This is a genomic window from Pantoea sp. EABMAA-21, assembly GCF_030053335.1.
Taxonomy (GTDB): Bacteria; Pseudomonadota; Gammaproteobacteria; order Enterobacterales; family Enterobacteriaceae; genus Pantoea; species Pantoea communis.
In genome coordinates, this window is sequence record NZ_JASGBX010000004.1 from 109934 (window position 1) to 166568 (window position 56635).

The window sequence follows — 56635 nt, forward strand, 5'->3', positions numbered from 1 at the left end:
CCAGCCCGGCAGTCCTGAAGTACTGGCATCAGTCAGCCGTCCTGTGCCGCAACCGGCGGCTGGAGAAGTGTTGATTCGCGTCAGCTGTGCCGGCGTTAATCGCCCGGATATTATGCAGCGTAACGGTATGCCGCTACCGCCAGGCACCACCGATATTCTCGGGCTGGAAGTCTCAGGCACCGTGGTCGCACTCGGCGCGGGTGTCGAATACCCGAGAATCGGGAGCGCCGTGATGGCGTTACTCAACGGTGGCGGATACGCCGACTATTGTGTCGCGCGTGCCGAACTCTGCCTGATCGTCCCGCATACCTTGCCGCTGGATCATGCCGCTGGCGTGCCGGAAGCCGCATTTACCGTCTGGCATAACCTGTTTGAGCTGGGCCGTCTGCAACCGGGTGAAACCGTATTGATCCATGGTGCTGCCAGCGGCGTCGGGACCTTTGCGATTCAATGCGCTCAGGCGTGCGGAGCAAAGGTATTCGCCACCGCGGGCGGTGCCGATAAAATCGCCGCGCTGCAGCAACTCGGTGTTTGTCGAGCCATTGACCGACATCACGAAGACTTTGTTTTCGTTATTGAGGATGAAACCCAGGGCCGCGGTGTGGATGTGGTGCTGGATAATGTAGGCGGCGATTACGTGGTGCGTAACCTCAGCGCTCTGGCACCAGGCGGACGCCACGTGAGTTTGTCGTTTATGCAGGGGGCGAAAGTTGAGCTCGACTTACAGCTGGTGATGCGCAAAGGGTTAAGCCTGACGTCATCCACGTTGCGTCCCAAAAGCGCCGTAGAGAAAGCACGGCTGGCGCAAAACATCAGCAAACACCTGTTGCCACTGATGGCGAGCGGAAAAATTTCCCCGATCATTCATACGACATTACCGCTGGCACAGGCCGCCGACGCCCATCGCATTCTTGAAGCCAACGCCAACATCGGCAAAGTGCTGTTAAAGGTGGCGCCATGATGCAGCTCTTTTACGCCAGCACCTCGGCGTATGTGCGTAAAGTCATGGTCTGTGCACAGGTGTTGGGGTTAGCCGACGCGATCGTGTGGCTGGATTCGGCGGCACATCCTGTCGAACGGGATGAACGGATCGCGGCATTTAATCCTCTGGCGAAAGTGCCCGCATTGCGAACCCATCATGGACTTTGTCTGTATGACAGCCGCGTCATTTGTGAATATCTGAACACGCTGTCACAAGGCACGCTGTTCCCCGCAACCGGGGATGCACGCTGGCAAAGCCTGACACGACAGGCATTAGGCGATGGCTTAATCGATGCCGCTTTATTGGCCCGCTACGAATTTAGCGCGCGTCCGGAAGAGAAACAGTGGCAAAACTGGGCCGACGCGCAGTTAAAAAAAGTCACCGCCGCTCTGGCAGAAATCGAACGACAGGTTTCGCAATTCAGCCCGCAGCCTGATGATATTGGTTTGATTGCAATTGGCTGTGCACTGGGCTATCTCGATTTTCGTTTCGCAACGCTTAACTGGCGTGATAGCTATCCGCTGACTGCCGCATGGTTCGCCCGTTTTGATGCTCATCCGGCAATGGCCGCAACGCGTCCGCACGTTTAATCAGGAGTTTTCATGTCACAGCAAATCTATTTTCTGAATGGACCCAATGCCAATTTGTACGGCCTGGATAAAAACGGCACCTACGGAAGCGAGAGTTTTGTCAGCATCGGCGAACGTTGCCAGCGCCGCGCAGCATCACATGGCGTGGTATTGCACTTTCGTCAAAGTAACCATGAGGGCGTCCTGGTCGACTGGATTCAGGAAGCGCGACAAAACGCCGCCGGGCTGATTATCAATGCCGCCGGTTTGACCTACAGCTCAGTGCCAATTCTTGATGCATTGCTGATGTTTGATGGCCCGATCATCGAAGCGCACATGAGCAATATCTGGAAGCGTGAGCCGTTCCGCCATCACTCCATGGTATCCAAAGCGGCAACCGGTGTGATAGCTGGACTCGGCGTGTTGGGCTACGAACTGGCCATTGATGCGGTGGTCACCCTCATCAAGGCGGATGTGGCATGACAACCCTGGTGTTTTACAGCGAGTTTGACAGTTACTCCGAGTGGTCAGCACTGCTGGCACCACATCTGCCCGGTGTCACAATTTGCCGAGCAGAGGAGGTTCTGGACGCCAATGACGTGCACTTCGCGCTGGCGTGGAAACCGCCGCACGGTTTTTTTGCCCCGTACCGCAATCTTAAGCTGTTGGTGAATCTCGGTGCGGGTGTTGATTCGCTGGTAGGACGCGATGACCTGCCGGATATCCCGATTATCCGCCTGTCCGATCCTGATATGGCCAGGATGATGGCTGGCTATGTGCTGTTCGCGGTGCTGCGCTATGCGCGCGACATCCCTGCATTTGAACGGGCGCAACGCGAGCGGCGCTGGCACTATCTTCATCCTCGGGTGCCATCAAGCGTACGGGTTGGCGTGATGGGTTTGGGAGAGTTGGGGGCTTTTGCCGCGCAGGAATTAGCACGGCAGGGGTTTGCTGTGCGTGGCTGGTCACGCTCACAAAAAAACATTGCCGGTATTGAATGCAGCAGCGGGCTGGCATCGCTGGATGATTTCCTCAGTCAGAGCGACATTTTGGTCGTGATGTTGCCATTAACGCCGAGTACCACCGGTTTGCTCAGCCAACAACGGCTGGCGCAACTGCCAAAGGGGGCGGCCTTTATCAATGTGTCACGCGGCGCGATTGTAGATCAGGCTGCGCTGACCTGCGCGCTACAATTGGGAGATATTGCCGAAGCTACGCTGGATGTGTTTGACCGCGAACCGTTGCCGCCGGAAGATCCGCTGTGGCGTATGGAGAATGTGTTAATCACCCCCCATCTGGCCTCGGTCGCCATTCCCGCCAGCGCAGCGTTACAGGTTGCTGAAAATATTCAGCGCGCCGCGCGCGGGGAAGCGGTATCCAATCAGGTGTTCCCGGAACGCGGATACTAAGCGGGTTCAGGCCACGCGCACCACTTGCGGGTCGAAATAGCTCGGGGCTGCCATGCCCGGAATGTATTGATCGGAGATGAACATCTGGCAACGTTCGGCAAAGGCGTTCACCACCATGGATTGCTGGGTGTTAGCCATGGTGGCATAGCCGAGTTGCATCGGCTTATTCACCCCCGCAAGGCGCACCCGGATCAGTCGTTTGCCATCCTGTGACAGGTGCGCTTTCGGGCGCACGTTGGCAATGCCAAATCCGACGCCGTTGGCCACCATGGCGCGTACCACTTCCATATTGCTCGAGCGCATCACCACATTTGGCGCCACACCCGCTTCACTGAACAGGCCGAGGAAATATTCGCGGCTCCATGGCATATCCAGCAACACCATCGGCATCGTTGCCAGGTCCTGAATGGTTACCGCCGATTGTGTCGCCAATGGATGATGTTCGCCCACCATCACATACGGCGGCAACTGCGCCAGGGATTTAAACGCCACGTCATTGGCCGGCACTAAATCATAAGTGAGGCCGATGTCGATATCTGCCGAGCGTAATTGCTTCAGCAATTGCTCGTGGTTGCCTTCGACGAGGGTGATACGCACGCCAGGAAATGCGCGACCAAAGCCAAACACCAGTTCCGGCGTCAGCATCGGTGCCAGCGTATCCAGACAGCCCACACGCAGAGGACCACGCACGTTGTTGAGTGACTCAGAGGCGATGGTATAGAGATTGTTCATCTGATCCAGAATCAGCTTGGCCTCTTTTAACACTTGATGACCAATAGCCGTCAGGGAGACGCCCTGCGCATGGTGACGCACAAACAGCTGCACCCCCAGCTCAGATTCAATATGTGTAATAGCTGCGGAAATCGACGGTGATGAAACGTGAATACGTTCCGAGGCACCAATAATGCTTCCGGCCTCACCGGACGCGACAAAGTATTCCAGCTGACGCTGGGTGATGCGACTGAGCATGCAGATTCTCCTGGGATCGCCGACGCGATCATGTCGCGCCAGTCATTCTAATAGTCCCGATGACCCTGCATTAATCATGCCAGAGGCCAGCTAACAGCATAATCGCCTGACCGCTCTGTCACGCCCATTCGCTTCTGCCTCATCACTGGTTAAGAAAATCCGTTGTAAAGCAGCGTCCTTTTTAGCCTCAGAAATTCTGATGCAAGGGCGAGGAAAAGGCTGTTTTACCGAATCACCTCGCGACGGCATTATCCCAGCAACACCAGAAGAGTCCGATAGCACTGTTTTGGTGCATCGCGTTTCACATTGCTGTTACAGCCATTTCATTCATTGGGGACGAGAATATGTTGCGTAAGATTTTTGCCTTAACGTTGCTGACGACGAGTGTATTAACTGCAGGTAATGCAATGGCCGCCGACAAGCTGATTGTCAGCACCTGGGGCGGCAGCTTTAAAGACCTGATTGATGAAACCATCGCCAAAGAGTTCACCAAAGAAACCGGCGTCGAGGTGCAGTTTGTCACCGGCGGCACCATTGATCGTTTGAACAAAGCCAAGCTGGCGGGTGGCACACCGGAGACGGATGTGACCTTTACCACCGCGCACGTCGGCTATCTGTATGCCAACAGCGGCCTGTTTGAAAAGCTCGATATGAGCAAAATTCCTAACGCGGTGAATCTGGTTGAGCAGGCGAAGGTCAGCCCGTATCACCTCGGCGTGTGGGGCTATGTCTATACCATCGGCTATCGCCCGGATCTGGTACCGAAAGGTGAAACCTTCACCAGCTGGAATGACCTGTGGAAACCAGAGCTGAAGGGCACGCTGGCCCTGCCAGATTGGGACCCAAGCCATATCATTGCCGTTTCCGCCAAACTCTCCGGGGCTGATGCCGCACACTGGCAGCAGGGCGAAGCGAAGATGAAAGCGCTGATTCCGAACATCAAATCCTTCTATACCGATGACGCCAACAGCCAGCAGTTGATCTCCACCGGTGAAACACCAGTGCAGGTGATGCTGTCGATGAATGCCTACAGCATGATGGCCGAAGGGGTGAACATCAAACTGGCGATACCGAAAGAGGGTGCCATTTTGGGTGTGGACACCGTGGGCATCAACAAAGGGACCAAACACGCCGATCTGGCCTACAAGTTTATGAATATCGCGCTGAAACCGGAAATTCAGGAGCAGGTGGCGAAGATCTATCGTGGCAGCCCAACGGTGACCAACGCGCATATCGATCCTGAACTGGCGAAATTGCCTGGCATGTTGACCACGCCAGCTCAGTGGAATGCCACCATCAACACCGATCCACAACTGCGTGCCGAGAAAACAGCCGAATGGCGCCAGTGGTTCTCTGAAAACATCATGTCTCACTGATTGGTTCATCACGGGCGGCCACCAGGCCGCCCACAAGCAACACTTTATTCAGGCAGCAACGTCTATGACGAGAAAACCGACATTCTTACCCTGGTTCATTATTCCCGCCACACTGACAGCACTCGGACTGGTTGTGGCCATGTTCGCGGTGATGCAGTTTAGCGTGCGGGCTTATATTCCCGGTTCGCTCGACGTGGGCGGATTTACCCTGGCTAACTTTAACGGACTGCTGAAAAGCATTTACGCCGATGCTTTTATTAACACGGTGATGTTAAGTGCCAAAACTGCCATCTTTGGCCTGCTGATGAGTTACCCATTGGCCTATGCGCTGGTGCGCACGCGCACCACCTGGATCAAATCGACGATTCTGATTATCGCGATTACGCCGCTGTTTCTCGGTGAAGTGGTGCGTACCTACTCGTGGATTATCGTGTTGGGAAACAGTGGCTTCCTGAACAGCCTGCTGCTGGCACTCGGCATCATCTCAAAACCGATTCAGTTTATGTTCACCCAGAGCGGCGTGGTGGTAGCACTGGTGCACGTCACCATGCCGATCATGGTGCTGATGCTGGCCACGGCGCTGTCGCATATCAACCCTGACTATGAAAAAGCGGCAACCAGTCTCGGTGCCGGACCCGTTCGTACCTTATTGACGGTGACGATTCCACTATCGATCCCAGGTATCGTGGCCAGTCTGACCACGGCATTTGCCTGGACCTTTAGTGCTTTCGCCACGCCGCAGTTGATTGGTGGCGGACGCGTAAGCACCGTGGCAACCATGGTGTATCAGCTTGGTTTCTCGTCAATGAACTTCCCGTTTGCCGCCGCGCTGAGTATTGCCGGCTTGATTCTGACCATCCTGCTGCTGATGGCATTGAAACGCCTGACCCGCTTCCTGCACGCTATGGGAGAACATTAATATGACCCGTTCGATGAACGATAAACTGGTGACGCTGGCCGGACGTTTGCTGGTGGCCGCCATCCTCATTTTTGTCATGCTGCCCACCGTTGTGGTGTTTATCTCTTCGTTCAGCAGCACTGCGGTCCTGTTTTTCCCGCCCAAAGGCTGGTCGCTGCGCTGGTTCGAGCGTGCGGTGAATTACGATGATTTTCGTCACGGCTTTTATTCCGGACTGATCGTCACCGCGTGGGCATCTTCGCTGGCAGTGATCATTGGTGCAACGCTGGCGATTGCCATTGAGCGCTATTCCTTTCCGTGTAAGCGCGTGCTGGAAGGCATTTTACTGTCGCCACTGTTTATCCCGCATTTCACTATCGGTTTAGGACTGCTGATGCTGGTCTCACAGCTGGGCCTCGGGCGCGGCTATCCGCTGGTGATTTTCTGCCATATTGTGCTGGTGCTGCCATTTGTATTGCGCAGCGTCTACGTTTCGCTCAAGAACCTCGAACAGCGTATTGAAATGGCGGCAGCCAGTCTGGGTGCTTCGCCACTGCGGGTCGTGTGGACCATTACGGTGCCGTTGATTTTACCGGGCCTGTTTGGTGGCTGGATGTTTGCTGCGATTCTTTCTTTTAATGAATTTACCGCGTCGCTGTTTATTACCACCCAGGCAACACAGACCTTGCCGGTCGCCATGTACAACTATGTGCGTGAATTTGCCGACCCAACGCTGGCCGCGCTGTCAGTGATTTATATTGCGGTAACGGCAGCCATGCTGATTATTGCGAATAAGTTTTTGGGCCTTGGCAAGATATTAAACGTTGAAGCCCGCCACTAATCATGAATCTGTGCGCTTTGGTTTTACCGAAGCGCTGAATTAAAAAAGCTTGCTTAGCGTTAACACGAACAATGATTACGATGATGAATAACCCATCGCGTTAAAATCTATTTAGGGATTCCACATGTCAGTAGAAAAAATTAATACCGTAATTGTCGGTGCAGGTCAGGCGGGCATTGCAATGAGTGAACATCTTTCATTGATGGGTGTCCCGCATATTGTATTTGAGCGTAACCGCATTGCAGAGCGCTGGCGTTCAGAGCGTTGGGATTCACTGGTCGCCAATGGCCCCGCCTGGCACGATCGTTTTCCTTCAATGAAATTCGATAATATTTCTCAGGAAGCTTTTCCTCCTAAAGAGCGCATGGCTCAATATTTCGAAGATTATGCCAAAATGCTCAATGCGCCGGTGCGCACTGGCGTTGAAGTGCATCAGGTTGAACGTCTGCCGGGACGTAGCGGCTTCAAAGTGCTGACCTCTATTGGAGAATTTGAAGCAGATAATGTGGTGGCGGCAACAGGGCCGTTCCAGAAGCCTTCATTCCCGCAAATCGTGCCGGACAGTGCCAACCTGCATCAAATTCATTCCTCTTCCTATAAGAACCCGCAGCAGTTGCCAGAAGGCGGCGTGCTGGTGGTGGGCGCGGGCGCGTCAGGCTCACAAATCGCGGAAGAGCTGGGTAAAACGGGCCGCAAAGTCTATCTGTCGGTCGGCGAACATTATCGTCCACCACGCTCTTATCGTGACCGAGATTACTGCTGGTGGCTGGGTGCTTTAGGCTTGTGGGATGAAGTGAAAATCAAGCCGAAAAAACAGCACGTTGCCTTTGCCGTGAGCGGCTATGAAGGCGGTAAAACGGTTGATTTTCGTCGTCTGGCTCATATGGGCATTACCCTGGTGGGTATTACTCAGCAATGGGATAACGGCGTGTTGAGCTTTGCTGATGGCCTGGCTGAGAATATTGCAGAAGGTGATAAAGCTTATTTCGACGTACTACGTGATGCCGATGCTTATATCGAGCGTAATGGTCTGGATCTGCCGCTGGAGCCACAGGCCTGGGCATTATTATCCGATCCAGACTGCCTGATTAATCCTTTAACGAAATTAAACCTGGCCGAGGCCGGTATCACCTCTATTATCTGGGCGACAGGTTTTAAATTTGATTTTAGCTGGTTGCAGGTGGATGCATTTGATGAGAAAGGCGTGCCTTTCCATAAGCGTGGTATTTCAGCGGAGCGGGGTATTTATTTCCTTGGTTTACCGAATCTGGTGAATCGCGCCTCCTCCTTTATTTATGGCGTGTGGCACGATGCAAAATATATTGCCGATCATATTGTGCTACAGAATGCCTATACCGACTACGAGAAATCGTAAGTTATCTGTGTGTGTATTTGCGTGATCGCAGGCGGCTAAATGTTCTTTTGTTTAGCCGCTTTTTTATCAGGTGGAAAAGTGACCATTACCTGTATTGAAGAATTACGGCAACTGGCGCGTAAACGCGTGCCAAAGATGTTTTACGACTATGTCGATGCAGGTTCCTGGACGGAATATAGCTATCGCGCCAACGAAGCTGATTTACGCCGCATCGAATTTCGTCAGCGTGTCGCGGTAGATATTGCCGAACGCAGCACGGCAAGCCGAATGATGGGGCACGATGTCGCGATGCCGGTGGCGATTGCCCCCACCGGACTGACCGGCATGATCCATCCCGATGGTGAAATTCATGCGGCACGCGCAGCCAAAAAATTTGGTATTCCCTTTACGCTCTCTTCCATGAGCATCTGTTCGCTGGAAGCTGTATCTCAGGCCACACAGGGGCATCCATTTTGGTTCCAGCTCTATGTATTGCGTGACCGGCAGTTTGTGGCAAATCTGATCGATCGCGCTAAAGCGGCTAACTGCAGCGCGTTGGTGGTGACCATGGACTTACAGGTCTTCGGTCAGCGTCATAAAGACATCAAGAATGGCCTCTCCACGCCGCCAAAAATGACGCTGCGCAATGTGCTCAATATTGCCAGTAAACCGCGCTGGTGCTGGCAGATGCTGAATACGAAGCATCGTAATTTTGGCAATATTATCGGGCATGTAAGCGGTGTGGATAACATTGACTCGATGGTGGAGTGGACGGCACAACAGTATGATCCGCGGCTCTCCTGGAAAGATATCGAATGGATTAAACGGCACTGGGGCGGCAAGTTGATTGTGAAGGGCATAATGGATGCCACTGACGCGCAACTGGCGATCGAAGCGGGTGCCGATGCGTTGATTGTTTCCAACCACGGTGGGCGTCAGCTGGACGGCGTGTCTTCGTCAATTACACTGCTGCCGGAAATTGTGGAGGCGGTCGGCGATCGAATAGAAGTGCATTTTGATGGCGGCATTCGTTCCGGGCAGGATGTATTAAAAGCCATAGCGTTAGGCGCCAAAGGCACCTACATCGGGCGTAGTATGCTGTATGGATTGGGGGCGCTAGGTGAAGAAGGGGTGACCACAGCGCTAAGCATCATCCGTAACGAGTTTGATCTGTCGATGGCGTTTTGTGGCAAAACCAGTGTAGCGGCCATTGATGGCGGGATTTTACGCGTGCGCTGAAAGACGGGGAAATAGCGGGAGGCTAGTCATCCTCCCGCCGCGTCATTAAAACACTTCATCCAGCAATTGATACAGGCGTTTGAAGGCACGCTGCGTCACTTCCGGATGATACTGCGATACGCCAGCATTATCGGCTTTTGGATCGGTGAAGGAGTGCACCGCACCGGCAAAGCTCACCAGCTGCCAGTCAACGCCTTTGCTGTTCATCTCATTGGCGAAGGCGGCTAGCTGCTCGCGCGGCACAAGAGGATCGGCCGCGCCGTCCAGTACCAGCAGTGAAGCCTGGATAGTATGACTGTCATAAGCGCCCTGGGTATCCAGCGTGCCGTGGAAAGAGGCGGCCGCTTTGATGTCCGCGCCGCTACGTGCCAGTTCAAGCGCACAATGGCCGCCGAAGCAGAAACCGATAGCCGCAACCTTATCGGCGTTGACGGGGGCGGTGGTTTGGGTGCGCAATGCGCTGAGGGCTGCCTGCATGCGCGCCACTTCGGCGGGGGTGTCTTTCACTGCCATCATCATCGCACCCGCTTCTTCGCCGTTAGTGGGGCGTTGACCCTGACCGTACAGGTCAGCTACCAGCACCACATAGCCGTGGGCGGCAATGGCTTTGGCTTGTTCAGCAGCATCAGTGGTGGCCCCCATCCAATTGGGCGCAATAACAATGCCCGGTTGAGCAGTGTTATTATCAGCCTGGTAAACTAAATAACCTTCAAATGTCTCGTTGTCCACGGTGTAAGAAAGGAATGAAGACTGGATGTTGCTCATTAATTAAGCTCGCTTATTTTTATTAGCAGATGAAGCCACGACGTTACCGACTATTTTAGATTTAGCAATTGCATGCTGGGCTCACCGCACCAAATGTTTAATGTCATATTTAACATTTCACTTCAGCATTAAATTTCTGCCATTTTTGGCTGGGCTTTTCCTCCGCCAAGCGTGCTAAGAAAACTGAACAGGGTGAATACCGTCATAATGCTCACCATAATCCAGGGCGTACCGTTGTTAAGCCCTGCCAGCAGCAGTGAGGAAACAATCCCACTACCGTGATGCCGAAATAGCTGATATACACCGCAGGCGAACCGACAATAAAGGCGTAAGCAGCAACGTAATAAAAAGTCACGCATAAGGTAAAACGCATAAAGTTTTTATTTTGCAGCAGGGTGCGATAATTACCCATTATTTGCCGAGGTGACGCCGTTACCCTTTTTTCTGCCGGCAGTGTTTCAGGAAGCCAGAGCAGTGATATGAACATCTATGCGCCGACTACCGCCAGAAACCAGAAAATCACCGGCCATTGCGAGTAACGAATGATTTGCCCACCCATTAATGGCCCCGCGATAGGGGCAATCGCCATAACAATGATCAGCGTCGACAGCATCTGCGCAGCACGCGTGCGGCTGAAAAGGTCGCGGATCATGGCACGCGCCAGCATCGGGCCGGTGCAGGCGCCAGCGGCCTGAATGACACGCCAGAAGACAATCTGAGGCATGTCGCTGGAGAGTGCGCATCCCGCTGAGCCGACAGCAAAGATAATCATCCCGATATATAGCGGTGTTTTTCGGCCGAGTTGATCGCTAATCGGGCCCCAGATTAGCTGTGCGATGGCAAAGCCAATCAGAAATCCGGTGAACGTCAGTTCCGAATCGCCGTGTAACGCGGCTGACATCGCGGGCATCGCCGGAAGATAGATGTCGGTTGAGAGCGAGGTAAATGCCATCAGCGCGCTAAGAATAATAATAAAAGCGATGCCGGTTTTCATATCCGGAGGATGCGTTGCAGTTTTGATATCCATAGTGTCCTTTTATAAGAAAAGGATGGGGCCTGTGCGGTGCCAGGGCTTGAATACAGTGATGGAAAAGGGATTGCGGGGTAGCTTAACAAAGGCGGAAGGGATTGATTAGGTGCGCCAGTCTACTAGCACCTATGAGCAAAATTCATTAATGGGAGGGTTAATAAGACGAGGGCGCATCACCGCCAGAGCAGTGATGCGCTTTAACGCGATTAAGGCTGTTGTGCTGCCAGTTGCAGCAGCAGCGCTTTCGCCACATCTTCTGAGCTGGCCGGATTTTGCCCGGTGATCAACTGACCGTCTTGTACGACAAACGGTGCCCAGTCCGTGCCTTTTTGATAATGCGCGCCCAGTTTGATGAACTCATCCTCAATCAGGAAAGGCACCACGTCGGTCAGCTCAACGGCTGCTTCTTCGCTATTGGTAAAGCCGGTGACCTGCTTACCCTGAATTAACGGGGTGCCGCTCGCAGCTTTCACATGGCGCAATGCGCCAGGTGCATGGCAGACAAAACCCATCGGCTTACCCGCACGATCGAAAGATTCGATCAACTGGATGGAGTCTGCTGACTCCGCCAGATCCCACAGTGGACCGTGGCCGCCAGGATAAAAGACCGTATCGAAATCCTGCTGATCAATGCTTGCCAACTTCACGGTATTGGCCAGCGCCTGCTGTGCCGCCGCATCAGATTTGAAACGTTCGGTCATAGCAGTCTGAAATTCAGGTAAATCACTTTTTGGATCCAGCGGCGGTTGTCCACCCGCCGGAGAAGCCAACACCACTTCGGCACCCGCATCTTTAAACACGAAGTAGGGTGCGGCGAACTCTTCCAGCCAGAACCCGGTTTTTTTGCCGGTGTTGCCCAACGCGTCATGTGATGTCAAAACCATCAAAATTTTCATTGTCTGTCCTCGATTAATGTTGGTTATTCAGTAATGCAGTCAATGCTGCGCTTTTGTCCTGATAGGGCGCACGCAGCCGTAAATTTGTGGTGCCCGCCTCATCCTGGATCACAATCGGCTTGGCGTGACTGAAACGACGGAATCCGTGAATCCCGTGATACGCGCCGATACCGGATGCGCCCACGCCACCAAATGGCAGGCTGTCGAGAGAAGCATGGGTCATGACATCATTTATCACCAGTGCGCCAGAAGTGGTGTGCTGAGCCATCAGCTTTTGACGCTGTCTATCATGGCCAAAATAGTAAGCGGCCAGTGGACGTGGATGCGCATTGATATAGCGAATCGCTTCCTCTACCTCTCCGCTGTAGCTTTTGACTGGCAGCAGCGGGCCAAAAATCTCTTCCTGCATGACTGCCATCTCTTCGGAGACATTGAGGATCAAATGCGGCGCGATTTTGCGGCTTTGCGCATCAAAGTCCGGCTCACCCGCAGGGGCCAGGCTAACGATCCGGGCACCTTTAGCTCGGGCATCTTCGATCAGACCGATCAATCGCTGATAATGACGAGCACTGATTATGGCGGTGTAATCCACGTTGCTTTGTAGCGTTGGGTACGTCTGATGCATGAACTGCCGTGCCGCGGTGATAAATTCCGCTTCAGCGGCATACGGAAGTAATAGGTAATCCGGTGATATACAAATTTGACCGGCGTTAAAGGTTTTTATGGTCAGGGTTCGGGCTGCCGCCATTGCCACATCCGCATCTGCGTCGATCACCACCGGCGACTTTCCACCCAGTTCCAGCGTAACAGGCACCAGATTCTCTGCCGCTGCACGCATCACATGCTTTCCGACGGCGGTGCTGCCGGTGAAGACCAGATGGTCGAATGGCAGAGCGCTAAACGCTTGTCCCACGCTGGCGTCACCCAAAACCACGCTGAGTTCATCGGCGGCAAAGTAACGCGGCACTAACTCCGCCAGTAATGCCGAGGTGTGGGGTGTCAGCTCAGAGGGTTTTAGCATAGCAGTGTTGCCCGCAGCAAACACACCGGCCAATGGGCCAAATGCCAGGTTAATCGGGAAATTCCACGGGCTGATAATGCCAACGACACCTAAAGGTTGCGGTTCGATACGCGCCTGCATACCCGCAACCGGGACTTCGACGATCTCCGGCTGCATCCACTGCTCCAGATGCTCGGCGGAGTGCTGCAACATGTTGATGGTGGTCATAAGGTCGGCCGCCTGGGTTTGATAGGCACTGCGATGACCAAAATCGGCGCTGATAGCCGCAGTAAACGCAGCATGATTCTCGCGAATTAATGCCATGCTGCGTAATAAGCGATCACGGCGAAGTTCGGCGCTAGCAGGTTCGTTCTGCAGATGAGCCTGTTTCATTGTGTGCAGCAAATGCAGTAATTCTTGCTGAAGTGACATGATTTTTTCCCGTGCGTTTCAAGATGTGGGCAGCTTACTCGCGCTGGTGTTTGACGGCTAACAAGGCTATTTTGGCAGGGGTATAAAATAATTTATGGGGCACTATGTCACTGGTTCGCTTACGAACGTTTATGGAAGTGTATCGCCAGCGCTCAATTTCCGGTGCGGCGCGCGCACTGAATCTGACGCAGCCTGCGGTTTCGCAACACATTAGCGGCCTGGAAGTCGCAGTGGGTCGACCGCTGTTTGAACGTCAGGCCCATGGCGTAATGCCGACGGCCGCTGCCGACGATTTGGCCGCTGATATAGGCAACTCTCTGGATACCGCAGAGTCTGCTTTATCATCGGCGCGTGCCCGATCGATGGATGTGAGTGGAACGTTGCAGATCATTGGACATGCTGATTTTATGGCGGAGAAATTATCGGCTGAATTGCTGCCTCTGCTTGAAAGCGGCATTCGCGTGCATATGCACAGCGGTGATGGTCCGCTCGTTGCGCAGATGGTGATTGAAGGGCACTGTGATCTTGGCGTGACGGCACATCCGGTGACCGATCCACGTTTAAAGGCTGAAGTGATTTTTCAGGACCGTGTGGTTGCAGTGGCTGCACCGGCCGTGGCGGCTCGCTTACACAACAGTGCAGATTTTTCTGCGGATTTGATTAAAGAACCTTTGCTGGCTTATGACCTAAAACTCTCTTTGATTGATCATTGGCTGGATAAAAATCGCATTAAATACCAGACGCTGTTACCTGCGGTAGTTGGGCAGGATTTACGTGGTTTGCGAAGTTTACTCTGCGGCGGATTTGGCTGGTCGGTGATGCCAGCATTTTTATGCCAGGCGCAAATCGCGCAAGGGGAGTTGGTGATGCTGGACGCGCCGGTAAGGGATACGGAAATTCGTTATCACCTTATCTGGTTACCCAGCGCTCTGCGCCAACCGCGTATTGCCCATGCAAGACAGGCACTGGTTTGGGGGATGAATAACAGCCATTAAGATTTATTATCTAAAGGTTGTGACTGGTAGCTTTTATAATGTTTCCTGACTAGCGGATCGTCAATGTCGCTATAATTGATTTGCCCTTTATCCAATCCATCCAGGCCTTTAATACTACCGATGGTTAAAGGCCATTCGTCCCTGCTATGAATCTCGATAATGAACGGTTGGAGATAACGATCCAGATGTCCTTTCCCAGGTTCACGAATTTCTCTGCTCAATGTGCGAAGGTAATCATCTTTTTTTGTTTTAGACCAGTCGACAGAAAAACCTGCACGGAAGCTTAATTCCATGAAAGTTAGCAAAATTGTACGTCCGTTACCATTGAGGAAAGGGTGAACAAAAGCCAACTGCCCCATCACTTCTCCTGGCTTTTGACGAAATTTGTCCCTGTCACTGGCAAGCTTTAACGCATACTCCACTGCAAGCTGAATAAGATGTGGATATTCAAATACCGTAAAGTGTTCGTCTTCACGCGCGCCTTTAAAGATCGATAGGTGAGGAACTAACTCGTTTCGGCCTTTTCCTGCCCAGTGATAGAAGTCACCGAAAAGAATTTCGTGAACTTTAAGTATGGAAGAATATTTTACGTGTTTTAGCGTTGATAGGTACAGTAGCGCATCTTCCAGACTCAGTTCGAATGAAAGATGTTCAGAAGCTTTAACTTCATCAGGATCTTTTAAATTTAAGGCATTCTGTAAATAACCCGCTGTTTCATAGTCGCCGAAAGGATCAAAAATCATGCAGAAAAATTCTGTTTAATTTGTCTTTTCTCACGCAGATAGTCGCCTTGCATCTCCAGCGTTTCTGCCTTGGTTAAAATGCCTTTTTTCTTCAGATTAACCAGAAGTTGTTCGATGACATCAAGTTCTACGATGTCATCGGCCAGGCGAGTAATTGCAACAGCCATGCGACTCATACCATCACGGTCAGCCGTTACGTGGTGAACTTTAGCCAGTTCACGTACCTGATTAGCAACACTTAATGATGCAGATTTATTCATGTCTTTGCCTCATTCAATGATACCCAATTTTAGCACGCAGAAGGTTGAGTGTCTGCTATGCGATTTGACCTTATTCCAGACACAAAAAAGCCGGACATTGTCCGGCTTTCTTCATTAGCGCGAAGGAGAATTACAGCGCCATATCCTGCTTAGCGGATTCTGCACGAGGCTTAGCCTGCGTAGGGGCAACGGACTGATCACCCATGTTGATGACCGGTGGTTTGGTCAACTGCAGCGTAGCAGCGGTGTTGTCCCAGACCTGCTGAGTCAGTGCGGTGTTACCGTTCAGTTTCTGGCCGAAGCTTGGAATGATGCCGCGGATCTTCTCTTGCCACTCAGGAGAAGCGAACTGCTCCGGGAACAACTTCTTCATCACGTCGAGGGTGATTGGCGCAGCAGTTGAAGCACCTGGTGATGCACCCAACAGGGCCGCCACGGTTTTCTGCTGATCGGTCACGATTTCGGTGCCGAGTTTCAGCACGCCGCCTTTATCCGCATCTTTCTTGATGATCTGTACGCGTTGACCCGCCTGGATCAGTTTCCAGTCTTCTTTACGTGCGTTCGGGTAGTACTCTTTCAGCGCGGCAAAACGATCGTCGTCGTTCAGCATCACCTGACCAATCAGGTACTTCACCAGGTCAAAGTTATCGATACCCACGTGAGTCATCGGCATGATATTGCTGGTGGTAGTAGCGCTTAACAGATCGAACAGTGAGCCGTTTTTCAAGTATTTGGTGGAGAAGGTCGCGAACGGCCCAAACAGCACCACGCGCTTACCGTCCAGATTACGGGCATCGATGTGTGGAACAGACATCGGAGGTGCGCCAACTGAAGCCTGGCCGTAGACTTTTTCCAGGTGACGGCTGGTCACTTCTGGATTCTCAGTCATCAGGAACGAACCCCCGACCGGGAAGCCGCCGTAGTTATCCGCTTCAGGAATACCGGTTTTCTGCAGCAGTTTGATGGCCGCGCCGCCTGCACCGATAAACACATATTTCGCGTCAACCGAACGGTTCTCACCGCTCTTCACATCTTTGATGGTGACGTGCCATGAATTATCGCTGTTACGTTTGAAATCAGTAACTTCTGAAGATGTTTCTAATTTGAAGTTCTGATCTTTCTTCAGGCTGCCAATCAACTGACGGGTGATTTCACCGTAGTTAACGTCAGTACCGACTGGCGTCCAGGTGGCTGCCACCTTCTGATTAGGATCGCGACCTTCCATCACCAGCGGAGCCCACTGCTCAATCTGCTTGTGATCGGTTGAGAACTTCATGCCCTGGAACAGGGTGGTTTTCTGCAGTGCATCGTAACGCTTAGTCAGATACTCAACGTTTTTATCGCCCCAGACAAAGCTCATGTGTGGGGTGGAGTTGATGAATGAACGCGGGTCATGCATTACGCCGCGCTGTACCTGAGAGGTCCAGAACTGACGGGAAATCATGAAAGCTTCGTTAATTTCCAGCGCCTTGCTCACGTCGATTGAACCGTCTGCACGCTCTGGCGTGTAGTTCAGTTCCATGTTCGCAGAGTGACCGGTACCGGCGTTATTCCAGCCGTTAGACGATTCCAGTGCGACGCCATCCAGACGCTCAACCATCAGTTGCTTCCAGCCTGGTTGCAGTTCCTGTAGCCAGGTTCCCAGTGAGGCGCTCATGACGCCGCCGCCAATTAACAGAACATCGGTTTTTTCTGGTGCGTTTTCAGCGTGGACCACTGAAGAAACAAGCAGCGCTGCCAGTGAAAGGGCAGACACGATTTTTTTAGAGTGAGTCATTCTGATCCTGATCTTTGTACTTTGCAGGTGAACGTTAAAATTTCGGTTTGCAAATTAAAAGATTGTTACGAAAAGATTAACTTGTTTTTAGTTAATAAAGTATTGGTGTTAATTACTTAACTTACATAAAACCAATATGGCGGGAATTTAAGCAATGAATGCGAAAGGTAGGGAGATATATCCGTGAGTACTGCGCGGTTATTCTTTATAGCGAGCATCGCGACTTAGGTCAAATAAAACACCATAACGCCAGGTTAAATATTTACTCGCTAACTGGGTGCGCATGGCTGCGCACCACGACGATGACTAAGCGCGAGCTTTAAAATTGCGTTTCAGCGACATACCGTATCCCATCAAGGCGCAGCCAGCAATGAACCAGGGAATCATCTTCACCACGCTGGAATCACTGCCGCTTAAGGATTGCAGATTATTAACCACCAAAATAATCGTCACGCTCATGCACACCATTGACAGTAACGGTGCCCAGAATACGGTGAATGGATTTTCGCTATTCTCCATCCGACGGAAGAACAGTATCACGGCAGCGGAAACGCCCAGTTGTAAAATCAAAATACACAGTGTGGCGACGGCAGAACCGATAGCGAAGATGTGCACCATCGGGTCCAATCCCGCGCTGCCCATACCTGCCAGTAGCATCAGCATGATCACGCTGTGAACGTGGCTGGCATTATGTGGCGTGCCGTTAGTGGGATGAGTTTTGCACAACTCTTTCCAGATCAGACCATCGCGGCTAATGCTGAACAAATACCGTGAAATATTGTTATGAAACGCCAGCGCCGCTGCAAATAAACTGGTGATCAGCAATACCGACATGGTTTCTACAGCCCACTGTCCAACATATTGCCGGGTAATGTTAAACACGAAGTTGCCGGGATCTTTGCTGGCAATCGCGACAATCTGATCAAAACCGTATGCCTGCACCAGTGACCAACTGGTGAAACAGAAAAATGCCGTGATCAGTAACAAGGCACAAACTGTGGCACGCGGCACAGTTTTATGTGGGGCACGGCACTCTTCCGCATATATGGCGGTAGATTCAAAACCGATAAAAGCGGCGATGGTGAAAATAAAGGCGATGCCAAGGTTGCCCTGCATAAACACCGACGGCTCGAACGATTGGAAGCTGTAAGGACCGACTTTTTTGATTAACAGCATCACGTCGGTGAGTAACACAATAGCCACTTCCGCCAGCATTAATATGCCGAGTAATTTTCCACCGACTTCGACGCGTTTAATGCTCAATACCCAGCATACCAGCACAAATAGCATGCTCAATGCCCACCAGGGAATATGGGCTGAAAAGTGCTCTTCAATAAATAACTGCGTGAAGAATCCCAGCATTGCGACGATGGCTATCTGAATAGAGATATACGCCATTAACGCTAATACTGACGCGGAAGCGCCCCAGTTTTCGCCGATTCCTTTAGAGATATAGGTATAAAAGGCCCCCGCATTATTGACATGACGGCTCATGGCAATAAAGCCCACGGCGAATAACATCAAAATAATACACGAGAGAATATAAAACACCGGGATGCCACCGCCGTTGCCAGAAATAATCGCCACCGGCAAGCCGCCCACCACGCCTGTCAGCGGCGAGGCTGCCGCGACGACAAAAAAGACCAGAGAAAACAAACCCAACGTATTTTTGCGTAAGCCGGAATCCTTATTCATCGCCAAAGCCCTCAACCGCTAAGAGAAAGTTCTCAGGCAATCTGTGCCGCCTGAGGCCGGTAACATAGCGGCATCATTTCTCAGCTGAGCATCTGGCGGATAGAAAAAATCGGACAGCGTCACAGTGCAACGCTGCACCCTTTTAGTGCTCAGTGGAAACGCAAACGATGGAAATAGGCATCATGCGAAATACGCCGCTGATAATCACAGGGCGTGGTGCTGACAAACTTTTTAAACTCGCGCAGGAAGTGCGACTGATCGCTAAATCCAAGATCAAAGGCCAGATCGCTAAACGATACTTCCTGCTGTAAGTGAATGCTGCCCAGCGCCGACTGGCAGCGCAAAATGCGGCTAAAAGCCTTGGGTGACATCCCGGTATCCTGGCGAAACTGGCGCTGGATAGTGCGGCAGGTGTAGCCGGTCAGCGCTTCCAGTTGATCAATGCGAATGTTGCCTTTCTGCTGGCGCATGGTGTGGATGATCAAGGATGTGACGGCGGAAGCTTTGCGCACCAGGCGCGGCGTGAAACTGGCGTTGAACAAAGCAATCTGCCGCGAAAAATCGCGCGTCTGCACGATCTGTTCAAAGGCTAACCGTGCATCCGGCACCACATCGAGGAAATTAAACTCACGATCGGGAATCTCTTCTGCCATCACATCGAGGAAATCAGGAATGATGCCCGGTGCGAAGCGCACACCAAAATAGTGGTGGTTATGCTGCATATCGGCACCGCGCGCTTCCAGCGTGGTGCCACACACGCGTGCTGCAGGCCGCTGCGCATCGCAATCAAACACGATATCCACGCAGCCGTCGGGAATCGCCAGCGTCATGCTGGCACTCTGCGCCACATCAAAACTGTAGAAATGGGAAATAGCCGGGTTGTCTGACGCAATCAGCGAATAATGCTGCGCGGCGTTCAGCACAAACCATGGCTGCTCGGGTTGAAATCCACTGTGGCGATAGAGAGGCAATTGTGTCATGGCGGGCTCCGCTGCGGGCTATTTACTGTCTGTGTGATGCAAGGGCTGTGCCACGCACGAATTTCGTCATGTCGCAAATATTCAATACAGCTCGACAACTGACGCGCTATTTCTATTTCACCCAGCGAAGACCATCGACACCTAAGACGGTTTTAGCCAGTGAAATCGCTAGTTATGGCAGCGCTCGCCACGGCGGGAAATAGACCAAAAGACTGATTGATGAGGCGACTTATGAGTGATTCAACCCGGATTGATTTTATTTACCTGTCGGAGCAAGACATGATTCGTGCGGGCGTGACCGATATGGCCGCCTGTGTCGATACCATGGAAGAGATGTTTGGCCTGTTGTATCACGGCGACTATCGCATGGCCGGATCCAACAATGATTCACACGGCGCGATGGTGACCTTCCCGGAAAATTCGCCGTTCCCGACGATGCCAAAACCCACTGCCGATCGCCGCATGATGGCGATGCCTGCCTACCTTGGCGGCAATTTCGGCACGGCTGGGGTCAAGTGGTATGGCTCCAACATCGCCAACCGTGAGAAAGGGCTGCCGCGCTCGATTCTGATGTTCACCCTCAATGATGCGGATACCGGCGCGCCGCTGGCGCATATGTCAGCCAATCTGCTGTCGGCGTATCGCACCGGGGCGGTGCCGGGCGTCGGCGCACGTCATCTGGCGCGAAAGGATTCTCGCGTGATCGGTTTGCTCGGACCGGGCGTGATGGGAAAAACCGCTGTTGCGGCATTTATTGCTGTTTGCCCACACATCGACACCATCAAAGTCAAAGGACGCGGCCAGCGCAGCCTCGATAACTTCATTACCTGGGTGCAGGAGACCTATCCACAAATTAAGCAGATAGAAATTGTCGACTCACTGGAAGCGGTAGTGCGCGATAGTGACATTGTCACTTATTGCAGCTCAGGTGAAGTCGGTGATCCCGCCACTTATCCGCTGGTGAAACGTGAATGGGTAAAAGCTGGCGCGTTCCTCGCCATGCCTGCGCTGTGCAATATCGATGAAGGAATGGAGCAGTCGGATGTGCGTAAGGTGCTGGATAACACCGGACTCTATCATGCCTGGTTTGATGAAGTTCCCAAGCCTGCGCATCGCTGCGTGCCGATTATCGGTGTGCGCTTTATGGATATGGTCGCTGAAGGGCAGCTGCAGGCGGAGCAGCTGGAAGATATTGGCAAAATTGTCGCCGGCGAGGCGCCTGGCCGCCAAAACGATAGCGAAATCATCATCATGTCTGTCGGTGGTATGCCGGTGGAAGATGTGGCCTGGGGCACGGTGTTGTATCGCAACGCACTGGAAAAAGGCATTGGCGTCAAACTCAACCTGTGGGAATCACCGGTTTTAAGCTAAATCATTCATTAATAGAGAAAACATCATGACCAATATCATTAAAGTAAAAACCGGTTCGAAATTTGAAGAGCAGGCGAGTTATTCGCGCATCGTGGCCGTGGATAACTGGATTTATGTCTCCAACACTGCCGGTCGCAACCCACAAACCAAAGAAATTCCCGAAGACCTGCGCGAGCAGACTTTGCAGGTGTTTGCCAATATCGAAGCCGCACTGGCAGCCATCGATGCCTCATTACAGGATGTGGTGTGCTCGCGCGTGTTTATTCAGAATCCGGCGGATGTACCTGCAGTGATGGCGATCATTGGTGAGAAGTTCCGCGGAATTAATCCCGCCTCGACAGTGACTTGCCCGCCGCTGGGATCGACCGTTTATAAAGTTGAACTGGAAGTTACGGCCTATCGCGGGGCCGGTAACGCTCAGGTTCAGGAAATTACCGTAGCCCTGTAAGGGTGGGAGACGCGCTATGGCACCTGTTATTTCTCCGGTTACGCCTTCGCCAACGTTGCCGGATGCCACCACGGTGGTCGTTATTGGCGGCGGGATTGTAGGGTTGACCGCCGCACTGACGCTGGCGGAGCGCAATATTCCCGTCGTGGTGTTGGAAAAGGGGCGGATTGCGGGCGAACAGTCTTCCCGCAATCTCGGCTGGATCCGTAAAACCAGTCGTGCGCTGGAGGATATCCCGCTGGCGCAGGCCGCTGACCGCTTGTGGGCGGGGATGGCCGCGCGGGTTGGCAGTGACGTGGGATATCGTCAGGCTGGCATTATGTTTGTGGCACACAACGAGCAGCAGATGTCACTGCATGAAAAATGGTTAAGCGGGGTTAGTGCCGCTGGCCTGGATACGCGCTTGCTCAGCCACGCACAAATTGCAGCACAAGTGCCAGGCGGTGCGGAGAAATGGGCAGGCGGGATTTACACTGCTTCCGACGGGCGAGCCGAACCCACGCTGGCGGCCAGCGCGATGGCGAATGCCGCCATCGCCAGGGGGGCGATTATCATGGATCACTGTGCGGTGCGTGGCCTGGTCACCAGCAACGGCAAGGTCAGTGGTGTGATGACCGAACGCGGTGAGATTCGTTGTGACCAGGTGTTGCTGGCGGCAGGTGCCTGGTCGCGTCGTTTCCTTGGCAATCACGGTATTAATCTGCCGACGCTGCCGCTGATTTGTTCGGTGATGCGTACCAAACCGCTGGAAGGACCGGCCAATATAGCGGTGGGCGCTCCTGACTTCTCATTCCGAAAACACCAGGACGGTGGCTTTATCATCACTCAACGCGGTGCGCTGGATGCGCCAATAACGCTTGATCATCTATTGATCGGCACACGTTATATGCCTCAGCTACGGCAGGCGCGTGACAACCTGCGGATTTCGCTGGGCAAATACTTTGTGAAGGATCTTGCACTGGCACGTCGCTGGCGCAACGATCGGCGTTCACCCTTTGAGCAGGTCCGCACGCTGGACCCTCTTGCCAATCCGGCACTGAACCAGGAAGCGATGCGCAACCTTCGCGCGGCGTGGCCGGTGTTCCAGCAGGCGGAGATGGCGGAGTCATGGGCTGGCGTGATAGATGTTACCCCGGATTCGAACCCGGTGATTGGCCCAGTGGCTTCGATACCTGGGCTAACTTTGGCGACGGGCTTTTCAGGGCATGGTTTCGGGACATCACCCGCAGCCGGGCAGTTAGCCGCAGATTTGGTGACCGGGCATACGCCGCTTATCGATCCCGCACCTTATCGCTTCGAACGCTTGCAGTAGCATCATACTTCTATCGGCGGCTGTGAGGTCGCCCATTAAACACACTTCATAAACCATCACTTCACGTACTGTGTTCATAGTCTTAACCACAACTGTATTACCCTAGAGTCTCTAATGACTTGTTGATACTTTTATGTGGGCAATCGCATGGCTAACAAAACACTGTATGAAAAACTGATCGATCAGCATGTGGTACGTCAGTTAGACGATGAAGGGCATGTGTTGCTCTATATTGATCGATCAATACTCAACGAATACACCAGCCCGCAGGCCTTTAGCGGGCTGCGTGAACATCATCGCCCGGTACGTCGTCCGGCGACTATCTTACTCAATGTCGATCACGTAAATCCCACGCGTCCAGAGCGTGACGATGCGATGACCGATGCCGGCGGGCAGCTGCAGGTGGATTACTTCCGTCAAAATGCCGCCCATTTTGGCATCGAACTGTTTGATGTCATGGACCCGCGCCAGGGCATCGAGCATGTGGTTGCGCATGAGCAGGGGCTGGTCATGCCCGGTATGGTGATCGCCGCCGGTGACAGCCACACCACCACCTATGGCGCATTTGGTGCGTTGGGTTTCGGCATCGGAACGTCAGAAATTGAACATCTTCTCGCTACGCAAACTCTGATTTATCGCACGCTGAAAACCATGCGCGTCACGGTAACGGGTGAGCTGCCTTATGGCTGTTCGGCTAAAGACATCATTCTGGCGTTGATTGAAGATATTGGCGCCTCAGGGGCAACCGGTTATGCCATCGAGTTTGACGGCCCGGCGATTGACGCGCTGAGTATGGAAGGGCGCATGACGCTGTGCAATATGGCTGTCGAGGCCGGTGCACGCGGAGCGATTATTGCGCCAGATGAGAAGGTATTCGCCTACATCCAGGGCAAACCGCAAATGCCAACGGGTGCATTGTGGGAGCAGGCAAAGGCCGAATGGATGACTTTGCGCAGTGATGACGGGGCCAAATTCGACCGTGCGATTGAGCTGGATTGCAGCGACCTTGGACCTAAAGTGACCTGGGGCATCAGCCCGGATCAGACCTGTGCTATTGGCGGCTGTGTACCTGATCCGCAATACGAACCCGATTTGATTAAACAGCAGGCAATACAAGCCGCACTGAAATATATGGGGCTGGAACCTGGCATGCGCCTGTCTGACATCGCCATCACCCATGCGTTTATTGGCTCCTGTACCAACGGCAGAATCGAAGATTTGCGCGCTGCAGCAGCGGTGATTGGCGAGCGCAAAATCGCCCGACACGTGCGCGGGATCATCGTACCAGGCTCCACACAGGTGCGTCAGCAAGCAGAGGCTGAAGGCTTAGCCGACATTTTTATCAATGCAGGTTTTGAGTGGCGGCAGTCGGGGTGCTCAATGTGCCTGGCAATGAATGAAGATGTCCTGGAACCCGGCGATCGCTGTGCTTCAGGAACCAACCGCAATTTTGCGGGCCGCCAGGGTGCAGGAGCACGAACCCATTTAATGAGCCCGGCGATGGTCGCCGCCGCTGCGGTGGCCGGTCATCTGGTCGATGTACGCAACTTCACGACAGCAGAGGTTTAATATGGACGCTTTTCACAGCATCACCGGACGCATTGCCCATTTACCGGCGGCCAACATTGATACGGATGTGATCATGCCAAAGCAGTTTCTGAAAGGCATCGATCGCCAGGGTTTGGATCGGGGCGTGTTCTTTGACCTGCGATTTTTGCCCGACGGCAGTGCGAATCCCGCGTTTATCCTCAACCAGCCTGCCGGAAAGAACGCGGCATTCTTGCTGGTAGGACCCAACTTTGGCTGTGGTTCCAGTCGCGAACATGCGGTGTGGGGACTCAATCAGCTGGGCATTCGCGCCATCATCGGCACCAGTTTTGCCGGCATCTTTGACGATAACTGCCAGCGCAACGGCGTATTGACGCTAACGCTAAGTGAGGAGGCGTATCAGCAGCTCAGCGCTGCTACCGCTGATGCAGAACACAACCAGATTACGGTTTCTCTGGAAGATAAGACCCTCACCTTCAATCAGCAGGTGTTGCATTTTGAGGTCAGCGCGCTCAAACGTGAGATGTTAATGGGTGGCGGCAGCGCGGTAGACTGGACGCTCCAATACGAGACTGACATTACGCAGTTTGAACATCGGCACTTTGCTCAGCGCCCCTGGCTGCAGCGGGTTAAAGGACAAACAGCATGAGTGACATCAAGGGTTGCGGCGCATCGCCGTTTATCGACGGATTTGCCTTGAAAGCGGTCACGCTGGACAACGGTATCACACTACGCGTGGCAATCGGGGGCGAAGGACCGCCGTTGCTGATGCTGCACGGGCATCCACAAAATCATCTGGCGTGGCGTAAAATCGCTCCGCAGCTGGCGCAAAAATACCAGGTGATCCTGCCTGATCTGCGCGGCTACGGCGACAGCGACAAACCCGCCAGCGACGAACGCCATCTGGCCTATTCAAAACGCGCCATGGCTGAAGATATCAGCCAGTTGATTGATGCACTGGGTCTTTCGCGTGTCGCGTTTGTCGGACACGATCGCGGTGCCCGGGTTGGACATCGTCTGGCGCTTGACCATCCGGAGAAAGTGGCTTGCGGCACTTTCGTCGATATCGCCCCGACTGCCACCATGTATGCGCAGACCGATAAGGCGTTTGCTACGCGCTATTTTTGGTGGTTCTTTCTTATCCAGCCTTACCCACTGCCGGAGACAATGATCGGACACGATCCGGCTTTCTTCCTGCGAAAACATATTGATGGTCAACTCAAGACAGCGGGGGCGACTTCAGAAGCGGTATTCAATGATTATTTGCGCTGCTATCAGCAACCCGAGATGATCCACGCCGTCTGCGAAGATTATCGCGCGGCCGCCACGGTGGATTTAGAGCACGATGCAGAGGACAGCGACAAACGCATCGTTTGTCCGCTTCAATTGCTGTGGGGGGAAAAGGGCACGGTCGGTCAGCTATACGATGTGGTTGAAACCTGGCAGGAGAAGGCCATTAATGTGCAGGGCAAGGCACTGCCTTGTGGGCATTCCCCACAGGAAGAAGTCCCGGCGGTATTTTTAGCACAGCTTCAGGGCTTTCTCGATTCTGTGTTATAACCGCTCGATGTTGGCTAACTGCGTAATAGTATGAAGCTCTTGCTTGCCGGGAAAAACGTTCAGAAACCGCTACAGGGCTGGCCCTCTGTCGAAGACCTCTATGTGTTTATCAGCGTGGCGCGTCATGGTGGTTTTGGTCGCGCTGCCGTGGAGCTGGGCCAGTCTCCATCGTATATCAGCAAACGTATCGCCATTCTTGAGAAACAGCTCGACACCCGGCTTTTCTTCCGCACCAATCGGGTGATGCGCCTGACGCCAGAAGGTGAGAAAGCGCTGGAGGGGGCGCTGCTAGTGGTACAGGAAATGGATGCGTTTCTGAATAATTTTCAGCAGTGGCGCGGCGAATTAACCGGTGAGTTGACCGTTGGCTGTTCGCTGGGATTTGGTCAGGCGTATTTATCTGATGCCATTTCAGCCTTTATTTCTCAGCATCCATCTTTAAATATCAAACTCATTTTAAGCGATCGTGAGATTGATTTGATGCAATCCGGCACCGATGTGGATATACAGGTTGGCGATAATCTGAATCACTCTTACATCGCGCGTAAACTGGCCGTTAATCGGCGTATTCTTTGCGCATCCCCTGAATATTTAGCGCGCGCTGGGGCGGTCAATTCGCTGGATGAATTAATTGACCACAGCTGCCTTATCATCAATGAAAAGAACAATTCATTCGGCAATTGGGCGCTGACTGACGGTAAGCAACAGGTATTGTGCCGACTGAATAGCCGTTATTCGTCAAACAGTGGCAAGGTCATTTTAAACTGGGCGTTGAAGTCACACGGGATTGCGCTCCGCTCGGCATGGGATGTAACGCCTTATCTCAGCACGGGCGAATTGGTCCATGTTTTACCGCAGTGGTATCAGCAGGCGAATATCTGGGCGGTGTATACGCAACGGACATCGGAATCGCCGCGCATGAAAGTGTTTATTGATTTTCTCGCCGAATACTTTGCAGATAAAAGCCTGTCACAAGAGTGGCAGGCTTAAATGCAACAGCGAAGGGGGGGTTAACATTAGCCGTACGCCACTTTGCTATTGATATGGTACAGGGTTGCGGTAGCCGCCATTACATGCTGACCATCGTGGCCCGGCTCATGGGATTCAACATCAGTGATGTGATAACCCACGGCCCCTGCAGCGAGCGTTTTTTTCACAATCGCATCAGTCAGTTCTTCCATCGAAGTGGCCCAGCTCACGGAAGTAAAGCCCACAGGATGAATCGATGATAATTCACGATGGGTCAAATCCGCACGGACTAAAACGGGTTTAACATTTTGCGGTGTGAAAATAGAGATAACGTCATTAATAAGTTCTTTCATGGTCTTACTCCTCAAAATAACTGCTGAGCCGATTTCGAAGCTATGCATTTTATTGTTGATGGTGATTTTATACATTCCGACAGTTGCGCACGGCAGGTAATGAGTGCCGGTAGGCTTAATAGACACCTTTTGAGGTTATGCGTTTTAGCTTTAATTGCTAATTAGTTGTTAAGAAAAGTTCAGCCACAACTCCGTTAAACTTTCGGGAATATTCTTTCATCTGGTTACATTTGTGGCAGGGCAATAAGTTGAATGGGGCGTCATGCACGCCCCATTTTGTTAAAACTCGCGTTGTCCACCCAGTTCGATAACGCGATTGGGTGGAATATTAAATTGCTCATGCGCACGCAGCGCATTGCGTTGGCAGAAGTGAAAGATGCCGCCTTTTATTCTTGCCAGTCCGCGGCGTTTTTTCATCACCAGGGTGTCGTGTGAGGTAAAGAAAGACGCTTCATTCAGCGTGCAGCCAAAACCTTCCAGTCCGCACAGGTGTAAAACCTCCGCCATTGAAGGGACTTCTCGCCAGCCGTATGCCGCGGTTACCTGCCAAAAGGACGGCGAAAGTTGGGTGATGGTGATGCGCTTCTGATTGTGCACGCGTGGCGTATCTGTCGTGCGGATGTTCAGCAACACCACGCGCTTATGCAGCACCCGGTTATGCTTGAGGTTATGCAGCAGCGCCTGTGGAATCTCAAACTCTTTACGCGCCAGGAAGATGGCAGTACCCGGTACACGACTGGGCGGATTGGTTTCCAGTGATTTCACCAGCGCCTGCAGACTTTCCGGATCGTTGTTCAATTTTTTGATTAACCGATTACGCTCGGTGCTCCAGATCAGCATCAACCCCATCATGGTCAGCGCCATCAGTACCGGAACCCAACCACCTGACAGCAGTTTCATCAGGTTCGCCGCAAACAGCGGCACGTCAATGCTCAGCATACATAGCAGGAAAATCACCGCCAGCGGCAGTGGCCATTTCCAGTTACGCAGCGCCACCACGCCGGCCAGACAGGCGGTGATCACCATAGTGCCGGTCACCACGATACCGTAAGCGGAGGAGAGGGCCGAGGACTGACGGAATGCCAGCACAATCACCGTTACCGCAACAAACAGCAGCCAGTTCACCACGGGAATGTAGATTTGGCCAGATTCAGTATGCGAGGTGAACACAATACGCATGGGTGGCAGAAACCCCTGACGAATCGCTTGATGCGTCAGGGTGTAAACGCCGGTAATCACCGACTGGGCTGCGATCACCGTGGCGAGCGTTGACAGCACTATCAGGGGAATTTGCCCCCAGCCCGGCGCGAGGTTGAAGAACGGGTTATTGATCGTCTTTGCATCCGCAATCACCAGCGCCCCCTGACCGAAGTAATTCAGCACCAATGCCGGCATGGCAATCACCAGCCACGCCAGGCGAATCGGCGCTTTGCCGAGATGCCCCATATCCGCATACAGCGCTTCAGCACCGGTGACGGCCAGCACCACCATGCCCATCGCGGCAAAGGCGAGAGCCTCGTGCGTCAGTAAGAAGGTCAGGGCATAGCTGGGGTTAAGCGCCTGCAATACTGTGGGATTGAGCGCGATACCACGCAGGCCTAGTAAGCCAATCGAAACAAACCAGATAAACATCACCGGCCCAAACACCTTACTGACTTTTTCCGTTCCGTGTTTCTGGATAAAGAACAACAGCGTGAGTATGAGTACCGCCAGTGGGACCACGTATTTGTCGAGTTGGGGTGATACCACCTCAATCCCTTCAATGGCAGAGAGCACCGAAATCGCCGGCGTGATGATGCCATCACCGTAAAAGAAGGCGCCACCCGTCAAACCGGCCAGAATAATGATGTGACCAATCTTCGGACCGACGTTACGACGCGCCAGTGACATCAGCGTTAAAATACCGCCTTCACCATCATGGTCGGCACGCATGACAAAGCAGACATATTTCAGGGTAACGATCAGGGTTAACGCCCAGAAAATCAGTGACAGAAAACCCATCACGGCAGTGGTTGAGATTGATCCATCCGGTAAGATCGACAGGCACTCTTTCAGGGTGTAAAGCGGGCTGGTACCGATATCACCAAACACGATCCCTGCGGCGGCCAACATGCCAGCAGGCAGAGACTGTTTCTCGGTCTGACTCATATATTTCCTGTTTCTTATCAGCGTGGAACGGCGATGGCTGTGTCTATGACGGCGAACATACCTGTTTACCCGAACGGTTAATAGCGGGTGGTGGTTTTGTGACCTGCATTTTTACGCCTGGCAGCGAAATTTTTACGACATTTTTATATCGCGGCGGTTTTTTAATCTCAGAATAGACGAACGGTGAGAAATAAAATGACGGATGGTTATCAGAGATAAACGAAAGCTAACTGGACCGCTTTTTCCCTCACCTTGTGCAGATCGCATTTATTCGCCATTTATCTGCGCTGGCATACATTCGAAGCCACGCTCAATGGACCGTTTTCGTCCAGAAACCAACTGATAGCTGAATACTATGAATACGATTTTAATTACTGGCGCAACCGGATTTTTAGGCGGAGCAGTAACGGTTAACTTATTGAAGAAAAGCGAGAATAATCGACTGTTACTGCTGGTGCGCGGTGATTCACCCACCGAAGGACTGAGTCGGTTGCAATCCAATCTGGCTAAATTTGGCGTGGCACAAAATCTGTTGGAGTCACTGACCACAGATAACATTCTTATTGGCGATTTCGCGGAACCAGAGCGGTTTACTGGCGACCCGCGTCTGGATAGCGTTACACATGTGCTCAACTGTGCGGCTGTGGCTTCGTTTGGGGCGAATCCTTACATCTGGAAAGTTAACGTTGAAGGAACTTTCACCTTCGCCAGTCGTATGAATCAGGTCAGCGGACTTAAGCGCTTTATTCATGTCGGAACGGCAATGTCTTGTGCGCCGGAAGCTAACACCCTGGTGACCGAGAGCAAACTGAATACGCTGCGCGATCAGCACATTGTTGAGTACACCTGGAGTAAAGCCACGGTGGAAAAAATGATGAGCGAGATGTTACCCGAACTGCCGCTGGTTATTGCGCGTCCCTCTATTGTTGTGGGCCATTCCGATCATGGCTGCACGCCATCGCCGAGTATTTTCTGGGTGTTCCGCATGGCACTGACATTGGGTAAGTTTATGTGTGAGCTGGACGATCGTATTGATGTGGTGCCTGTGGATTATTGTGCAGATGCGCTGGAGCTGTTGTTGACCGCTGAAAACGTCGATAAAAGCATTATTCACATTTCGGCGGGGCTCAACAGCAGTGTCACCTTCGCGGAGATTGATAAAGCGATGGCGAAAGCCTCAGGCAATGTGCCCGTGGGCGAGAGTTATCAGAAAGTGAATTATCGCGAGCTGGCCGAAAGTAAGAAAAACTTCGCGTCGTTATTTGGGCCGTGCAATGAGCGGATTGTGTTGCGCGCCATGAATCTTTACGGCCATTTCTCCAAACTCAACGTGGTGTTCTGCAATGAGAAGTTGCTGGAGTTAGGCATGCCGCCCTCCTCGAAATTTACTGATTACCTGCACCGCTGCGTGACCTCGACACAGGATTCAACCATCGCTGAATTGATGGCAGTGGATTTTAAGTAATAAAAAGCCGCGCAACACGCCTGTTGCGCGGCTTTTAAACGGCTATTACCAACCCTTGATAATGTCGCCTTTGTAAATCTCGTTAGCTTTATCCAGCACTTCCTGCGACTGGAAAGCCTCTTTTAGCTTCTGCACATTCGCGCTGTCTTTGTTATCTTCGCGCGCCACAATCGCATTCACATACGGCGACGCTTTGCCTTCCATAAACATGCCATCCTTCGACGCGGAGAGGTTAACCAGCGCGGCAAAGTTGTTATTGATGATGGAGATATACACCTGCGGATCGTCGAGAGTACGGGCCAGTTGCGGGGTATCCACTTCAACGATTTTAAGTTTCTTCGGATTATCCGTGATATCCAGCGTGGTTGGCAGCAAGCCCGCTTCGGGTTTCACTTTGATCAGTCCCTGAGCTTGCAACAGCAACAGGCTGCGACCGAGAGTGGTTGCTTCGTTAGAGATGGTGATGGTCGCGCCATCTGGCAGTGCATCGAGCGCTTTGATCTTGCGGGAGTAGCCGGCAATCGGGAACACAAACGTGTTGGTGACCACGGCGAACTTATAGCCACGCTCTTTCGACTGCATCTCCAGATAAGGCAGGCTCTGGAAGGCGTTGGCATCGACATCTTTATTGAACAGGGCTTCGTTCGGTTGTACATAATCGTTAAATGCCACCACATCGACATCCAGATGATATTTATCATGAGCGACCTGTTTAACGGTCTGCCAGAGCGCTTCGTCAGGACCGGTGTTAATGGCGACTTTGATGGCATTGTCTTTGTTGTTGTCGCAGGCGCTCAGCAGTGAAACCGCAGCGGCGAGAAGGGTGGTAACGAGTAATTTGTTCATAGTACGAGTCCCTGGGTAACGTAGGAGACGGACTATAATATACGTCTGGACGTCTGTACATCCGTGAATGGTTCGTTCGTCGAAATTTCGTCCGGTCTAAAAAGCACCGATGTATAGCAAATAATAATTAATATCGGTGAGTGACGTTGTGCGTTGTTGATATATTCAGCAAGCAATCATCAAGAAAAACCACAGTTTTACGTTTCGCTTTAAGGGTAAATTGCACTCTTCAGAGCTGAGATCGATCTCATTAATCAGAGAATCTGCGGGTTTTAAAGCGGGTGGCCGCAATCCTTCATCGGATTTTTTGCAGATTGTAATATTAATATAACTGCATTGTGCATCAAGAGAATTACAAGATAATCTGTTGAAGCAGATTATCTTGTTATAGATCGGGAGAAGATGATGGAGTCTGTTAAAGCGTTGGATATGGAGCAGTTAAACTCGTTTCTGAGTAGCGGTAAACACCCTTCAGTTATTATTGGCTTCAATTTAACCAGTGATGCGTTTTTCAATATGGCAGCATACTGGCGTGAACGCGGTGTCACGATTGAAAAACACGATAACTATTTTGTCGCCAAATCGGACAGTTCAGTGACCACGTCCTGAATCGAAAAATTTCTATTATTCAAAGCGCGAGTTTAATAAAGGCATGCAGATCGCTGATTGCCTGTTCCCGCGCTTCAGCTTCCTGCACCACAATGAGTAAATCCGCATAGCCGTTCAGCATAGCACTGAGCTGACGCGCTACCTGTTCTGCATCAGCCTGACGAAAAACACCTGCATTTATCCCATCACGTATGATGTCGGTCATCAGTGCATGCCACTGCTTTGTTACCTGAGTGGCCAGTTCGGCATAGTCGACTTCCGTAGTGGCTTTTCGCCAAAGTGAGCTGTAAAGCTGCCATACCGCATCCGGTTCCAGCGGCAGATAATCGGCAATAAAGGCTTCCAGTCTTTCATGGAAGGGCAGCATTCCAATTTGCTGCGTAAATTCCTGAAGATCTTTTTGTGCGAAGCGCGCGCACGCCTCCAGACTCAATGACGCCCAGCCTGAAAAGTAGTGATAAATGTGGCTACGGGATAACCCCAACTGTGTCGTCAGTTCGCGGGTTTTCACATTCTCTAAACCTTTTTCGATGAACAGTGCCACCGCTGTATCCAGAATCTTTTCACGCAATTCTGCTGTTGTCTCTTTCATCACCACCGCCGTTGACTTTGAGCAAGTGCTCAAATACACTTTTGCCATTTTTGAGCAACCGCTCAAAAGTGGCAATTTGAACGTAATCTAATGCAAATCATACCTGAAAATATATCAAGCGGGGCCTCACGCAGCGCCCTTAATACACTGAAAGTGCTGGCGAAACGTAATAAGAAAAAATTACTGCTAACCATGATGCTGGTGATCGCTGAAAATGTGGTTTACCTGCTTTACCCGTTGCTGGCGGGTTTCGCGATCAACGCCATCATGCATGGCAACGCACTTCACGGCCTGTTTTATGCCGGTTTAGTGATGATTATGTGGTTGATTGGCGCAGCGCGCCGCACCATGGACACCCGCACTTTTGCACGCATTTATGCCGGTCTGGCAGTGCCCGTGATCCTCGCTCAGCGTGAAGAGGCGCACAGCCATTCCGCCATTGCGGCAAGGGTGACGCTTTCACGCCAGTTTGTGGATTTTTTTGAAACGCATCTTCCGATGTTGATCACCTCCGCGGCCTCGATGTGTGGTGCCGTGGTGATGTTACTCACCATTGAACCCTGGGCCGGATTGGCGTGTTTAACGGTTTTGCTGCTGTTTGCCGGATTCTTGCCGGGCTACACACGAAAAAATGAATCGCTTATCGGGCGGATGAATGATCGACTGGAGCGGGAAGTGGGTTTTGTCAGTACCGCAGGCGAACAGAAGCTTAATCGCCATTATCACTTTCTGGCGCAAGTGCGGATTCGCTTGTCTGACCGCGAAGCGATTGGCTATTTGTCGATTGGTATTGCCTCCGCACTGCTGTTTGGCATCACGATCAGCGTGATGGCCTTAAAAGGCGGTATGAGCGCAGGCCATATTTATTCGGTCATGACCTATTTATGGATGTTTGCCATGAGCCTTGATGATGGCCCGTCCTTGCTGGAAAAGTATTCTCAGCTGAAAGAAATCGGTAAACGGGTGAATACCGGGCTGGCAGGTTAATTATTGCAGGCAGCGGATATAACGTTCAGCTGCCTGTCTGACAATGGATTGTGCCTGCTGTGTCATTTCCCGACCGGCAAAAGCGCCATAAATCTGCGAGAAGGTGACCTTATCCAGTCGGTGAATGAGCGTATTCACCGTAGCTGCAGAAAGCGGCAACATGTTGGGATAGCTCCACATAAATGACACGGAATTTGCACCGGGTGTCACTTGCACAACATCACCACTCAACAGCACGCCATCATGTTGCGACCAGTGCATTACACAGCCTCCTTTAAAATGCCCACCCAGGCGTAATATCGTGACATCGGGCAGTAAATCCAATTCGTCACCTTGCCAGAGATGAATATGCGAGCTCTGGCGCATAATCCATTCCCGATCATCCTCATGCAAATAGATGGGTGCATTAAATGCCGCAGCCCAGTCTTGCATGGTGCTGTAGTAATGGGGATGAGAAATGGCAATGGCATCAATACCGCCGAGTGCGTGTATCAATGATTCCGTGGCGTCATCCAGATTCGCAATGCAGTCCCAGAGAATATTCCCCTGCGCGCTTTGCAGTAAAAAAGCACGTTGGTTGATGGCGAAACTCGGGACAGTTTGCAGGCTGAATAATCCCTTTAGATGCTGCTGCCATTTATTTTGATGTGTGGCACGCAGAGCCGAGAATTCCAGCCATTGCTGCCCTTTGACAGGCACAAACTGCCGCTCGTCTTCGCAAATTTTGCAATGTGAGATGCCTGGATCATCTTCATAAGAAGTACTGCAGGCGGTGCAGAGTTTGCTCATCTGAATGCTCCTTGATGCGGTTTGCATTCATTCTAGCCTGGCTTATTAAGTGCGAGCGTGCTGCAACCCATACAGCAGAGAATACCTATGCCGCAGAAGCCAGATGTATTCTCATTTCGCAAGGTATCGTGGGCGTTGCGCTTGCTTAGGCTGGAAAAGAGCAGGGCAGATTAGGCCTGTGGCGGCTGTAACTGATAAATCCACGCTGTGATTTTCTCTCCTTCGAGGGTGGTGACTTCAACATCAACACGATCATACCCCTCCTCGAACTCATCCAGCATTGTCCAGTGCGCGGTCAGATGCTCTGAGAAGAAGAGTGAGCCTTTGACAAGGCCCGCATTGTTGTCCAGCACAATGCCGGGAAAATCCGCTGCCGCGCCCCAGCCGCGTTCATAGAAGATGCCGTTGACCGTTCCGGGCAGCCACTCTCCACCGATACTGTCCAGAATATGCGCATTTGAATGACCTGGTTGCAAGGTGCCGTATACAAATAAAGGTTTCATTTTCCCTCGAAAAATCAAACAAAAGAGTGACTTTAGCGCTCATGAAATGAAAAGTCATCTGAAGGTTGAATTTCATGACCAGACCGCCCGTTATGCCATATAGGGTTCAATGAAACACGGTATTGTGAGCCATCGTATCCGGTCAGGAAAAGATCAATGTTGAATTGTTCAGGCATCTCCCGCAGTGCCATCAAGGGTTATCCGCAATCCGCACAGTTCGATGGCAAGCGTTTCACCAATGCTGCTCCCCGGCAGCCGTTGAAATTCAGCGAATATATGAAGATGTTCTGGGATTTGGCTTTCAACAAGCCAAAAGAAACGGTACCTCAGCAGCAATTACCTGTGCAGCCCATCACGTCCGAGGCGCTCGCCATGGCAGCCGACAACAGTGTGTTTCGACTGGGGCATTCATCGCTGCTGCTCAAATTGAAAGGTAAGTATTGGCTTACTGACCCGGTATTTAACCTGCGAGCGTCTCCTTTTCAGTGGCTCGGGCCAAAGCGTTTTCAGGCTGCACCCATCGAGCTGAGCGATTTACCGCCTATTGAGGGCATTATTTTATCCCATGACCATTATGATCATCTGGATTACCAGACGATCATGCAGTTGAAAGATCGTGTTCGCTATTTCCTCGCTCCGCTGGGCGTCGGCGATTTGCTGGCGAAGTGGGGAGTGGCTGAGGAGAAGATCACCCAACTGGATTGGTGGCAATCTACGGAGGTGGGCGAGGTGCATTTTGTCGCCACACCGTCGCAGCACTTTTCCGGACGTGGTTTGTTTGACGGCAATAAACGTTTGTGGTGTTCATGGAGCATCATCACCGATGAGTTTCGTTTATTTTTTGGCGGTGACTCCGGCTATTTCCCAGGCTTTAAAGAAATCGGCAATAAATACGGTCCATTTGAGGTTGCCTGCCTGGAGAATGGGGCTTATGACAGCCGGTGGGCGGATATTCACATGATGCCAGGGGATACCATCCGGGCGTTTCAGGATTTAAAGGGAAAATGGTTAATGCCCATTCATAACGCGGCCTTCGATCTTGCTTTTCATCACTGGAATGACCCCCTGATACAAATAGCGGCGCTGGCGCGTGAGCAAAAAATTAAATTGTCTTTACCGGTCATCGGACAAGCCGTAAACATTGTGCAACCAAGGGAAGAAGCGGTCTGGTGGTAACTGGAAATATAGGCTGCTATTTACGGTAAGTAGCAGCCATTCTTTTTACGATTCAGTCAGTAAAACGCCATGTTTTCATTACTCAGCGGTAAGCTCATCATAAAGACTGCGCAATCGCGTACGCAGGGAAAGCACCGCTTTATGTTTGCGTGATAACAGCGCCTGGACGCTGACGCCGCTCTCTTCAGACAGGTCGTTGTAGCTGTAACCCAACAACTCTGTTTTTTCAAAAACCTCGCGCTGAGCGAGTGGCAGTTCCGCTAAGGCTTCCTCCAGTTCTTCCCATAGCAGTGCTTTGAGATACTCATCTTCCGGCGTTTCCGGCACGCCAAAGAGCGTTTCAGCCAGCTCATCTTCGGGAAAATCCGCCTCCTCATCGCCGTTCATCAGATCGGCTAGCGGCAGTTCACGCTTCTTTCGCGCCCGGTCGGTCATCTCATTGCGTGCGGCACGGAATAACCAGGCCGCGACATTTTCCACCGGTTGCTCAACCTGCATGAGCTTGTAGGTCACTTCCTGCAGGATATCGTCGGCATCTTCACGGATCGAGGTGCGGCCGCGAATAAATGCGCTTAATTTTGCCCGACAGGCGTTCAACGCGGACATCAGCAGAGAATCCTGCGCCATGGCGTTTACTCTGCGTCTGACGATTTAGCGGGAGTTTCGTCGGAGGGTGAGCGCGCATCATCGCGACGGACATGCCAGTCACAGCGATCGCGGCGTCCACGGTGCGAACGTTCACGGCGGTGTTGCATAAACTCTTCGCGCTGTTCTGGGGTCATCTGCATCCAGCGTTCGTGCATGCGACGACGTGCCATACCGAACATGCCGGGGCGGAAACCTAAGCCACCAAATAGTATGCGGCACAATACCAGCAGCCCGATCGCCTGCCAGAACCCAATCGCCTTCACGCCGATGATGGCTGGCAGCACGGCATTCCACAGCGACATCACCAGCAGCCCAAGTGCCGCGATGATCACCACGCCGAGCAACAGCGGTTTCATCATGCGATGACCACCAAAATGGTGGTCACGGCGGTGTTGTCTGCGCATATCGAAATCTCTCATTGTTGTTATTCCTCATTACAGTAGCCGATATTGGCTCGTACTGAGGTAGACGAATGAGCGATGTGAATATTGCCAAAGAAGTGAAAATATTTTCCGAGCTTATAAATTTAGCGGTGATTCGGTGTTGTTCTACCGATCCGATTCACCGCTGCTCCCGAAGCGTATTCTCCTGCGATGAACGGGATCCATCCAACGATGGCTGCTACCCATACTGTCAGGGTTAAACCATAAGCTGACGTATAAACGTTAAATCAGCTTGCTGCGCTAATTCCTTTAGGCGCTGATAAAGCAATTCTGCCTGGGGTAGCGCTGCACAACAATCTAAGAACTTTGCCTGGCGATCGTCGGTGCTGAAAGGTTCGTCTAACGCACCACGCGCCCGCAATCTGGCGTGGACAATTTCCTGACCATTCCTGAAACGCAAAGTGAGGATATGCGGCAAGTTTCTGTCTTCAGCCTCCTGTTCCGCTGTCCATGGCGCGAGGGTAATCATCGCCAACAGTTGTACATCTGCCTGTTGTTTTACGCTGGCGGCGGTAAAGTCCTGCACGCTCAACGTGCCGTTCCTGAGCATCATGGCAACGCAATATTGCATTGAGAAGCGCGCTTGCATTTCATCCTGCGGCTGGTGGTAGGCAAGATTGCGCCAGTTGGCGATCCCCACTTGGCAGTGCACGCTTTCAATGTCGTCAATCTTCAATGTTTGCTGTTGCTGGATATCGGCAATCGCATCGAGAATGCGGTGGGTAGACCCGCAGCACGGATATTTTTTCGGCATCACACCGATTTGTTCAATGACATGCTGCTCAGCGCCGGGCAGCGACGGTTGGCTTAACAGACCGGCATAGAGTTCCGCGAAACCCTGTGCGCACTCAAGAATATCCAGACGACCTTGCATGCCGGTTTGCGCCAGCGTCGCGGCTTCAACGGCATTGCGCGCCGCCATTCCGGCATGAAACGGTTTCAGAGGCGTGCCAAACTGGCCTTTGACCCCACTGGCCAGACTTACCGCAATGCTCAACGTACGGGCAATCCCTGCTGCATCCTGGCCGAGCAGGGCAGCAACACCTGCCGCGCTGCCAATGCAACCCACGGTGGATGTACCATGCCAGCCGGCAGTGTAGTGCTGATAGCCGATGGCTTCGCCTATATAGGCTTGTGCTTGCAGACCAATTAAATAAGCGCGTATCAACGATGCGCCGTCGCTGTTTTGCGCCACGGCCAGCAGTGCCGGTACCAACACGGCCGATGCGTGACTCATGCCCGGTGCAAAGTTGTCGTCAAAGTCGATAGCGTGAGCGGCCGTGGCGTTGAACAACGCATCGAGCGCCTGGCTACGGGGTATCTGAGGCCATGCCTGCTGCACCGCCTGGGTAGAAAAGTCGCTACGGCCAGCTACCATGCAGCCCAGGGTATCGATGATGGCGTCAATCGCCAGTTCACGAGCACGAAGAGTAAAGGGCGGTGGATTGGCACACCACTGTGCCAGAGATTCGATGAGCGTCATGATGATGTCTCCCTGTCCAATACGGTGAGTAGCCTGTGCAATAACGAGCCAATCTGGAAACGATTCACCTCTTGCCCCGGTGTGCGGGTGTCAACACGATGTACGATCACCCTATTCTGTTGCGGCATCACCAGGCAGAAGTGACCTCCTGCACCACGCGCTGAGTAACTGCCCGCTGGCAGGATCACCTCTGGCCAGGCCACGCCATCGCGCGTGATCCACCACATATAGCCGTAGCCCCCGCGATCGCCCGCATGCGAAACAGGCAAGGTGCTGGTGCGAACCCACTGTTGCGGGATGATTTGTCGATCGCCCCAGCGCCCCTGCTGCAGAAAGAGCTGGCCGAATCGCAGCAGGTCGCGACTTGAGAGCGTAAAGGGATAGGCAGGGTGATCAGAAAATTCTCCGGGTTCCAGCCAACTGTCCTGATCAACGCGATAATCCTGCATCCCCAGCGGGTCGGCAATGCGCTGCGCAAACGCCTGGTTGATCTCCTCTCCCGTGAGCTGACGGTAGGCACTGCCCAGCACATTAAAATCCCAGTTGCTATAGCACCAGTTTTCGCCTGGCGCATGCAGGTGGCGCGGAGGTTTAATACGCTGCATCCAGGCGGTTTCATAGTTCGCCGGGTGATAAATGCCAGAACGGGCGGTCAACAGATCGTATAGCGTGGCCTGTTTCTCGCTGACGCTCAGTCCTTCACGGTCATCGATTCCCAGCGTCTGCAAGGTTAAGGAGAGATCAAAACGGCCTTCTGCCACTGCGCAGCCGATCAGCGCACTAAGAAAGCTTTTGCGCATCGAGTGGCAGGGGTAACGCTGGGCAGCATCGCCGTAACTGAACAGGATTTCATCACCCTGCGCCACCAGCAGCACGGCAGTGGCCTGGCCTTCAAGTTGTTGCTGAAGTGATTCAAACATGGCAAAGCCTCATCGTTTTAGTGTGGATCAGAGGTTCACGCCTCACTCGCCGCCAGAAACTCGCGGGTATAGATTTCCCGTGCTCCGCCCTGACGCACGCTATCCGCACTGAGTTCTTCCAGCAATTTGCCGTGATGCATGATGCCGATGCGACGGCACAGGTGTGTCACGACCGCCAAATCATGCGTCACCATTAAATAAGTGAGGCTGCGCTGCCGTTGCATGCTGCTGAGTAAATTGAGGATTTCAGCCTGAACTGAGACGTCCAGCGCTGATGTCGGCTCATCCAGTAACAGCACGGAAGGTTCGAGAATGAGGGCCCGCGCGATGGCCACACGCTGACGTTGACCACCAGAAAGTTGATGGGGATACCGATAACGGTAGGCATCGGAAAGTCCGACCGCATGCAGCACATCGCTGATGCGCGCTTCATGGTGGTCCATAGCATGCAGCTTCAGCGGTTCACGCAGACTGGCCCACACCATTTTTCTCGGATGGAGCGAGGCGTAAGGGTCCTGAAACACCATCTGCACCTGGCGATAAAAGGCTTTATCTCGCTGCGGCTGCTGTTCACGATTATTGAACAGAATATGGCCCTGATAATCGTGATTCAGGCCAGCCAGCGCGCGCAAAATGGTGGATTTTCCACAACCCGATTCACCAATCAGGCCGTAACACTCTCCTTGTGCCAGCGTCAGGCTAACGTTATCAACCACCTGTCGCCGATGTGCTCCCTGACCGAATGCAATACTGACATCCACCATTTCAATGCTGCGTTGTGCGGTTGGAATAGGTTTCATATTGCGACTCCATCACGAAAGCAGGGGCCATTGAGCCAGCTGGCATCACGCGTTGGCACACGCAGCGTATCAAGGGGATGATGCAGACGTGGCTGACTGGCAAGTAATGCCTGCGTGTAAGGATGCTGCGCCTGTTCCAGACGTTCGGCACGAATCTCTTCGACAATACGCCCGGCGTACATCACCAGCACGCGATCGCAGAAACGAGAGACCAGATTAAGGTCATGACTGATAAACAGCAGGCCGGTTTGACGCCGCGCCAGCTGTTCATTCAGGATGCTCAGCACCTGCTGGCGCACCGTCACGTCCAGTGCGGAGGTGGGTTCGTCGGCGATGATCAAATCCGGCTCGGGGATTAGCATCATCGCGATCATCACGCGCTGGCCCATACCGCCAGAAATCTCGTGGGGATAGAGGCGTGCCACTTTCGCCACGTCGCGAATATGCACCGATTCCAGCATCGTTAGCGCGCGATCTCTGGCTTCGCTTTTACTCACCCGGCGATGCAACCTGAAGGCTTCCGCCACCTGATCGCCAATGCGCATTAGCGGATTAAGCGAGAAGCGGGGATCCTGCAGGATCATTGAAATACGATTTCCGCGAATCTGGCGCATCTGTTTTTCACTGCTGTTGAGCAGATCTATATCACCGAACTGCATCTGATCGGCGGTAACGCGACCGATTTTGGGCGTCAGCTGCAGCAATGCACGGCAGGTCTGTGATTTTCCCGAACCGGATTCACCGACAATCGCCACTTTCTCACGTCCAACATGAAAAGAGACGTCACGTACCGCGCGGTGCTCCCCGTGCGCGCTGCGAAATACGATATTGAGGTTTTTCACCTGAAGCAGATTATTCATGGCGGATATCCATTACGTCGCGCAGGCCATCACCCAACAGGTTGAAGGCGAGACTGGTGAACAATATTGCTAATCCAGGGATGGCAGCGATCCAGCCATTGTTCAGCATGAATTCGCGGCCGGAAGCCAGCATAGCGCCCCATTCCGGACTAGGCGCTTGAGCGCCAAGCCCCAGGAAACCCAGTCCAGCGGCGGTAAGGATAATCGCCGCCATGTTAAGGGTGACGCGCACGATGACAGAAGGCAGGCACATGGGGATGATATGTCGCACGATGATGTGCCAGGCGGATGCCCCTTGTAAGCGTACCGCGGCGATGTAATCCATCTTACGGATGGCCAGAGTTTCGGCGCGCGCGAGGCGGGCAATCGGCGGCCAGGCGGAGAGAGAAATCGCGATGATTGCATTCTCGATACCAGGCCCCAATGCCGCAACAAACGCCAGTGCCAAAATCAAACTGGGGAAGGCAAGGAAGATATCCACCAGACGCATCAGCACCGTATCAACCCAACCGCCGAGATAACCTGCACTGGTGCCGACCAGTAAGCCAATGGGGGTGATGATCAGCGCGGTTAAGCCTGCGATATACAGTGTGATGCGCGCGCCATACAGCAGACGGCTGTAAATATCTCGTCCCAATTCGTCGGTCCCTAGCCAGTGTTCAGCAGAAAACGGTTGCAGGCGGAAAGCGAGGTTTTGGGCATAGATATCGTGTGTGGCTAACCAGGGCGCAAACACCGCCGCGCCAGCAATGATCAACAGCACCAGCAAACCAAAGAGCGCGGAGTGATTAGCGCAGAAGCGTCGCCACTGAATCCATAGCAGTTGCATGTGCGCCTGAAAAGGTGACTGCGGCGAAGGATCGCGCAGCCAGGCGCGTAAGCTACGCGAAGGGTTAACGCGCATCGATTTATTGACGGAATCGGTCATGCTTCCTCCTGACGCGTACGCGGATCGAACAGACGATAAAGCAGGTCGCACAGCAGATTGATGCCGACAAAAATCGCGCCAATTAGCAATGTGCAGCCGACGACCGCATTCATATCGCCCGCCAGTAAGGCATTGGTCAGATAGCGACCAAAGCCGGGCCAGGCAAACACGGTTTCGGTTAGAACTGCGCCTTCCAGCAGCCAGGCCCAGGAAAGGGCCACCACTGTCAGTGTGGGCACGGCGATATTGCGCAGAGCATGCCCCCAAACACATCGCGCCCACGACAAACCTTTCACGCGAGCGGTAATGATGTATTCCTGCGACAGTTGTTCCAGCATGAAGCTACGCGTCATACGGCTGATGTAAGCCAGCGCGCTCAAGCCAAGAATCGACGCGGGCAAAATGATGTGACCAAACACGTTGCGGAACATATCCCAGTTTCCGCTCAGCGCGCTGTCGATCAGCCAAAATCCCGTCACCGGATGTAAATCGAACTCGTAGATAAAATCGATGCGTCCTGGTCCGCCAATCCAGCCGAGCGTGGCGTAAAACAGCAGCAATCCCATCAGACCCAGCCAGAAGTGCGGGGTGGAATAGCTGAGTAGCCCCACGAAGCGGATCAGATGATCGAACCACGTGTTGCGGTACATTGCCGCCAGCACGCCCGCCGGAATACCGAAACCGACGCCGATAATGGCCGCCACTGTGGCCAGTTCCAGCGTAGCGGGGAAGACGCGCGCGATATCCTGCGCCACCGGATGACTGGTGGTCAGAGCGATACCAAAATCGAGGTGCAGTAGTTGCCAGACGTAGTCGGCAAATTGGTGCCACAACGGTTGATCCAGCCCCAACTGATGAAACATCTTGTCGTAGGCTTCCTGACTGGCGTTATCGCCGATGATCGCGACCACCGGGTCGATAGGCAGTAAGCGACCAATAAAGAAGGTCAGGGCAGCTAACCCCAGTAGCGTGCAAACAATCGAGACAAGCCCACGAGCAAGGCGTCTTATCAGACGCCAGCCAGCGGAAGGGGGGTTGTGTGCAACGGGTATCATGACCTGTGACATCTGCCACCTCCATTATTTACTTGCGACACCATACCAAACGCGAAAACCGTTCCAGGTCCAGTTTTTCACCGTTGGGCTAATTCCCGCGGTGTTGTACATCTGGAACATGATCGCCATAGGTCCTTTTTGCATCTGCTCTTTCTGCAGATCGCCATAGAGTGCAGCGCGCTTAGTGTCATCCGGTTCTAACAGTGCGGTTTCCACTTTCTGATTCATCTGCGGATCGTAATAAGCGGCACGCCAGCTTGGATATTGCGTGGCACGCGCTTCTTTACGATTGTCAGGGTTATAAACCAGACGTGAGGCATTGCCGTAGGCATCGGGCACCGAGGTTTGCCACGCCATCATTGCGCTCTGGAATTCCCGGCCACGTACCCGGCTGAACAACTGCGCGTTAGCCATGCGTTCCAGATTGAGTTTCACGCCGATTTTGGCGGCATTCTGCTGTACGCTTTGCGCGATTGGCGCCGAATGCGGCAGGGTGCCAAACAACACCGCCGTACTGAAACCATTGGGATAACCGGCTTCCGTCAGCAACTGTTTGGCTTTATCCAGATCGAGATGGAAAGGCTGACCTTGTTTGGCATCCAGCGCACCAAACGCCCCTTGTTGAACAAAACTGGCGCGCGGCACGCCGAGATAAGGCATGACGCTCTTCGCTAACCCGTCGTAATCGATCAGATAGCGCATGGCGAGACGGACTTTTTCGTTTTTGAAAATGGGGTCTTCATTATTGAAGGTCCAGAAAAACAGCTGTGGCTTCAACACTTTTTCCACTTTCACTTTGCCGCCCTGATCCAGCGTTTTCAGGTCGTCAGCTGAGAGATCGCGGGCGATATCCACATCGCCCTGCGTCACCAGCAGACGCTGAGTGCCGGTTTCAGCCACATGACGAATCAGAATGCGCTTCAGTACCGGCGCTTTTCCCCAGTAGTTCGGGGTGGCCTGGAGCACCACACCTTCACCGGCATTCCAGCGCACCAGTTGATAAGGCCCAATACAGGCGGTATGAGTGGAAAGGTATTTGTGTCCCAGATCGCCATCCACTGCCTGTTTTTCGACTTCTTTGCGGTTAAGCAGGGAAGAGACGTTATTGGCGGCAATCGCCTGAAGCACCAGATTAGTGGGGTAAGCTTTATCGAAACTCATCACCAGCGTTTTGTCATCGGGCGCGCTAATGCGTGAGTCGACGTTATCTTTATCAAAGCCATACTCCTTGATAGCGGCTGCATTGCCGTAGCCCAGTTTCACTACGCGCTGCATCGACCACGCCAGGTCGCTGGCGGTTGCGGCTGAGCCATCGGCAAATTTCAGGTTGTCCTGTAAATGAAAGGTGATGGTCTTGCGATCGGCAGAGACATCCCAACTTTTGGCCAATGCAGGATCGAGTTGCGTTTCATCACTGACGCGAAAATCAACCAGTGTGTTACAGGTGTTTGAATAGATTTCACTGGTGACCACTTCACCAATCTGCGCCGGATCCCAGGTACTGATGGCATCAATGTTCCACGCCATCACTAAAGAATCGGCGGGCGTTGCGGCCTGTGCTGCAGCGCAGCAGGTCGCTGCCAGCGTCAATGCGGCAGTTAACATCTTGTTTTTCATCTATCTCTCCTGAGGCGTTACAGAGTATCCGGGCGCGGCTGAATGGGTGGTTTCACCTCATCTGGAATAGGGCAGTGATAGGGTTTTTCACTGACCTGCTCGAAATGGGCTTTCTTCATCTGGGCCATCAGTATTTTGTCGGTCAGCACGTCCACCGCCGTCGCGGCCATGACTTTCGCGACATGGCCCAGCGCTTTGTGTGCGGCCGGCATTTTGCCTTGCGCGGTCAGTTGCCATGAGTGACCAGGGGTTCCAATAGCCATGGTGGGTACGTGCGCCTGCACGGTCGGGATCACCCAACTGACATCACCGACATCGGTCGAGCCAATCATGATCTCTCCGTGGGTATCGAGCGGAATGATGTAATCGCTGAGGGGTTTAGGATCGGCGGGTTTCACACCCGTTTTGCGGTAGCAGTTATCAATCTCTTCCGCTGTTAGCGTGGCCTGAATTTCAGCTGCAAAGGCGAGGTCAGCCTGGTCAAATGGCACCGGACCAAGCGCTTCCAGATTCCGCTGCATCGCTTCTTCTAACGGACGATTGCCAAGCAGGTTGGATACCGCGCTCATGATACTGATATCCACTTCGGTATCGGTCATGATGGCGGCACCCTGAGCCACACGCTTGACCCGCTCATTCAGTTCAAACATCGCGTGGACATCGCGCGAGCGAATGGCATAGCGCACGGTAGATTTTGCCTGTACCACATTGGGAGCCACACCACCGGCATCGAGGAAGGCGTAATGGATGCGGGAATCTTGCGGCACGTGTTCGCGCAGGAACTGTACGCCAACGTTCATCAATTCGGCGGCATCCAGCGCACTGCGCCCAAGATGTGGAGAAGCCGCAGCGTGGGATGAGCGGCCACTGAAAGCGAAATCCATGCGGGTGTTAGCGAGAGAAAGCGGTTTTGCCACTTCATGATGCGCGCTTGGATGCCAGGTGATGGCCACATCGACGCCATCGAATGCGCCAGCACGCGCCATAAAGGATTTGGCCGCACCGCCTTCTTCTGCCGGACAGCCATAATAGCGAACGCGGCCCGGTGTGCCGCTCTCTTCAAGCCATGACTTCAACGCAGTAGCCGCCAGCATGGCAGCCGATCCCAGCAAGTTATGCCCGCAGCCATGACCATGGCCGTTGCCCGGCAGTGGAGAATAACGCGCCACGCCTGCTTCCTGACTCAACCCTGGCAAGGCATCATATTCGCCGAGGAAAGCGATGATGGGACCGCCTTCACCGGCTTCACCCATCACCGCCGTGGGGATGTCGGCCACGTTTTCTGTGACGCGGAATCCTTGCTGATTTAGCATCGCGGTGTGTTCAGCCACCGAACGATACTCGGTATAGCAAATTTCCGGCATGCCCCAGACGCGATCGCTCAGTTCACAAAATACCCCTTGATATTCTTCTACCCACTTCCAGACTAACGCTTTGTTTTCCATGATAGTCCCCAGCTTGGTTGGTCAGGTTTTCGTCTCTCTGAAGCCCCAGCATGGAGTAAATCATCAGCGTAAGGCCAATGAGCAATTCACACTCCCCATTCCAAAACGGCATAGTTTTATGTCAGGCCGCATTAGCCGTCTCGCTGGCACATGCTCGCAGCCACAGTTGTTCAGCCTGAGAATTTTGCAGAATCGGTTGACGATAGAGCCGAATCGCCAGCGACATATCCCAGCTGCTGTCATCGGCGCGCACTAAACTGCCGCTGGCCAGTTCTTCATGTACCAGACTCAATGGCAACCACGCCACGCCGCCACCGGCCAGGACCATGGCTTTGAGATTCACCGACATACCATTTTCATATACCGCTTCAAGAGCAAGCGGGCGTTTGCTGAGCATTTGCGCCAGCGCATGAGCAAAGAAGGTATGTTGTCCATAACTCAACCACGGAATCGGACCGCCATCCGCGCGCACCGGATAGAGTGGCTTGCCACTGCTATCCGGGCGACACACGGCAATGGCACGCTCACGGCCCAGTTGCACCATGGGATACGCCGCCAGCTGATGTATTAGCGACACCGCATCGTGCGCGTAAGTCAGTAGAAAATCGGTTTCACCGCTGTGTAAGGTGGAGATGTGCTCAGCGAAAGTCGGTTTTTGATTACACAGGCGGATATAGCTGAGATTGGGCTGCAGATTTAATCGCTGTATCCAGTCAGGGAAGAACGTCAGAGAAAGGGTATTTAGCATCGCAAAGCGTAATACCGCAGTGCGCGAACTGTAGCGCTGGTGCAGATCATTGCGCAGATGCGACATGGAAAATACCGTTTCGCTGGTGGTCGCGAGGAAGGTTTGTCCCTCTGGCGTGAGCGTAACCGGATAGGTTTTACGATCGAATAACGGCACACCCAGCCACTCTTCCAGTTGCCGGATGCGCCGACTGAGCGCCGATTGCGTGATATGCCGCTCATCCGCGGCACGGGTAAAACTATAACAGCGTGCAACACTGAGAAAATCTTCAAACCATTTCAATTCCATAGCAAAGACCTCTTTGGATGAATGGGAAAGCAACGTCAGCGGTGGGAAACCTTTTGTTACACGCAAGAAACGCGCCAGGCTTAATTACGGCGGTACAGGCACTGGCACAGCCACGACGCCGTCTTAAACGTTTAAGATGGAGCAACCACTGCACTCGTGGGGTGCAGAGGATTTGCCCTGATGATGGCTGGAGATTGGCAAAGTCGATTTGACCAGGCGACAATAAAGGCCTTTGAAATTTAAGCGATGAAATGAATCTATGAATGCCCATATTGAATCTGTTGAGCTGGAAAAAGCCTATCGCCTGATCAACCATGGCCCAACGACATTGGTTTCCTCCCGCCATGACGGGATTGACAATGTGATGTCTGCATCCTGGGTATGTGGATTAGAGTTCAAACCGGCAAAATTGACGGTTGTGCTGGATAAATCCACCTTCACGCGTAAGTTGATTGAGCAAAGCCTGAAATTCGTTATACATGTCCCAACCGTCAGCCAGGCGCAGATGGTTCATTATCTCGGTACGCATTCCCGCGCTGAGCAGTCAGATAAGCTAGCCACAGCTGGCGTCGAGTTCTTCCAGTTACCGGAAAGTCATCTCCCTTTGGTGGTTGGCTGTGCGGCTTGGTTGTACTGCGAGTTGATACCTATCGAACAAAATCAGATCGACCACGATTTGTTCATCGGTGAAATCAAGGGTGCCTGGGCGGATAGCCGGGTGTTTAAAGAAGGGCGCTGGTTATTCGAGGACGCACCAGACGAGATGCGCAGTTTGCATTACATCGCCGGGAAACGTTTTTATAAAACGGGCTCACTGCTGGATGTCGAGTGAACCCGTCCAATTCATTCATTGAGTTTGGCCTGGCGCATGGGCATTTTATCAATGGTTGAGAGCAAAACCTCAGTATTCAGAGGTGTTGTTTCGCGTAGTTTCATTCCACCATCTTTTCCAACCAGCACCACTTCAAATCCTTTCGGATTGAGTTGTTTACGCAAAGTACCATTAGCTGTGGGTGAAGTATCACTGAACACAATGATATCGCGATCGGCCAATTCTGCTTTCTGCTTCTCCAGCATCGCTATCTGCGCGACATAAGCAGGATCTGTTTTTGATGGGGCGAAGATCACCAGAGGGCGATTGTGCCAGCGATATTGAGTGAGGTCTGAGACCTTCGGCGATAAAGGCTGGAACAGGGGCTCTTCAGCCGCACGAACGTTGTTAAGGCTCATTATTGAACAAATGGCCAACAGCAGCATTGGCGTCTTCAGCAGTAAATTCGTCTTCGACATGATGGTTTCCCCGGCAGGTTAAAGATCGCGTACTACCAAGGTTAGTGGAACCGCGCGCGTGCGTAGGTTACTTCACGTTTCTTTACCCACAGAGGTAAAAATGAAAACAAGAAATGTCTTTCGTGTTGCTAATGTCACCCGGAACTTAAGGCTTCGTATGTCACATTCTGATGTTTTTCTAAAGAAGAGAACAGGGCATATACATATGTCAAAGCTGGGCATATACTAGACATATGCTTAGTGATAAAGCTCAAAACATAAAGCCGGAGACGGCACCGTGCCGGAAGTCCGTTCAGGAGGATTGATCATGCGAACTGTTTCTGTATTTAAAAATGGCAATAACCGCGCCATTCGTTTGCCACGCGATATGGATTTTGAAGGGGTGAGTGAGTTAGAGATTGTCCGGGAAGGTGACAGCATCATACTGCGTCCCGTACGGCCGACCTGGGGCTCATTTATGCAGCTTGAGAAAGCGGACCCGGATTTTATGATGGATCGCGGGGATGTTGTCAGTGATGAGGGAAGATTTGATCTGTGAACAAAACCTACATGCTGGATACTTGTATATGTTCGTTCATTATGCGCGAGCAACCAGAGGACGTGATCAGACGGCTTGAACAAGCGGTGCTGCGCAACCATCGCATTGTAGTTTCGGCTATTACTTACGCAGAAATGCGCTTTGGTGCTATTGGAAAGAAAGCCTCGCCGCGTCATGGTCAACTGGTTGACGAATTCTGCGCCCGACTTGATGCGATTGTGCCCTGGGATCGGGCGGCGGTGGACGCCACCGCTGTAATTAAGGCCACCCTAAGCGCAGCCGGAACACCGATAGGCCCAAATGACACGGCGATTGCCGGCCATGCCATTGCGGCCGGCGCTATCTTGGTGACAAATAATACCAGGGAATTTGCGCGGGTGCCGGGTTTGGTGCTGGAAGACTGGGTGAAGTAAGCCGCTTATCAATCTCGGAAAGTACCTGAAGCATTTCTGCGGTAATTTGTGGGCAAAACCCACGTAATTTTCACGTAGCAGCGTCAGTATGTGGTGGCGCAGACTCTCATCGATGAGATGTGTGCCGGGCTTTCCACGCCGTGCATCGATAAGACCGGCTGCACCAGACTCGCGGTAGCGCTGAAGCAGGCGACGACAATGCCGGTCGGAAATACTGAGACGCTCAGCAGCGAGGTGGGTTGTCAGCCGCCGGTCGACAACGTACTGAATAACTTTGACGCGGTTAATCTCTTTCAACGTAAATACCCCTGAGCTATCTGCGATCACGGCAAGCCTCCCGGTAGTTTTACTGACTGAAAACGACTCTGTGAGAGGTACCATAACGCGGTCATGTTTATTGAGCCACAAGCGGACATTACTATTGGGGTGCTACAATCAAAGTGCGCATAATCATGATTATGTTAAATTGGATTTTTTGATGCACACCACACATCATGCTGGGCTTTCTGATGCTCACTTCCTTACGGCGCCAATTCTCGCTCATCAGATTTATTCCACAAATGCATAAAATTTTCTTTACTCAGCTTATGACAGTTACATGAATCCTGTAATATCCCTATCCACTCTGCCCACCTTTTCAGCATGCACAAAGAGTATCAATGCGTAAAAGTGTCCTCTCAGATAGCACCCCTCGTCTGCTAAAGACTTCTCTTGGAAGAAGTATGGCCGTATTTCTGCTTTCCATCAGTTTACTGGTGGTGGCTATTAATGCCTGGTCTCTTTGGCACTCCTGGCAGCAACACCTGGCAGAAAAAGAAGAGGATGCACGCAATCTCTCGCTCTCATTAGCCAAACAAGCTGAAGATGCCTTTTTACAGGTTGATATTACCCTCGCGGATGCTGTGCGCCAGTTACGTCAAAACGGCAACAGCTTTGCTGCAACACCGCAGTTCCTGCATCAAATCAAAGACCAGCAGAGCAAGCTCCCTCAGCTGCACGGATTGTTTGTTTACGACACCGAGGGACATTGGGTGGCTTCATCTGGCAACTTCACGCCGACCAATGCCAGTAACGCCGATCGTGATTACTTTGTCTGGCATCGGACGCATCCCAGTCTGGATATCCATATCAGCCATGTCATCCGCAGTCGCTCCACCGGTGATCTGGTGATTCCTGTTTCGGTACGCCTAAATGATAATGCGGGGAATTTTGCTGGTGTCGCCCTTGCGACGGTCAAAGTGGATTATTTCCGGCAGTACTACAGCTACTACACGCTTGGCGATAAAGATGCGTTGGGATTGATCCTGGCGGATGCCACGGCCCTCTACATCCGCCCTTTCCCTGATACTTATATTGGCCGAACCCTATCCGCCAGCCCGCTGTTTCAAACCGAGCTGAAATCCGCTTCAAGTGGCAGTGCAACCTGGCGTTCAACGCTCGACGGTGTTGAACGTGTGTTCGGCTATGCTCGACTAGAGCGTTATCCACTGATTGTGACGGCTGGCTATGACCGTGACCGGCTTCGCATGGAGTGGATGACGGCCAACCTGACGAATGTTTTGCTCAACATTGTGCTGCTCTTAACCATTACCGGCATGGGCGTTTTTGTATTGCGTCAGGTGGGTACCAATGTGCGTAATCAAATTGAACTGACCCATGTTCGTGATGAACTGACCACCATCAACCATACGCTGCAATCCCTGGCGTTGGTCGATGGTTTGACCGGGCTGGCGAATCGCCGTCAGTTCGATGCTCTGCTGGAGCAAGCCCTGCTTCGTTCAGAAAAGCACGCTGAGCCGCTCTCGCTGGTGATGATCGATATCGATTATTTCAAACGCTATAACGACACCTACGGGCATGTTGCGGGTGATGAGTGTTTGCAGGATGTCGGCCTGGCGTTAAAGGATAGCGTGCATTATCAAGGCGATATCGTGGCACGTTATGGCGGTGAAGAGTTTGCGATCATTCTGCCCAGCACCTCAGCCTTAGATGCCAAAAAAGTGGCGGAGCGCGCGGTCAGATTTGTTGCAGAAACCGGCATTGCACATGAAAGCTCAGATGTTCCAGCTGGCGTAGTGACCATCAGCGCTGGCTACAGCACGCTGACGTCAACTGGTAAAACCGGCGAAGCAGACCAGCTGAAACAGGACGCCGACAAAGCCCTTTATCTGGCAAAACGCAGCGGGCGTAATCAAATTAAGCCCTGATGTTCGCTATCAGTGCGCTCTATTTCTTCACGCTGAGAGACAGGTGTTTAGCGAGCAAAAACGGCCTTAAATAGCCAACAGCATTGGATAGCGGCAATACATCGGCATTGAGTTTAATGCCGATTTCATCGCGCAGGTAATCACGTCGACATGTAATTCGCTGCCAAAGTTTCGGATACGCTTCAGCGATCTTAGCCTGAAGTGATGAATCGGCCAACGCAACACACTCTTCTGCGCTGACACCGTTATAGCCCGGTACCGATGGAATGATATCGAGCTGCAAGATCATGCCACTTCTCAACAGTTCGCCGGAATTTGGGTAAACCGGCGATGACATCCACTCTTCATCAGCAACCAGATGGCCGGGATTGAGATGCCAGCCATATCGGGTTTTGGGCAGTACATTTTCGATCACGTGATAAAGCTCACCGCCAGACATACCCACGCGGATATTTTCCAGCCAGGCTACCTGTGCAGAGAAGTAGGGTTTAGCGATTCTGTCTAACCAATCTTTCTGAGCGTCAGGCAGTTCAGCAGGACTGGCGATAACGAAAGCAGCTCTGCTGGACAAGCCACCTTTAAATCCTGTGGTCAGCGACAAAGGATCGCCGTGCTGCACCCTTTTGTATGTTGGATAAAGGTTAGCATGATCGAAGCGGACGCCGGTGGCAGCGATGGAGACCACCGTATTGTATTGGCCTTCCGCCGTCAGAAGCGCGCCCAAATCAATTTCCCGCACTCCTACTTCCACCGCGTCCATCGCCTTAAGAATACAGTTAGATGCCAGATTGGCCCCATACTCATAATGCGCGATTTCATTGGCGTTGTTGGTCACTCTTGCACCGCCAGCGCCGCTAATAAATAAGTGCGCTGCATTTAACAGTTCAGCCTCTTTTTTCAGCGTGCGTTGCAACGCATCAACAATAAAATAAGGTACATCGAAATAGGCAGAACCATTGCCTGCGGCTGGGGTGAACATTTTCCATCCCACCAGGCCTACTTTACTTTTGTTACTCAAGCCGGCAGATGCCAGAAGGTTTTCAAGCGGTGTTTCATGATCCATTGGCTGGTTAGGCAGCGAAAACAACGGGCAGTGAAGCAACGTGACAGGTACGCGTGAAAAGCGAGCCAGTTTGAGATTCTCATTCCCGAGAATAGCGGTACATTCTCCACTGGCATCAACGATCAACAGCCCCTCTTCAAAACGCGGGATGAACCCTGTTAAGTATTCAAAATTCCCGCCGTGTTCTTTGTCTGCATAAATGACCAGCGCATCAAAACCGACCTCGACCATCCTTTGCATAACCTTATTTTTTCGCTCCAGCATAGTCTTGTCGGTGAGGAAAACGGGTTCAACCTGGGTAAATTTTATCGGGGCTTTAGTCGGGCCAAGCTGAATTGGGGGAGACATCATGATGAATGACCTCAGGTTAACGTGTTTAAGGCTGGAGTGGCGGAAACTGATTGCCGCAGGATTAAGCAAGGTAGCACCTGTTGATTTTAATTGTGCACGGATAATGTCTTTACCGATTCCTTTCTCACCTCAGACACACATATTTTGTGTGAGGCCACCCTCAATTTCTTCACTCAATGCTGGTTAAGCAAGAAGCTCAAGGCGCAGAATGGAATATATAACCGTTAATGAATATATATTCAGTCCATCATTGTAGCGCCTCGGATTACCCTAATCCCTAAGGAGAATGTCTTATGAGTGGTTACACCTACCCGAAATTTGGTGCCGGTTTGTGGCATTTTGCTAACTACATAGACCGTTATGCCGTCGACGGATACGGTCCGGCGCTCAGCACGCTAGACCAGATCAAACTGGCTGGCAGTGTTGAAGACTTATCGTATGTTGATGTGCCCTATCCCTTTACTGAAGGTGTTACCGTTGCCCAGGTTAAAGAAGCCTTAGACCAGGCTGGGCTGAAAGCGATTGGCGTGACGCCTGAAATCTATCTGCGCCGCTTTTCTCGCGGTGCCTTTACTAATCCTGATCCCGCACTGCGCAAACAGGCCTTCGACCTGATGCATGAAGCGGCCACAGTCGTGCGAGAATTGGGTGCTAATTATGTGAAAATCTGGCCGGGACAAGATGGATGGGATTACCCCTTCCAGGTTGATCATAAAAATCTTTGGAAACTGGCGGTTGATGGCATGCGCGAACTGGCGAGTGCCAATCCTGATGTCAAATTTGCCATCGAGTACAAACCGCGTGAACCACGCGTTAAAATGACCTGGGATTCCGCTGCGCGCACCTTGTTGGGGATCGAAGATATCGGCCTCGATAACGTCGGCGTGTTGCTGGACTTTGGCCACGCGCTATTTGCCGGTGAATCACCAGCGGACTCAGCCCAGTTGATAATTGACCGCGGCAGGCTGTTCGGTATGGACGTGAATGACAACCTACGTGGCTGGGATGACGATCTCGTTGTCGGCACAGTGCACATGACAGAAATTTTTGAGTTCTTTTATGTACTCAAAATCAATAATTGGGATGGCGTATGGCAGCTAGACCAATTCCCCTTCCGTGAAGACCATGTTGAAGCCGCCAATCTGTCGATTCGATTCCTGAAGCATATTTACCGTGCACTGGATAAGCTGGATATTGCCGCGTTGCAAGCGGCGCAAAGTGAACAAAATCCACTCAAAGCCCAGAAAATCATTCAAAATGCGCTGTTAAGCAGTATTGAAGACTAGCCCTGTTGTGCCCGGCACTTTTTTGGCCGGGCAACCTCAATACGCCCCACGCACGTCACCACCTAAATTCTCGTACGTAATTGCTTGTTATAAAGGTTGGGTAAAACAAGCTGCATCCGAATTACAGCAATCTTGAAGCCTCCCTACTACGTGTGGACGTGAAAAGCATTCGCGAAAAAATCTATGAGCAGAAGTGTTATGGCTCAAGGGGTTGGCTGTGCATCCTGAACGAACTTGGGTTGTTGAAGCAATATCGGGTTATCTCTCACCAATGCCGGCAGTGCTCTCGATTCACGCCAGATAAACGCGATGCTGTAGTTTATCAATACCTTTGTAATCTTTAACTGCCCTACGATGACAGATCTTTAGATGCGCGCGATAAACTGCTGTTTAGCTTCAATCGACGCAGTGGCTTACTGATGCGCATCTTTCAGAGACTCTATTGGATGTTGTAACTTAAGCCCGTAATAAACAAGCGGAGCATTGCCAGAAAAAATTTGCACCCGGTAGCATTTCTATTCTCTTGTTAGGATGCTTCGCCCAAATTTTGTGATCCAGATGAAGGAATCAATTTTTAGCGCGTTGACTAATTTCTAGCCTCATCTGAAAGTAATGTTACGCGCTCAGGGTCACAGCGAAAAATATACACAGCACTGTGTGTTGATACGCAATTTATTGCACCCGGGTGCACAAATACCCCATCCACCTTACAGAGATACAAACATGAATATAATTAAAGCAATAATAATCGCCTGTGGTTTACTCAGTGTGTTTGTCGTGCAAGCCAAAACGTATATGGTGGGCGTTGCTCTGGCTAATCTGGATCTTGACTTTGTTTCAATCCTGCGCAGTCAAATGGAAACGCAGTTGAAAGAGAAAGGATTGAATAGCCAGTTTGCCGATGCCAAAGGCGATGTTTCACTGCAAATCCAGCAGGTTGATGATTTTATTAATCAGGGTGCCGACGCGATTATCGTGAACCCGGTAGACACGCAAGGTGTTATGCCTGTGATTGCTGCAGCAAAGAAAGCCAATATCCCTCTGATTTTCGTCAACCGTAAACCTGAAGTGCCCCTGAGCGGTAAGATGGCTTACGTTGGCTCCGACTCTGCTTTGAGTGGAAAAATGGAGATTGAAGCGCTGGCAAAACGCATGAACAACCAGGGGAACATCGCCATCCTGATGGGTTCACTCTCTACCGAGGAAGCGCGCCAACGCACTAAAGCCGTTGAAGATTATGTCAGCGCTCATCCAGGTCTTAAAGTCATTCAAAAGCAGACCGCTAACTGGCAACGCAATGAAGCCGTCGATAAAACCCTCTCCTGGCTACAGGATGGCAATTCGATCAACGCCATTGTTGCTAACA

Annotated in this window: 55 protein-coding genes and 2 pseudogenes (2 of these 57 cut by a window edge); 27 read left to right on the forward strand and 30 right to left on the reverse strand. The window is 52.3% G+C overall.

All coding sequences use genetic code 11. The features are described from left to right. The 4 genes in view from QMZ65_RS07730 to QMZ65_RS07745 are tightly spaced (at most 12 nt apart) and all read left to right on the forward strand, a layout consistent with a single transcriptional unit that may run on beyond the window. Window positions 1–961, forward strand: partial view of an NAD(P)H-quinone oxidoreductase gene (locus tag QMZ65_RS07730; protein ID WP_097119142.1) — the 3' portion only. The gene continues 35 nt to the left of window position 1, outside the view; the window shows 961 of its 996 coding nt (coding positions 36–996); the start codon falls outside the window, past its left edge; it ends in the stop codon at window positions 959–961. After that, window positions 958–1572 carry a glutathione S-transferase gene (locus QMZ65_RS07735; protein ID WP_097119143.1) on the forward strand — a complete coding sequence of 205 codons (615 nt, stop codon included), beginning with the start codon at window positions 958–960 and terminating at the stop codon, window positions 1570–1572. Before QMZ65_RS07730 ends, QMZ65_RS07735 begins: the two co-directional genes overlap by 4 nt. 12 nt (window positions 1573–1584) lie before the next feature. After that, entirely contained in the window at window positions 1585–2034 is a 450-nt protein-coding gene (locus tag QMZ65_RS07740; protein ID WP_045815582.1) for a type II 3-dehydroquinate dehydratase, read from the forward strand. Further along, window positions 2031–2960: a 2-hydroxyacid dehydrogenase gene (locus QMZ65_RS07745; RefSeq protein ID WP_097119144.1), complete on the forward strand. Its 930-nt coding sequence runs from the start codon at window positions 2031–2033 to the stop codon at window positions 2958–2960. The genes QMZ65_RS07740 and QMZ65_RS07745 overlap by 4 nt, the downstream gene beginning before the upstream one ends. Before the next feature lie 6 nt (window positions 2961–2966). Here QMZ65_RS07745 and QMZ65_RS07750 read toward each other — a convergent pair whose 3' ends face one another. Further along, complete coding sequence (locus QMZ65_RS07750; RefSeq protein WP_097119145.1) at window positions 2967–3929, reverse strand: LysR family transcriptional regulator; 963 nt, start codon at window positions 3927–3929, stop codon at window positions 2967–2969. Window positions 3930–4273: 344 nt separating this feature from the next. Here QMZ65_RS07750 and QMZ65_RS07755 point away from each other — a divergent pair, with 344 nt between their 5' ends. The 5 genes from QMZ65_RS07755 to QMZ65_RS07775 all read left to right on the forward strand — a co-directional run bounded on the left by QMZ65_RS07755 (window position 4274) and on the right by QMZ65_RS07775 (window position 9637). Continuing rightward, a complete protein-coding gene (locus tag QMZ65_RS07755; protein WP_058961376.1) occupies window positions 4274–5305 on the forward strand; it encodes an ABC transporter substrate-binding protein in 1032 nt (343 codons plus the stop codon). A 64-nt stretch (window positions 5306–5369) separates the two neighbouring features. Continuing rightward, the gene (locus QMZ65_RS07760; RefSeq protein WP_097119146.1) at window positions 5370–6224 is read left to right on the forward strand and encodes an ABC transporter permease; all 855 of its coding nucleotides are present in this window, start codon (window positions 5370–5372) and stop codon (window positions 6222–6224) included. Window position 6225: 1 nt separating this feature from the next. After that, the gene (locus QMZ65_RS07765; RefSeq protein WP_160833882.1) at window positions 6226–7044 is read left to right on the forward strand and encodes an ABC transporter permease; all 819 of its coding nucleotides are present in this window, start codon (window positions 6226–6228) and stop codon (window positions 7042–7044) included. Window positions 7045–7168: 124 nt separating this feature from the next. Then, window positions 7169–8419 (forward strand): flavin-containing monooxygenase, encoded by a 1251-nt coding sequence (locus QMZ65_RS07770; protein ID WP_097119148.1) that lies wholly within the window; start codon window positions 7169–7171, stop codon window positions 8417–8419. A gap of 78 nt (window positions 8420–8497) precedes the next feature. Further along, on the forward strand, window positions 8498–9637 hold the full coding sequence (locus QMZ65_RS07775; protein WP_283215733.1) for an alpha-hydroxy acid oxidase: 1140 nt from the start codon (window positions 8498–8500) through the stop codon (window positions 9635–9637). A gap of 45 nt (window positions 9638–9682) precedes the next feature. Here the strand turns inward: QMZ65_RS07775 and QMZ65_RS07780 are convergent, their stop codons facing one another. The 4 genes and pseudogenes from QMZ65_RS07780 to QMZ65_RS07795 all read right to left on the reverse strand — a co-directional run bounded on the left by QMZ65_RS07780 (window position 9683) and on the right by QMZ65_RS07795 (window position 13760). Beyond that, entirely contained in the window at window positions 9683–10402 is a 720-nt protein-coding gene (locus QMZ65_RS07780; protein WP_058961380.1) for a dienelactone hydrolase family protein, read from the reverse strand. 280 nt (window positions 10403–10682) lie between these two features. Beyond that, window positions 10683–11429 (reverse strand): annotated as a pseudogene (locus QMZ65_RS07785) (MFS transporter); the annotation flags it as partial. Between the two features lie 209 nt (window positions 11430–11638). Then, on the reverse strand, window positions 11639–12328 hold the full coding sequence (locus QMZ65_RS07790; protein ID WP_160833877.1) for a type 1 glutamine amidotransferase domain-containing protein: 690 nt from the start codon (window positions 12326–12328) through the stop codon (window positions 11639–11641). 13 nt (window positions 12329–12341) lie between these two features. Beyond that, on the reverse strand, window positions 12342–13760 hold the full coding sequence (locus tag QMZ65_RS07795; protein WP_283215734.1) for a coniferyl aldehyde dehydrogenase: 1419 nt from the start codon (window positions 13758–13760) through the stop codon (window positions 12342–12344). 104 nt (window positions 13761–13864) lie between these two features. Between QMZ65_RS07795 and QMZ65_RS07800 the strand changes: the two genes are divergently transcribed. Further along, entirely contained in the window at window positions 13865–14755 is an 891-nt protein-coding gene (locus tag QMZ65_RS07800) for a LysR family transcriptional regulator (RefSeq protein WP_283215735.1), read from the forward strand. On the opposite strand, the gene QMZ65_RS07805 is transcribed toward QMZ65_RS07800, so the two are convergent. From QMZ65_RS07805 to QMZ65_RS07825, 5 genes are all read right to left on the reverse strand, one after another. Then, a complete protein-coding gene (locus QMZ65_RS07805) occupies window positions 14752–15498 on the reverse strand; it encodes a Fic/DOC family protein (protein ID WP_283215736.1) in 747 nt (248 codons plus the stop codon). The two genes, QMZ65_RS07800 and QMZ65_RS07805, sit on opposite strands and share 4 nt — an antisense overlap. Beyond that, the gene (locus tag QMZ65_RS07810; RefSeq protein ID WP_058961386.1) at window positions 15495–15758 is read right to left on the reverse strand and encodes a hypothetical protein; all 264 of its coding nucleotides are present in this window, start codon (window positions 15756–15758) and stop codon (window positions 15495–15497) included. The genes QMZ65_RS07805 and QMZ65_RS07810 overlap by 4 nt, the downstream gene beginning before the upstream one ends. A gap of 130 nt (window positions 15759–15888) precedes the next feature. Further along, the gene (mqo, locus tag QMZ65_RS07815; RefSeq protein WP_034823997.1) at window positions 15889–17535 is read right to left on the reverse strand and encodes a malate dehydrogenase (quinone); all 1647 of its coding nucleotides are present in this window, start codon (window positions 17533–17535) and stop codon (window positions 15889–15891) included. A gap of 306 nt (window positions 17536–17841) precedes the next feature. Then, window positions 17842–19230 carry an APC family permease gene (locus QMZ65_RS07820; RefSeq protein WP_097119155.1) on the reverse strand — a complete coding sequence of 463 codons (1389 nt, stop codon included), beginning with the start codon at window positions 19228–19230 and terminating at the stop codon, window positions 17842–17844. A gap of 149 nt (window positions 19231–19379) precedes the next feature. Next, complete coding sequence (locus QMZ65_RS07825) at window positions 19380–20210, reverse strand: helix-turn-helix domain-containing protein (protein ID WP_034823993.1); 831 nt, start codon at window positions 20208–20210, stop codon at window positions 19380–19382. 231 nt (window positions 20211–20441) lie between these two features. Here QMZ65_RS07825 and QMZ65_RS07830 point away from each other — a divergent pair, with 231 nt between their 5' ends. The 7 genes from QMZ65_RS07830 (at window position 20442) to QMZ65_RS07860 (ending at window position 27439) form a co-directional block, all read left to right on the forward strand. After that, window positions 20442–21581 (forward strand): ornithine cyclodeaminase family protein, encoded by a 1140-nt coding sequence (locus tag QMZ65_RS07830; protein ID WP_160833874.1) that lies wholly within the window; start codon window positions 20442–20444, stop codon window positions 21579–21581. A 25-nt stretch (window positions 21582–21606) separates the two neighbouring features. Continuing rightward, window positions 21607–22029, forward strand: a complete 423-nt coding sequence (locus QMZ65_RS07835; protein WP_211728950.1) for a RidA family protein — start codon at window positions 21607–21609, stop codon at window positions 22027–22029. Window positions 22030–22045: 16 nt separating this feature from the next. After that, window positions 22046–23341 (forward strand): NAD(P)/FAD-dependent oxidoreductase, encoded by a 1296-nt coding sequence (locus tag QMZ65_RS07840; RefSeq protein WP_283215737.1) that lies wholly within the window; start codon window positions 22046–22048, stop codon window positions 23339–23341. Between the two features lie 147 nt (window positions 23342–23488). Next, the gene (leuC, locus tag QMZ65_RS07845; protein ID WP_283215738.1) at window positions 23489–24910 is read left to right on the forward strand and encodes a 3-isopropylmalate dehydratase large subunit; all 1422 of its coding nucleotides are present in this window, start codon (window positions 23489–23491) and stop codon (window positions 24908–24910) included. Window position 24911: 1 nt separating this feature from the next. Continuing rightward, window positions 24912–25538, forward strand: coding sequence for a 3-isopropylmalate dehydratase small subunit (leuD, locus tag QMZ65_RS07850; protein ID WP_211728948.1), 627 nt, complete (start codon window positions 24912–24914; stop codon window positions 25536–25538). Next, window positions 25535–26449 carry an alpha/beta fold hydrolase gene (locus QMZ65_RS07855; RefSeq protein WP_211728947.1) on the forward strand — a complete coding sequence of 305 codons (915 nt, stop codon included), beginning with the start codon at window positions 25535–25537 and terminating at the stop codon, window positions 26447–26449. The genes leuD and QMZ65_RS07855 overlap by 4 nt, the downstream gene beginning before the upstream one ends. 30 nt (window positions 26450–26479) lie before the next feature. After that, window positions 26480–27439: a LysR substrate-binding domain-containing protein gene (locus QMZ65_RS07860; protein WP_283215739.1), complete on the forward strand. Its 960-nt coding sequence runs from the start codon at window positions 26480–26482 to the stop codon at window positions 27437–27439. Window positions 27440–27465: 26 nt separating this feature from the next. Here QMZ65_RS07860 and QMZ65_RS07865 read toward each other — a convergent pair whose 3' ends face one another. Together QMZ65_RS07865 and kup are read right to left on the reverse strand one after the other, a co-directional pair. After that, window positions 27466–27771, reverse strand: coding sequence for a YdgH/BhsA/McbA family protein (locus tag QMZ65_RS07865; RefSeq protein WP_045815559.1), 306 nt, complete (start codon window positions 27769–27771; stop codon window positions 27466–27468). Window positions 27772–28050: 279 nt separating this feature from the next. Further along, on the reverse strand, window positions 28051–29919 hold the full coding sequence (gene kup, locus QMZ65_RS07870; protein ID WP_283215741.1) for a low affinity potassium transporter Kup: 1869 nt from the start codon (window positions 29917–29919) through the stop codon (window positions 28051–28053). A 355-nt stretch (window positions 29920–30274) separates the two neighbouring features. Between kup and QMZ65_RS07875 the strand changes: the two genes are divergently transcribed. Then, window positions 30275–31384: an SDR family oxidoreductase gene (locus QMZ65_RS07875; protein ID WP_283215742.1), complete on the forward strand. Its 1110-nt coding sequence runs from the start codon at window positions 30275–30277 to the stop codon at window positions 31382–31384. Between the two features lie 45 nt (window positions 31385–31429). On the opposite strand, the gene QMZ65_RS07880 is transcribed toward QMZ65_RS07875, so the two are convergent. After that, the gene (locus QMZ65_RS07880) at window positions 31430–32230 is read right to left on the reverse strand and encodes a MetQ/NlpA family ABC transporter substrate-binding protein (RefSeq protein WP_160833866.1); all 801 of its coding nucleotides are present in this window, start codon (window positions 32228–32230) and stop codon (window positions 31430–31432) included. A gap of 402 nt (window positions 32231–32632) precedes the next feature. Here QMZ65_RS07880 and QMZ65_RS07885 point away from each other — a divergent pair, with 402 nt between their 5' ends. Beyond that, window positions 32633–32839, forward strand: coding sequence for a hypothetical protein (locus QMZ65_RS07885; RefSeq protein ID WP_153012345.1), 207 nt, complete (start codon window positions 32633–32635; stop codon window positions 32837–32839). A gap of 19 nt (window positions 32840–32858) precedes the next feature. Here the strand turns inward: QMZ65_RS07885 and QMZ65_RS07890 are convergent, their stop codons facing one another. Continuing rightward, window positions 32859–33431: a TetR/AcrR family transcriptional regulator gene (locus QMZ65_RS07890; RefSeq protein ID WP_034823968.1), complete on the reverse strand. Its 573-nt coding sequence runs from the start codon at window positions 33429–33431 to the stop codon at window positions 32859–32861. A 90-nt stretch (window positions 33432–33521) separates the two neighbouring features. Here QMZ65_RS07890 and QMZ65_RS07895 point away from each other — a divergent pair, with 90 nt between their 5' ends. Further along, window positions 33522–34418 (forward strand): ABC transporter six-transmembrane domain-containing protein, encoded by an 897-nt coding sequence (locus tag QMZ65_RS07895; protein ID WP_097119168.1) that lies wholly within the window; start codon window positions 33522–33524, stop codon window positions 34416–34418. On the opposite strand, the gene QMZ65_RS07900 is transcribed toward QMZ65_RS07895, so the two are convergent. Beyond that, a complete protein-coding gene (locus QMZ65_RS07900) occupies window positions 34419–35207 on the reverse strand; it encodes an MBL fold metallo-hydrolase (protein ID WP_283215743.1) in 789 nt (262 codons plus the stop codon). Window positions 35208–35377: 170 nt separating this feature from the next. Next, window positions 35378–35710, reverse strand: a complete 333-nt coding sequence (locus QMZ65_RS07905; RefSeq protein WP_034823962.1) for a gamma-glutamylcyclotransferase family protein — start codon at window positions 35708–35710, stop codon at window positions 35378–35380. Window positions 35711–35866: 156 nt separating this feature from the next. Between QMZ65_RS07905 and QMZ65_RS07910 the strand changes: the two genes are divergently transcribed. Beyond that, complete coding sequence (locus QMZ65_RS07910) at window positions 35867–36886, forward strand: MBL fold metallo-hydrolase (RefSeq protein ID WP_283215744.1); 1020 nt, start codon at window positions 35867–35869, stop codon at window positions 36884–36886. A gap of 78 nt (window positions 36887–36964) precedes the next feature. Here QMZ65_RS07910 and QMZ65_RS07915 read toward each other — a convergent pair whose 3' ends face one another. The 11 genes from QMZ65_RS07915 to QMZ65_RS07965 all read right to left on the reverse strand — a co-directional run bounded on the left by QMZ65_RS07915 (window position 36965) and on the right by QMZ65_RS07965 (window position 48121). Continuing rightward, on the reverse strand, window positions 36965–37513 hold the full coding sequence (locus QMZ65_RS07915; RefSeq protein ID WP_097119170.1) for an RNA polymerase sigma factor: 549 nt from the start codon (window positions 37511–37513) through the stop codon (window positions 36965–36967). A 5-nt stretch (window positions 37514–37518) separates the two neighbouring features. Then, window positions 37519–37953, reverse strand: coding sequence for a hypothetical protein (locus QMZ65_RS07920; RefSeq protein ID WP_097119171.1), 435 nt, complete (start codon window positions 37951–37953; stop codon window positions 37519–37521). Window positions 37954–38173: 220 nt separating this feature from the next. Continuing rightward, on the reverse strand, window positions 38174–39460 hold the full coding sequence (locus QMZ65_RS07925; protein ID WP_283215745.1) for an MmgE/PrpD family protein: 1287 nt from the start codon (window positions 39458–39460) through the stop codon (window positions 38174–38176). Then, the gene (locus QMZ65_RS07930) at window positions 39457–40380 is read right to left on the reverse strand and encodes a serine hydrolase domain-containing protein (RefSeq protein ID WP_160867600.1); all 924 of its coding nucleotides are present in this window, start codon (window positions 40378–40380) and stop codon (window positions 39457–39459) included. Before QMZ65_RS07930 ends, QMZ65_RS07925 begins: the two co-directional genes overlap by 4 nt. Window positions 40381–40415: 35 nt before the next feature. Further along, the gene (locus tag QMZ65_RS07935; RefSeq protein WP_283215746.1) at window positions 40416–41180 is read right to left on the reverse strand and encodes an ABC transporter ATP-binding protein; all 765 of its coding nucleotides are present in this window, start codon (window positions 41178–41180) and stop codon (window positions 40416–40418) included. Then, entirely contained in the window at window positions 41177–42040 is an 864-nt protein-coding gene (locus tag QMZ65_RS07940; RefSeq protein WP_283215747.1) for an ABC transporter ATP-binding protein, read from the reverse strand. Before QMZ65_RS07940 ends, QMZ65_RS07935 begins: the two co-directional genes overlap by 4 nt. Next, entirely contained in the window at window positions 42033–42968 is a 936-nt protein-coding gene (locus tag QMZ65_RS07945; protein WP_283215748.1) for an ABC transporter permease, read from the reverse strand. The genes QMZ65_RS07940 and QMZ65_RS07945 overlap by 8 nt, the downstream gene beginning before the upstream one ends. Next, complete coding sequence (locus QMZ65_RS07950) at window positions 42965–44035, reverse strand: ABC transporter permease (RefSeq protein WP_283215749.1); 1071 nt, start codon at window positions 44033–44035, stop codon at window positions 42965–42967. The genes QMZ65_RS07945 and QMZ65_RS07950 overlap by 4 nt, the downstream gene beginning before the upstream one ends. Before the next feature lie 12 nt (window positions 44036–44047). Next, window positions 44048–45640, reverse strand: a complete 1593-nt coding sequence (locus tag QMZ65_RS07955) for an ABC transporter substrate-binding protein (RefSeq protein ID WP_283215750.1) — start codon at window positions 45638–45640, stop codon at window positions 44048–44050. Window positions 45641–45657: 17 nt separating this feature from the next. Further along, the gene (locus QMZ65_RS07960; protein WP_283215751.1) at window positions 45658–47085 is read right to left on the reverse strand and encodes a M20 family metallopeptidase; all 1428 of its coding nucleotides are present in this window, start codon (window positions 47083–47085) and stop codon (window positions 45658–45660) included. Window positions 47086–47206: 121 nt separating this feature from the next. Then, window positions 47207–48121, reverse strand: a complete 915-nt coding sequence (locus QMZ65_RS07965) for a LysR family transcriptional regulator (RefSeq protein WP_283215752.1) — start codon at window positions 48119–48121, stop codon at window positions 47207–47209. A 259-nt stretch (window positions 48122–48380) separates the two neighbouring features. Here QMZ65_RS07965 and QMZ65_RS07970 point away from each other — a divergent pair, with 259 nt between their 5' ends. After that, entirely contained in the window at window positions 48381–48953 is a 573-nt protein-coding gene (locus QMZ65_RS07970; RefSeq protein WP_097119180.1) for a flavin reductase family protein, read from the forward strand. A gap of 11 nt (window positions 48954–48964) precedes the next feature. Here QMZ65_RS07970 and QMZ65_RS07975 read toward each other — a convergent pair whose 3' ends face one another. Next, window positions 48965–49411: a DUF4174 domain-containing protein gene (locus QMZ65_RS07975; RefSeq protein ID WP_283215753.1), complete on the reverse strand. Its 447-nt coding sequence runs from the start codon at window positions 49409–49411 to the stop codon at window positions 48965–48967. A 307-nt stretch (window positions 49412–49718) separates the two neighbouring features. Here QMZ65_RS07975 and vapB point away from each other — a divergent pair, with 307 nt between their 5' ends. Together vapB and QMZ65_RS07985 are read left to right on the forward strand one after the other, a co-directional pair. Next, window positions 49719–49949, forward strand: coding sequence for a type II toxin-antitoxin system VapB family antitoxin (gene vapB / locus QMZ65_RS07980; protein WP_045815538.1), 231 nt, complete (start codon window positions 49719–49721; stop codon window positions 49947–49949). Then, entirely contained in the window at window positions 49946–50362 is a 417-nt protein-coding gene (locus QMZ65_RS07985; protein ID WP_283215754.1) for a type II toxin-antitoxin system VapC family toxin, read from the forward strand. Before vapB ends, QMZ65_RS07985 begins: the two co-directional genes overlap by 4 nt. Before the next feature lie 158 nt (window positions 50363–50520). On the opposite strand, the pseudogene QMZ65_RS07990 reads toward QMZ65_RS07985, so the two are convergent. After that, window positions 50521–50689: pseudogene (locus QMZ65_RS07990) on the reverse strand (ISNCY family transposase); the annotation flags it as partial. 395 nt (window positions 50690–51084) lie between these two features. On the opposite strand from QMZ65_RS07990, the gene QMZ65_RS07995 reads away from it, so the two are divergent. After that, complete coding sequence (locus QMZ65_RS07995; RefSeq protein WP_283215755.1) at window positions 51085–52569, forward strand: sensor domain-containing diguanylate cyclase; 1485 nt, start codon at window positions 51085–51087, stop codon at window positions 52567–52569. Between the two features lie 19 nt (window positions 52570–52588). Here QMZ65_RS07995 and QMZ65_RS08000 read toward each other — a convergent pair whose 3' ends face one another. Then, complete coding sequence (locus QMZ65_RS08000; protein WP_283215853.1) at window positions 52589–53983, reverse strand: M24 family metallopeptidase; 1395 nt, start codon at window positions 53981–53983, stop codon at window positions 52589–52591. A 293-nt stretch (window positions 53984–54276) separates the two neighbouring features. Here QMZ65_RS08000 and QMZ65_RS08005 point away from each other — a divergent pair, with 293 nt between their 5' ends. Both QMZ65_RS08005 and QMZ65_RS08010 read left to right on the forward strand, forming a co-directional pair. After that, window positions 54277–55269 (forward strand): sugar phosphate isomerase/epimerase family protein, encoded by a 993-nt coding sequence (locus QMZ65_RS08005; protein WP_097117921.1) that lies wholly within the window; start codon window positions 54277–54279, stop codon window positions 55267–55269. Between the two features lie 723 nt (window positions 55270–55992). After that, on the forward strand, window positions 55993–56635 hold the 5' portion of the coding sequence (locus QMZ65_RS08010) for a substrate-binding domain-containing protein (RefSeq protein ID WP_283215756.1). 281 nt of this gene lie beyond the right edge of the window; 643 of the gene's 924 nt are visible here — the first part of the coding sequence; its start codon is at window positions 55993–55995; the stop codon falls past the right edge of the window.

Coding starts and splice junctions, on each gene's coding strand:
- QMZ65_RS07735 (WP_097119143.1), top strand. CDS start 958: ATGATGCAGCTCTTTTACGCCAGCACCTCGGCGTATGTGCGTAAAGTC.
- QMZ65_RS07740 (WP_045815582.1), top strand. CDS start 1,585: ATGTCACAGCAAATCTATTTTCTGAATGGACCCAATGCCAATTTGTAC.
- QMZ65_RS07745 (WP_097119144.1), top strand. CDS start 2,031: ATGACAACCCTGGTGTTTTACAGCGAGTTTGACAGTTACTCCGAGTGG.
- QMZ65_RS07750 (WP_097119145.1), bottom strand. CDS start 3,929: ATGCTCAGTCGCATCACCCAGCGTCAGCTGGAATACTTTGTCGCGTCC.
- QMZ65_RS07755 (WP_058961376.1), top strand. CDS start 4,274: ATGTTGCGTAAGATTTTTGCCTTAACGTTGCTGACGACGAGTGTATTA.
- QMZ65_RS07760 (WP_097119146.1), top strand. CDS start 5,370: ATGACGAGAAAACCGACATTCTTACCCTGGTTCATTATTCCCGCCACA.
- QMZ65_RS07765 (WP_160833882.1), top strand. CDS start 6,226: ATGACCCGTTCGATGAACGATAAACTGGTGACGCTGGCCGGACGTTTG.
- QMZ65_RS07770 (WP_097119148.1), top strand. CDS start 7,169: ATGTCAGTAGAAAAAATTAATACCGTAATTGTCGGTGCAGGTCAGGCG.
- QMZ65_RS07780 (WP_058961380.1), bottom strand. CDS start 10,402: ATGAGCAACATCCAGTCTTCATTCCTTTCTTACACCGTGGACAACGAG.
- QMZ65_RS07790 (WP_160833877.1), bottom strand. CDS start 12,328: ATGAAAATTTTGATGGTTTTGACATCACATGACGCGTTGGGCAACACC.
- QMZ65_RS07795 (WP_283215734.1), bottom strand. CDS start 13,760: ATGTCACTTCAGCAAGAATTACTGCATTTGCTGCACACAATGAAACAG.
- QMZ65_RS07800 (WP_283215735.1), top strand. CDS start 13,865: ATGTCACTGGTTCGCTTACGAACGTTTATGGAAGTGTATCGCCAGCGC.
- QMZ65_RS07805 (WP_283215736.1), bottom strand. CDS start 15,498: ATGATTTTTGATCCTTTCGGCGACTATGAAACAGCGGGTTATTTACAG.
- QMZ65_RS07810 (WP_058961386.1), bottom strand. CDS start 15,758: ATGAATAAATCTGCATCATTAAGTGTTGCTAATCAGGTACGTGAACTG.
- mqo (WP_034823997.1), bottom strand. CDS start 17,535: ATGACTCACTCTAAAAAAATCGTGTCTGCCCTTTCACTGGCAGCGCTG.
- QMZ65_RS07820 (WP_097119155.1), bottom strand. CDS start 19,230: ATGAATAAGGATTCCGGCTTACGCAAAAATACGTTGGGTTTGTTTTCT.
- QMZ65_RS07825 (WP_034823993.1), bottom strand. CDS start 20,210: ATGACACAATTGCCTCTCTATCGCCACAGTGGATTTCAACCCGAGCAG.
- QMZ65_RS07830 (WP_160833874.1), top strand. CDS start 20,442: ATGAGTGATTCAACCCGGATTGATTTTATTTACCTGTCGGAGCAAGAC.
- QMZ65_RS07835 (WP_211728950.1), top strand. CDS start 21,607: ATGACCAATATCATTAAAGTAAAAACCGGTTCGAAATTTGAAGAGCAG.
- QMZ65_RS07840 (WP_283215737.1), top strand. CDS start 22,046: ATGGCACCTGTTATTTCTCCGGTTACGCCTTCGCCAACGTTGCCGGAT.
- leuC (WP_283215738.1), top strand. CDS start 23,489: ATGGCTAACAAAACACTGTATGAAAAACTGATCGATCAGCATGTGGTA.
- leuD (WP_211728948.1), top strand. CDS start 24,912: ATGGACGCTTTTCACAGCATCACCGGACGCATTGCCCATTTACCGGCG.
- QMZ65_RS07855 (WP_211728947.1), top strand. CDS start 25,535: ATGAGTGACATCAAGGGTTGCGGCGCATCGCCGTTTATCGACGGATTT.
- QMZ65_RS07860 (WP_283215739.1), top strand. CDS start 26,480: ATGAAGCTCTTGCTTGCCGGGAAAAACGTTCAGAAACCGCTACAGGGC.
- QMZ65_RS07865 (WP_045815559.1), bottom strand. CDS start 27,771: ATGAAAGAACTTATTAATGACGTTATCTCTATTTTCACACCGCAAAAT.
- kup (WP_283215741.1), bottom strand. CDS start 29,919: ATGAGTCAGACCGAGAAACAGTCTCTGCCTGCTGGCATGTTGGCCGCC.
- QMZ65_RS07875 (WP_283215742.1), top strand. CDS start 30,275: ATGAATACGATTTTAATTACTGGCGCAACCGGATTTTTAGGCGGAGCA.
- QMZ65_RS07880 (WP_160833866.1), bottom strand. CDS start 32,230: ATGAACAAATTACTCGTTACCACCCTTCTCGCCGCTGCGGTTTCACTG.
- QMZ65_RS07885 (WP_153012345.1), top strand. CDS start 32,633: ATGATGGAGTCTGTTAAAGCGTTGGATATGGAGCAGTTAAACTCGTTT.
- QMZ65_RS07890 (WP_034823968.1), bottom strand. CDS start 33,431: ATGAAAGAGACAACAGCAGAATTGCGTGAAAAGATTCTGGATACAGCG.
- QMZ65_RS07895 (WP_097119168.1), top strand. CDS start 33,522: ATGCAAATCATACCTGAAAATATATCAAGCGGGGCCTCACGCAGCGCC.
- QMZ65_RS07900 (WP_283215743.1), bottom strand. CDS start 35,207: ATGAGCAAACTCTGCACCGCCTGCAGTACTTCTTATGAAGATGATCCA.
- QMZ65_RS07905 (WP_034823962.1), bottom strand. CDS start 35,710: ATGAAACCTTTATTTGTATACGGCACCTTGCAACCAGGTCATTCAAAT.
- QMZ65_RS07910 (WP_283215744.1), top strand. CDS start 35,867: ATGTTGAATTGTTCAGGCATCTCCCGCAGTGCCATCAAGGGTTATCCG.
- QMZ65_RS07915 (WP_097119170.1), bottom strand. CDS start 37,513: ATGGCGCAGGATTCTCTGCTGATGTCCGCGTTGAACGCCTGTCGGGCA.
- QMZ65_RS07920 (WP_097119171.1), bottom strand. CDS start 37,953: ATGAGAGATTTCGATATGCGCAGACAACACCGCCGTGACCACCATTTT.
- QMZ65_RS07925 (WP_283215745.1), bottom strand. CDS start 39,460: ATGACGCTCATCGAATCTCTGGCACAGTGGTGTGCCAATCCACCGCCC.
- QMZ65_RS07930 (WP_160867600.1), bottom strand. CDS start 40,380: ATGTTTGAATCACTTCAGCAACAACTTGAAGGCCAGGCCACTGCCGTG.
- QMZ65_RS07935 (WP_283215746.1), bottom strand. CDS start 41,180: ATGAAACCTATTCCAACCGCACAACGCAGCATTGAAATGGTGGATGTC.
- QMZ65_RS07940 (WP_283215747.1), bottom strand. CDS start 42,040: ATGAATAATCTGCTTCAGGTGAAAAACCTCAATATCGTATTTCGCAGC.
- QMZ65_RS07945 (WP_283215748.1), bottom strand. CDS start 42,968: ATGACCGATTCCGTCAATAAATCGATGCGCGTTAACCCTTCGCGTAGC.
- QMZ65_RS07950 (WP_283215749.1), bottom strand. CDS start 44,035: ATGTCACAGGTCATGATACCCGTTGCACACAACCCCCCTTCCGCTGGC.
- QMZ65_RS07955 (WP_283215750.1), bottom strand. CDS start 45,640: ATGAAAAACAAGATGTTAACTGCCGCATTGACGCTGGCAGCGACCTGC.
- QMZ65_RS07960 (WP_283215751.1), bottom strand. CDS start 47,085: ATGGAAAACAAAGCGTTAGTCTGGAAGTGGGTAGAAGAATATCAAGGG.
- QMZ65_RS07965 (WP_283215752.1), bottom strand. CDS start 48,121: ATGGAATTGAAATGGTTTGAAGATTTTCTCAGTGTTGCACGCTGTTAT.
- QMZ65_RS07970 (WP_097119180.1), top strand. CDS start 48,381: ATGAATGCCCATATTGAATCTGTTGAGCTGGAAAAAGCCTATCGCCTG.
- QMZ65_RS07975 (WP_283215753.1), bottom strand. CDS start 49,411: ATGTCGAAGACGAATTTACTGCTGAAGACGCCAATGCTGCTGTTGGCC.
- vapB (WP_045815538.1), top strand. CDS start 49,719: ATGCGAACTGTTTCTGTATTTAAAAATGGCAATAACCGCGCCATTCGT.
- QMZ65_RS07995 (WP_283215755.1), top strand. CDS start 51,085: ATGGCCGTATTTCTGCTTTCCATCAGTTTACTGGTGGTGGCTATTAAT.
- QMZ65_RS08000 (WP_283215853.1), bottom strand. CDS start 53,983: ATGATGTCTCCCCCAATTCAGCTTGGCCCGACTAAAGCCCCGATAAAA.
- QMZ65_RS08005 (WP_097117921.1), top strand. CDS start 54,277: ATGAGTGGTTACACCTACCCGAAATTTGGTGCCGGTTTGTGGCATTTT.